55 protein-coding genes (1 of these 55 running past the window's edge) are annotated in these 57,671 nt (G+C 41.6%); 34 read left to right on the forward strand and 21 right to left on the reverse strand.

Annotation, left to right across the window (positions count from 1 at the left end; translation table 11 throughout):
• Nucleotides 1-400 precede the first annotated feature (400 nt).
• The 3 genes from L1077_RS15010 (at nt 401) to L1077_RS15020 (ending at nt 3,470) form a co-directional block, all read left to right on the forward strand.
• Nucleotides 401-1,096 carry a response regulator transcription factor gene (locus L1077_RS15010; protein ID WP_237137610.1) on the forward strand — a complete coding sequence of 232 codons (696 nt, stop codon included), beginning with the start codon at nt 401-403 and terminating at the stop codon, nt 1,094-1,096.
• A gap of 9 nt (nt 1,097-1,105) precedes the next feature.
• The gene (locus L1077_RS15015; protein WP_237137612.1) at nt 1,106-2,860 is read left to right on the forward strand and encodes a sensor histidine kinase; all 1,755 of its coding nucleotides are present in this window, start codon (nt 1,106-1,108) and stop codon (nt 2,858-2,860) included.
• A 256-nt stretch (nt 2,861-3,116) separates the two neighbouring features.
• The gene (locus L1077_RS15020) at nt 3,117-3,470 is read left to right on the forward strand and encodes a gamma-glutamylcyclotransferase family protein (protein WP_237137613.1); all 354 of its coding nucleotides are present in this window, start codon (nt 3,117-3,119) and stop codon (nt 3,468-3,470) included.
• Nucleotides 3,471-3,938: 468 nt separating this feature from the next.
• On the opposite strand, the gene L1077_RS15025 is transcribed toward L1077_RS15020, so the two are convergent.
• Together L1077_RS15025 and L1077_RS15030 are read right to left on the reverse strand one after the other, a co-directional pair.
• On the reverse strand, nt 3,939-4,346 hold the full coding sequence (locus L1077_RS15025) for a hypothetical protein (RefSeq protein WP_237137615.1): 408 nt from the start codon (nt 4,344-4,346) through the stop codon (nt 3,939-3,941).
• 139 nt (nt 4,347-4,485) lie between these two features.
• On the reverse strand, nt 4,486-5,505 hold the full coding sequence (locus tag L1077_RS15030; protein WP_237137616.1) for a helix-turn-helix domain-containing protein: 1,020 nt from the start codon (nt 5,503-5,505) through the stop codon (nt 4,486-4,488).
• 190 nt (nt 5,506-5,695) lie between these two features.
• On the opposite strand from L1077_RS15030, the gene L1077_RS15035 reads away from it, so the two are divergent.
• Nucleotides 5,696-6,340, forward strand: coding sequence for a hypothetical protein (locus tag L1077_RS15035; protein WP_237137618.1), 645 nt, complete (start codon nt 5,696-5,698; stop codon nt 6,338-6,340).
• A 123-nt stretch (nt 6,341-6,463) separates the two neighbouring features.
• Nucleotides 6,464-6,970, forward strand: a complete 507-nt coding sequence (locus L1077_RS15040) for a cytochrome b/b6 domain-containing protein (RefSeq protein ID WP_237137620.1) — start codon at nt 6,464-6,466, stop codon at nt 6,968-6,970.
• A gap of 43 nt (nt 6,971-7,013) precedes the next feature.
• On the opposite strand, the gene L1077_RS15045 is transcribed toward L1077_RS15040, so the two are convergent.
• Together L1077_RS15045 and L1077_RS15050 are read right to left on the reverse strand one after the other, a co-directional pair.
• Nucleotides 7,014-8,129 carry a pyridoxal-phosphate-dependent aminotransferase family protein gene (locus L1077_RS15045; RefSeq protein ID WP_237137622.1) on the reverse strand — a complete coding sequence of 372 codons (1,116 nt, stop codon included), beginning with the start codon at nt 8,127-8,129 and terminating at the stop codon, nt 7,014-7,016.
• A 122-nt stretch (nt 8,130-8,251) separates the two neighbouring features.
• Entirely contained in the window at nt 8,252-8,731 is a 480-nt protein-coding gene (locus tag L1077_RS15050; protein WP_237137623.1) for an HPP family protein, read from the reverse strand.
• 114 nt (nt 8,732-8,845) lie between these two features.
• On the opposite strand from L1077_RS15050, the gene L1077_RS15055 reads away from it, so the two are divergent.
• The gene (locus tag L1077_RS15055) at nt 8,846-9,385 is read left to right on the forward strand and encodes a TetR/AcrR family transcriptional regulator (protein WP_237137625.1); all 540 of its coding nucleotides are present in this window, start codon (nt 8,846-8,848) and stop codon (nt 9,383-9,385) included.
• A 14-nt stretch (nt 9,386-9,399) separates the two neighbouring features.
• Here L1077_RS15055 and L1077_RS15060 read toward each other — a convergent pair whose 3' ends face one another.
• On the reverse strand, nt 9,400-10,239 hold the full coding sequence (locus L1077_RS15060) for a LysR family transcriptional regulator (RefSeq protein WP_237137626.1): 840 nt from the start codon (nt 10,237-10,239) through the stop codon (nt 9,400-9,402).
• Between the two features lie 138 nt (nt 10,240-10,377).
• On the opposite strand from L1077_RS15060, the gene L1077_RS15065 reads away from it, so the two are divergent.
• The 7 genes from L1077_RS15065 to L1077_RS15095 all read left to right on the forward strand — a co-directional run bounded on the left by L1077_RS15065 (nt 10,378) and on the right by L1077_RS15095 (nt 14,502).
• Nucleotides 10,378-11,037, forward strand: coding sequence for an FMN-dependent NADH-azoreductase (locus L1077_RS15065; protein WP_237137628.1), 660 nt, complete (start codon nt 10,378-10,380; stop codon nt 11,035-11,037).
• Between the two features lie 99 nt (nt 11,038-11,136).
• On the forward strand, nt 11,137-11,616 hold the full coding sequence (locus tag L1077_RS15070) for an ASCH domain-containing protein (protein ID WP_237137629.1): 480 nt from the start codon (nt 11,137-11,139) through the stop codon (nt 11,614-11,616).
• On the forward strand, nt 11,613-12,266 hold the full coding sequence (gene hxpB, locus L1077_RS15075) for a hexitol phosphatase HxpB (protein ID WP_237137631.1): 654 nt from the start codon (nt 11,613-11,615) through the stop codon (nt 12,264-12,266). The genes L1077_RS15070 and hxpB overlap by 4 nt, the downstream gene beginning before the upstream one ends.
• A 123-nt stretch (nt 12,267-12,389) precedes the next feature.
• The gene (locus L1077_RS15080) at nt 12,390-12,749 is read left to right on the forward strand and encodes a response regulator (protein WP_063364066.1); all 360 of its coding nucleotides are present in this window, start codon (nt 12,390-12,392) and stop codon (nt 12,747-12,749) included.
• Between the two features lie 117 nt (nt 12,750-12,866).
• Nucleotides 12,867-13,256, forward strand: a complete 390-nt coding sequence (locus tag L1077_RS15085; RefSeq protein WP_039609725.1) for a Rid family detoxifying hydrolase — start codon at nt 12,867-12,869, stop codon at nt 13,254-13,256.
• Nucleotides 13,257-13,349: 93 nt separating this feature from the next.
• Nucleotides 13,350-13,787 carry a GNAT family N-acetyltransferase gene (locus L1077_RS15090; RefSeq protein ID WP_237137633.1) on the forward strand — a complete coding sequence of 146 codons (438 nt, stop codon included), beginning with the start codon at nt 13,350-13,352 and terminating at the stop codon, nt 13,785-13,787.
• Nucleotides 13,788-13,986: 199 nt separating this feature from the next.
• Nucleotides 13,987-14,502 carry an adenylate kinase gene (locus L1077_RS15095; protein WP_237137635.1) on the forward strand — a complete coding sequence of 172 codons (516 nt, stop codon included), beginning with the start codon at nt 13,987-13,989 and terminating at the stop codon, nt 14,500-14,502.
• A gap of 38 nt (nt 14,503-14,540) precedes the next feature.
• On the opposite strand, the gene L1077_RS15100 is transcribed toward L1077_RS15095, so the two are convergent.
• Nucleotides 14,541-15,023 (reverse strand): acyl-CoA thioesterase, encoded by a 483-nt coding sequence (locus tag L1077_RS15100; protein WP_046357112.1) that lies wholly within the window; start codon nt 15,021-15,023, stop codon nt 14,541-14,543.
• Between the two features lie 94 nt (nt 15,024-15,117).
• Nucleotides 15,118-16,767 carry an electron transfer flavoprotein-ubiquinone oxidoreductase gene (locus tag L1077_RS15105; protein WP_237137637.1) on the reverse strand — a complete coding sequence of 550 codons (1,650 nt, stop codon included), beginning with the start codon at nt 16,765-16,767 and terminating at the stop codon, nt 15,118-15,120.
• Between the two features lie 175 nt (nt 16,768-16,942).
• On the opposite strand from L1077_RS15105, the gene L1077_RS15110 reads away from it, so the two are divergent.
• On the forward strand, nt 16,943-17,695 hold the full coding sequence (locus tag L1077_RS15110; RefSeq protein ID WP_039609730.1) for an electron transfer flavoprotein subunit beta/FixA family protein: 753 nt from the start codon (nt 16,943-16,945) through the stop codon (nt 17,693-17,695).
• Nucleotides 17,692-18,618 carry an electron transfer flavoprotein subunit alpha/FixB family protein gene (locus L1077_RS15115; protein ID WP_237137639.1) on the forward strand — a complete coding sequence of 309 codons (927 nt, stop codon included), beginning with the start codon at nt 17,692-17,694 and terminating at the stop codon, nt 18,616-18,618. Before L1077_RS15110 ends, L1077_RS15115 begins: the two co-directional genes overlap by 4 nt.
• A gap of 79 nt (nt 18,619-18,697) precedes the next feature.
• Here L1077_RS15115 and L1077_RS15120 read toward each other — a convergent pair whose 3' ends face one another.
• The 3 genes from L1077_RS15120 to L1077_RS15130 all read right to left on the reverse strand — a co-directional run bounded on the left by L1077_RS15120 (nt 18,698) and on the right by L1077_RS15130 (nt 21,144).
• Entirely contained in the window at nt 18,698-19,147 is a 450-nt protein-coding gene (locus tag L1077_RS15120) for a hypothetical protein (protein ID WP_237137641.1), read from the reverse strand.
• Between the two features lie 93 nt (nt 19,148-19,240).
• Nucleotides 19,241-20,233, reverse strand: coding sequence for a helix-turn-helix transcriptional regulator (locus tag L1077_RS15125; RefSeq protein WP_237137643.1), 993 nt, complete (start codon nt 20,231-20,233; stop codon nt 19,241-19,243).
• Nucleotides 20,233-21,144, reverse strand: a complete 912-nt coding sequence (locus L1077_RS15130; RefSeq protein WP_237137645.1) for a GGDEF domain-containing protein — start codon at nt 21,142-21,144, stop codon at nt 20,233-20,235. Before L1077_RS15130 ends, L1077_RS15125 begins: the two co-directional genes overlap by 1 nt.
• A 310-nt stretch (nt 21,145-21,454) precedes the next feature.
• Between L1077_RS15130 and L1077_RS15135 the strand changes: the two genes are divergently transcribed.
• The 5 genes from L1077_RS15135 (at nt 21,455) to L1077_RS15155 (ending at nt 28,447) form a co-directional block, all read left to right on the forward strand.
• On the forward strand, nt 21,455-24,244 hold the full coding sequence (locus L1077_RS15135) for a TonB-dependent receptor (protein ID WP_237137646.1): 2,790 nt from the start codon (nt 21,455-21,457) through the stop codon (nt 24,242-24,244).
• 51 nt (nt 24,245-24,295) lie between these two features.
• On the forward strand, nt 24,296-25,570 hold the full coding sequence (locus tag L1077_RS15140) for a metallophosphoesterase (RefSeq protein ID WP_211036975.1): 1,275 nt from the start codon (nt 24,296-24,298) through the stop codon (nt 25,568-25,570).
• Between the two features lie 210 nt (nt 25,571-25,780).
• Nucleotides 25,781-26,644 carry a hypothetical protein gene (locus L1077_RS15145; protein WP_237137648.1) on the forward strand — a complete coding sequence of 288 codons (864 nt, stop codon included), beginning with the start codon at nt 25,781-25,783 and terminating at the stop codon, nt 26,642-26,644.
• A 213-nt stretch (nt 26,645-26,857) separates the two neighbouring features.
• Nucleotides 26,858-27,298: a hypothetical protein gene (locus L1077_RS15150; protein ID WP_237137650.1), complete on the forward strand. Its 441-nt coding sequence runs from the start codon at nt 26,858-26,860 to the stop codon at nt 27,296-27,298.
• A 309-nt stretch (nt 27,299-27,607) separates the two neighbouring features.
• Nucleotides 27,608-28,447, forward strand: a complete 840-nt coding sequence (locus L1077_RS15155; protein WP_237137652.1) for a glycosyltransferase family 8 protein — start codon at nt 27,608-27,610, stop codon at nt 28,445-28,447.
• Between the two features lie 68 nt (nt 28,448-28,515).
• Here the strand turns inward: L1077_RS15155 and L1077_RS15160 are convergent, their stop codons facing one another.
• From L1077_RS15160 to cyoA, 7 genes are read right to left on the reverse strand one after another with little or no spacing between them, the layout of a single operon-like run.
• Entirely contained in the window at nt 28,516-29,004 is a 489-nt protein-coding gene (locus tag L1077_RS15160) for a hypothetical protein (protein ID WP_237137654.1), read from the reverse strand.
• Nucleotides 29,001-29,606, reverse strand: coding sequence for an SCO family protein (locus L1077_RS15165; protein ID WP_063364052.1), 606 nt, complete (start codon nt 29,604-29,606; stop codon nt 29,001-29,003). The genes L1077_RS15160 and L1077_RS15165 overlap by 4 nt, the downstream gene beginning before the upstream one ends.
• Before the next feature lie 4 nt (nt 29,607-29,610).
• Complete coding sequence (cyoE, locus tag L1077_RS15170) at nt 29,611-30,495, reverse strand: heme o synthase (RefSeq protein WP_063364051.1); 885 nt, start codon at nt 30,493-30,495, stop codon at nt 29,611-29,613.
• A gap of 1 nt (nt 30,496) precedes the next feature.
• Complete coding sequence (cyoD, locus tag L1077_RS15175) at nt 30,497-30,838, reverse strand: cytochrome o ubiquinol oxidase subunit IV (RefSeq protein WP_039609741.1); 342 nt, start codon at nt 30,836-30,838, stop codon at nt 30,497-30,499.
• Nucleotides 30,838-31,458: a cytochrome o ubiquinol oxidase subunit III gene (gene cyoC, locus L1077_RS15180; RefSeq protein WP_039609742.1), complete on the reverse strand. Its 621-nt coding sequence runs from the start codon at nt 31,456-31,458 to the stop codon at nt 30,838-30,840. The genes cyoD and cyoC overlap by 1 nt, the downstream gene beginning before the upstream one ends.
• 16 nt (nt 31,459-31,474) lie before the next feature.
• Nucleotides 31,475-33,511 carry a cytochrome o ubiquinol oxidase subunit I gene (gene cyoB, locus L1077_RS15185; protein ID WP_211036968.1) on the reverse strand — a complete coding sequence of 679 codons (2,037 nt, stop codon included), beginning with the start codon at nt 33,509-33,511 and terminating at the stop codon, nt 31,475-31,477.
• A complete protein-coding gene (cyoA, locus tag L1077_RS15190) occupies nt 33,501-34,310 on the reverse strand; it encodes a ubiquinol oxidase subunit II (protein ID WP_230851852.1) in 810 nt (269 codons plus the stop codon). The genes cyoB and cyoA overlap by 11 nt, the downstream gene beginning before the upstream one ends.
• A 288-nt stretch (nt 34,311-34,598) precedes the next feature.
• Here cyoA and L1077_RS15195 point away from each other — a divergent pair, with 288 nt between their 5' ends.
• A complete protein-coding gene (locus L1077_RS15195; protein WP_063364144.1) occupies nt 34,599-35,114 on the forward strand; it encodes a hypothetical protein in 516 nt (171 codons plus the stop codon).
• Between the two features lie 84 nt (nt 35,115-35,198).
• Here L1077_RS15195 and L1077_RS15200 read toward each other — a convergent pair whose 3' ends face one another.
• Entirely contained in the window at nt 35,199-36,383 is a 1,185-nt protein-coding gene (locus L1077_RS15200; protein WP_237137656.1) for a quinone-dependent dihydroorotate dehydrogenase, read from the reverse strand.
• A gap of 153 nt (nt 36,384-36,536) precedes the next feature.
• Between L1077_RS15200 and L1077_RS15205 the strand changes: the two genes are divergently transcribed.
• A complete protein-coding gene (locus L1077_RS15205) occupies nt 36,537-37,112 on the forward strand; it encodes a hypothetical protein (RefSeq protein ID WP_237137657.1) in 576 nt (191 codons plus the stop codon).
• A gap of 50 nt (nt 37,113-37,162) precedes the next feature.
• Here the strand turns inward: L1077_RS15205 and L1077_RS15210 are convergent, their stop codons facing one another.
• Nucleotides 37,163-37,636, reverse strand: a complete 474-nt coding sequence (locus L1077_RS15210) for a deoxycytidylate deaminase (protein ID WP_039609746.1) — start codon at nt 37,634-37,636, stop codon at nt 37,163-37,165.
• Nucleotides 37,637-37,835: 199 nt separating this feature from the next.
• Here L1077_RS15210 and L1077_RS15215 point away from each other — a divergent pair, with 199 nt between their 5' ends.
• The 8 genes from L1077_RS15215 (at nt 37,836) to L1077_RS15250 (ending at nt 53,276) form a co-directional block, all read left to right on the forward strand.
• A complete protein-coding gene (locus tag L1077_RS15215) occupies nt 37,836-38,267 on the forward strand; it encodes a hypothetical protein (protein ID WP_237137660.1) in 432 nt (143 codons plus the stop codon).
• A 236-nt stretch (nt 38,268-38,503) separates the two neighbouring features.
• Nucleotides 38,504-39,841 (forward strand): N-succinylarginine dihydrolase, encoded by a 1,338-nt coding sequence (gene astB / locus L1077_RS15220; RefSeq protein WP_237137662.1) that lies wholly within the window; start codon nt 38,504-38,506, stop codon nt 39,839-39,841.
• A 436-nt stretch (nt 39,842-40,277) separates the two neighbouring features.
• Entirely contained in the window at nt 40,278-41,621 is a 1,344-nt protein-coding gene (locus L1077_RS15225; protein WP_237137664.1) for a tetratricopeptide repeat protein, read from the forward strand.
• The gene (locus L1077_RS15230; RefSeq protein ID WP_237137666.1) at nt 41,611-42,819 is read left to right on the forward strand and encodes a FecR family protein; all 1,209 of its coding nucleotides are present in this window, start codon (nt 41,611-41,613) and stop codon (nt 42,817-42,819) included. Before L1077_RS15225 ends, L1077_RS15230 begins: the two co-directional genes overlap by 11 nt.
• A 7-nt stretch (nt 42,820-42,826) precedes the next feature.
• Nucleotides 42,827-48,544, forward strand: a complete 5,718-nt coding sequence (locus L1077_RS15235) for an Ig-like domain-containing protein (RefSeq protein WP_237137668.1) — start codon at nt 42,827-42,829, stop codon at nt 48,542-48,544.
• A gap of 15 nt (nt 48,545-48,559) precedes the next feature.
• Nucleotides 48,560-49,378 carry an MBL fold metallo-hydrolase gene (locus L1077_RS15240; protein ID WP_237137670.1) on the forward strand — a complete coding sequence of 273 codons (819 nt, stop codon included), beginning with the start codon at nt 48,560-48,562 and terminating at the stop codon, nt 49,376-49,378.
• A complete protein-coding gene (locus tag L1077_RS15245; protein WP_237137672.1) occupies nt 49,375-51,600 on the forward strand; it encodes a CHASE2 domain-containing protein in 2,226 nt (741 codons plus the stop codon). The genes L1077_RS15240 and L1077_RS15245 overlap by 4 nt, the downstream gene beginning before the upstream one ends.
• 17 nt (nt 51,601-51,617) lie before the next feature.
• Entirely contained in the window at nt 51,618-53,276 is a 1,659-nt protein-coding gene (locus L1077_RS15250; protein WP_237137674.1) for an HD domain-containing phosphohydrolase, read from the forward strand.
• Here the strand turns inward: L1077_RS15250 and L1077_RS15255 are convergent, their stop codons facing one another.
• Both L1077_RS15255 and L1077_RS15260 read right to left on the reverse strand, forming a co-directional pair.
• The gene (locus tag L1077_RS15255) at nt 53,277-53,648 is read right to left on the reverse strand and encodes a VOC family protein (protein WP_237137676.1); all 372 of its coding nucleotides are present in this window, start codon (nt 53,646-53,648) and stop codon (nt 53,277-53,279) included.
• A gap of 77 nt (nt 53,649-53,725) precedes the next feature.
• Nucleotides 53,726-54,328, reverse strand: a complete 603-nt coding sequence (locus L1077_RS15260) for an ACP phosphodiesterase (RefSeq protein WP_237137677.1) — start codon at nt 54,326-54,328, stop codon at nt 53,726-53,728.
• A gap of 241 nt (nt 54,329-54,569) precedes the next feature.
• On the opposite strand from L1077_RS15260, the gene L1077_RS15265 reads away from it, so the two are divergent.
• The 4 genes in view from L1077_RS15265 to L1077_RS15280 are tightly spaced (at most 3 nt apart) and all read left to right on the forward strand, a layout consistent with a single transcriptional unit that may run on beyond the window.
• Nucleotides 54,570-55,319: an ABC transporter permease gene (locus tag L1077_RS15265; RefSeq protein WP_237137678.1), complete on the forward strand. Its 750-nt coding sequence runs from the start codon at nt 54,570-54,572 to the stop codon at nt 55,317-55,319.
• A complete protein-coding gene (locus L1077_RS15270) occupies nt 55,319-55,987 on the forward strand; it encodes an ATP-binding cassette domain-containing protein (protein ID WP_237137679.1) in 669 nt (222 codons plus the stop codon). Before L1077_RS15265 ends, L1077_RS15270 begins: the two co-directional genes overlap by 1 nt.
• Nucleotides 55,988-55,990: 3 nt before the next feature.
• Nucleotides 55,991-57,028, forward strand: a complete 1,038-nt coding sequence (locus tag L1077_RS15275; RefSeq protein ID WP_237137680.1) for an MlaD family protein — start codon at nt 55,991-55,993, stop codon at nt 57,026-57,028.
• Nucleotides 57,021-57,671: the 5' portion of a hypothetical protein gene (locus tag L1077_RS15280; RefSeq protein ID WP_237137681.1), read on the forward strand. The gene runs 162 nt beyond the window's last position; 651 of the gene's 813 nt are visible here — the first part of the coding sequence; its start codon is at nt 57,021-57,023; its stop codon lies beyond the right edge, outside the window. Before L1077_RS15275 ends, L1077_RS15280 begins: the two co-directional genes overlap by 8 nt.

Consider the following 57,671-nt stretch of genomic DNA (forward strand, 5'->3'; position numbering starts at 1 on the left):
CTTATGAACTCGCTTTCTACATCTAGACATCGGTTGGATTAGCGAGCATTGTTTTTTGATGGTCCATGGTTGTCGCTGCAAGCAAAGCGCCCATAATCAATGGTAGGTTACTTCGCTTGGTTTTGTTGACGACGCTATCCATTAAAACTCAATGTCCCACTCGTTTATTTGTGCTTTACGTGTTGTTGATGAGATGAAATATAGTGAGTGTAGTCCAGGAGAAGTAGGCGAAAAAAGTAAAATCGAGGGCATTGAGAATTTACAAAAGTTTGCATTTAAACTTTTGTGAAAATTGGTACACTGCGTGAGCACAGTTAAGGATTGCTGAACCATCTATAATAACCAATGAGAAAGAAGGTCAGCGATCACATCGATTTTTACATCAACAAAAGGAAGTGGTTTGAGCATTAAACCAAGATTGCTCATCGTCGAAGATGAGCCGAGCATTTTAAGAGGCTTGACGGATTTATTTGTCTTTCATGGTTATGACGTAGACAGTGCCGTGGACGGAAAAGAAGGCTTAGACAAGGGGCTCTGTGGCGATTACACCTGTATTTTGCTTGATGTTATGCTGCCTTCAATGAATGGCTTTGATATTTGCAATGCACTTCGGGCTCACTCTCGTACCCAGCCAATTATGATGCTTACAGCAAAAAATACAGAAGAAGACATCATTAATGCGCTGACTCTAGGCGCTGACGATTATGTATCAAAACCTTTTTCAACCTCAGAGTTAGTTTTACGAGTCAGTGCATTAGTTAGGCGTTCAGGGTGGACAGAAAAAGGGGATGTTATCTCGCTAAGTGAGCAAGTTTCCGTGTGCTTGCAGTCACTGACGGGTAGCTCTTATCAAAAAGAGGTGAAGTATACCCGCAGAGAAGCGGAGATTTTGGCTTACTTAAATCGCAAAGGTGGTTTAGTGTCACGAGATGACTTGCTAAAGGATGTCTGGGGATACAAAGAAACCAAAGATATAGATACCCGCACTGTAGATATTCATATCGCTAAAATTCGTAAAAAAATAGAAATAGACCCAAAAACACCGAAGCACTTAATTACCCACAGAGGTGAAGGCTATCAGCTCTATACACTATAAGAATAACAAATGACGTTTATAAAAAATAAGCGCTTACTTAATTATTCTGAGCGTTTAATGCGATTACAGGTCTCGGCGGTTTTACTCTTATTACTGCTACTGATCCCCCTCTCTTTACTGTTTTGTATTAGTTATCAGCAAGCGGAAAAAAACCGCTTGTCTGAGTATCAACAAGAAGCCAGCAATTTAGTCAGGGTTATTAACAGAAAGCTGTTTCGGATAACCAGTGTGAGCAATCAAATTCCGGTTGATGCATTTAACTATTATCGCTATGTACATAACCCAGTTACTAAGCAAACACAAAAAGTAGTCTCACCTTTAGCACAGCTAGATGGGTCACAAAATATAACCGGACTTGTGGGGTATTTTCAAATTGATCATAAGGGCAATTTTAATTCTCCAATTTGGCCAAATGCAATTACAGTTGACGAGTTGTCTGACACTTCCAATGAAATTCAAACTTTAGAGGCTATTACGCGTCGCGAAATGGCCGTATCTGTTTACCATACTGTATTTCAATCTAAATCAATTAAAGCCATGTTGAATACTGGGCTAGACCTCAAAAAAAGTCAGTTTGATGTGAACTTTGACTTGCCTGAATATATCATCTTTTATCGTGTCGTCTCTGTTTTGGAACGGCCCGTACTGCAAGGCTATGTAGTGAAAAGAGGCCCATATTTACACAATCAAGTGACGGATATCCTTGAGAATAGGCGGTTTGACATACCGATTATGGTAACGCTTAAGATTGTGGATGAGACGCTACCCCATGCACACTTTTTATACCTCCCTTCAGAGGGGGCACCGACTGTTTCACAGCCTCAAACACTAGAAGGTAACTATATGCAGCAGCCTATCTATGAAGCTCGACTGCATTGGCCATATAAAAACTACGCGCTATCGGTGACATCAAAGCCCATGCCACTAGCTGAATCAACCATATTTAGCTTGATTTTTAATGGCATTTTATTGATCGCCATCGTTTCTGCTTGCTATGGGTTTTATCGCTTTAGTGTAAAGCAACTTGCGCTTTCAGAAGAGAAGGTTAACTTTATTTCATCGGTAAGCCATGAACTGAAAACGCCCTTAACGTCGATAAAAATGTATTCTGAGATGCTTAAATCTGGCATGGTGGCTTCGCCAGAGCACCAAGGCGAGTATTTTGATTTTATTTGTGATGAGAGTGACAGGCTAGCAAGGCTCATTGATAACATTCTACAGTTGTCAGCTTTCGAGCGTCAGCAGCAAAATGTGGCACCAGAGTACGTTCCGCTGACAGTACTGCAAAACATTATTCATTCTAAAATTTCGTCATTGACTGATAAACATGGCTTTAAACAGGTGCATTGCATGGAATTTGCAGAGCCCGAGTCTGTTTTAGCATTCATTGAGCCTGATGCGTTTACGCAAGTGGTGATAAATATCACGGACAATGCCATTAAGTTTTTTGAATCAGCAAATATAGATGACAATGACAGAAAGAAAATTGATTTTACTTTTTGCAGGCACCCCACAAACCAAAGTATGGTTCAATTGGAGATCCGAGATTACGGTAATGGTATAAGCAAAGCGCAAGAAGACAAAATCTTTGAGCTGTTTTATCGAGGGAGCAGTGAGCTGACGCGAAATACTAAAGGGACGGGAATTGGCTTGGCACTTGTTCGCGAATTGGTGCTGTCACAGCAAGGAGAGGTTCAGGTTCAAAGAAGGCATCCGGGTTTGGCCTTATTAGTGTCATTTAGGTTAAAACACAGAGATGAGTAAATAGCTGATTGGCATGTAGGGATCAAGCTGACCAAAATAAGTCAGTGAGTAGGTAGCAAGAAATTACATAGTATTTTATGAAGGTAGAGCGCAAGACTGTGTCGATAAATACCAAAACTAAGATATTACGTATTCTCATGAAACGTCATGCTATATTTAATTATTTATTAGCATAATCAGTGGCTTGCACTTTGCTGCTTAGCGATATAAATTTCAGGGCCTAATCGTTTATTTTACTCAATTGGAGAGGCTAAAAATGGAAAAGCTGTTTTCATATGGCACATTGCAGTTAGAACATGTTCAAATTGAAACGTTTGGCCGTAAGCTAAAAGGCGAAAAAGATCAGCTTGTTGGCTATGTGCTATCTGAGGTTAAAATTACCAATGTTGAGGTGATTAAAACCAGTGGTAAAGACATACATCCGATTTTGAAATACACAGGCAACGAGTCAGATATTGTTGAGGGCACGGTATTTGAAATCACCTCAGAGGAGCTTGCTCAGGCTGATGAGTATGAGGTGGATGAATACGTTAGGATAGCAGGGCAGTTTCAATCAGGTCAGCAAGCTTGGGCTTATGTGTGCGCGGCAACAGAGTCAGCAAGAGGCTAATGCTTTTAAGTGTGTATCTCTTAAAGCATTGAGTAGTGTATGTTGCTCGGCGCTTTGTAATCTAGCGGCTTTATAATCGCCATTCACTTTTGTAAAGGTGAACATTATCAAGCCCGCTTTTGAGTTCAAAGAGCCTGTACTCTAAATGATAAAAGCCTTAGCTCGACCTCCTAAAAATCTGAAATGGTAGGGTTTATTCCAAGGGTCTAGGGGGACATTATCGATTAGTTTAGGGGTTGATTGCTCAAAGGCGTGCAGCTCCTTGATTTGGCTAATATCCTGTTTTAAAAGGCTGCTATATAAGGCAACGGCAGTGCCTAATTGTTGGACATCCAGCTTAGCTACTCTTTCTGGGTATAGTGGATAACAATACATTGCCGGTTGATATATTAAAACTGACAGCAATAAAGGGAGTAAGACTAATAACGCGACATTGGACTTGCTCAATGGTTATTCTCCAGATATGTACTATTCATCACTTTGCCTTGTCAGTAGCGATACTTTGTAGGTGTTACCTTCTTCTTTGAATAAATACATAATCAAGCCTTCCTCTGAGTCAATTGAACCTGTACTCCAAATGATAAAAGTTTTAGGTTCACTTCCTAAATATTCAAAGCCGTATGGTTTACCCCACGGATCGGGTGGAGAATCATTTAACGCCTTGGTGAGTATGTTTTTGAATTGCGTTATGTTGTCGGCGTGACTCGAATTCTGTTCCAGTGTCTTTTCGTTTAAAGCTAATATTTTGCCTAACACTGCCACATCGGATTGGATTTTTAACTGTGGTGGTGGGCCACATAGCGTTGTTGGCATAAACACAGGAGCAATACAGATTATTGTAAGTATAAGTGCTACATAAACAGCGTAACGTTTCACGACTCAATTTCCTTTTTGCTCATTCATGTAAATACAGTTCCACTAAGCTATAACTTACTTAGCATGAATGAATACTCACTTAATTAAAGGGGTAGTCTGAGAGCAGTGATTTATCCTGTTGTATAACTATGAAAGCTGTTTATGCATATTGAGCCCGCCACTTACTCGGGGTAGTGCCCAGTTGTTTTTTAAATTCCGTATAAAAAGAACTTTTATTATTAAAACCGCTATCAAGGGCGATTTGAGTGATGTTATTCCTTGTTGTACTTTTTTTGAGTAGCTCACAAGCGAAATGGATTCTGTGCTCATTGAGTAATGTATAAAAACTCTTGTTCATATGCTCATTGAGCAGCTCTGAGGTTTGATGTTGAGTCAGTCCAAGCTGGTCTGCAAGCTGTGCAAGCGTCAATTGGTTGTCTAAAAATACTTGTTCTTCTTCAAGTAACTGTTTGAGCTCATCGATGCAGCTTTGGGCAATCGATGGGCTTAGTTGAAGCTGTTTTTTCGCAGATGGGTGCTCAATCTCGTGTGTTTGCTGAACGTGTTTTATGTGGTAAACGGCTTTGAAGGAGAAAATGAGTAAGTAAATGCAAATACTGATGTTAAGAGTTAACCAAAGAGGGTAAGTAAATAATGCGCCGCTTAAAAAGGAAATAGCGACCCCGCCATTGAGTATGACGACAAATATAATCCAAGCGAGTAATCGTTTGTCGCCTTGAAGAGTATCCGCCTCTGTGTCACGGTGACTGTGCCAAATTGCAGTTAAATAGCTGAACATTAAGCCAAAGTAAATAATATACATGAGCTCTGTTTGGGCGTGAAAGCCAGCGACTTTGACAACTAAAAAAATGAAAAATGGTGCACAGTGAAGAAAAACGACGCTCAAATTAGGCTTTGATTTAAACCTATAAAATAAATAACACAGGCCACAAAATAACAAGATACAGTTATTGGCAATTTGCGAAATGAGAGGAGATTGCACATGAAGTTTAATTTGTATGTAACTGATCAGCGGGATCAGCATCAGCGTTAAATTTGCAAGGGTTAAAAAGTGCATACCTTTGTTAAACCGGCGTTCAAACTTAAGCATCATACCAGCACAAAATACCGTTATCAGGCTCGAGACGAGGTAAAGTTCTTGTTGTAACCCTAGCAACATATGTAGTTGATCCTTAATGAGACTATGCCGGTTTATCCAATTAACTGTCAATTTAACTAAATTGACATGTGTAATTACCTGATAGATATCGATATTAATTCAAAAATTTCCTCTTTTATCAAGGTGGAATAATTTTGTTTGCAGCGCTTTAAAACTAAAAAGGTGATAAATACAACGACTAGGAGTCATCATGAAATCTATTCAAGCAGGTTTAGTTTTATTAGGTTCGAGCTTTTTAAGTTTTAATGTGAGCGCGGAGCCATTAACAGCAGCACAAGTAGAGCAGGTTAAACAGAATGTACTGACTTATATGAGTACCTGGAATACCTATGAAGAAAGTGAGCGAGTGAGTAAGTTAGAAAGTGCAACTAACCCCGGCTTTCGTTACCAAGATCCGACTACGGCAGGGTTTTTGGTTAACGATGCACAAAACGTCAGCAATTGGATTGGTGGTTTTCAAGGGCAAATGCGTGACTTCGGACTCTGGCCTTTTGATGCCACTTTGGTGTCGAATGTTGAAATACATGGCAGTGTTGAAAGCACAAATATAAGATTTAATTGGCATATTTCAGCATTTGATGGTGCTGTCACCATAGCTGAAGGAGTTGATTATGGGACAGCATCAAATTTAAAACTTGATACAATTACAGGTTTTTTTGGCGCACTGTCACCGCTATGCAAAGCGCCTGAATTTGAAGCTGGCAACACCTATGTGAGAGATAACCAAGTTACATTTGAGCAAGCAATTTACAAGGCGAGCTGGTGGACTCAAGACTCACCAAAGCAAAACCCAGAAGCCTGGGTAAAACTCACAGACTGTAGCGTCAACCCGTAACGATTAGCAATCGTCCAGAGTGGCTCATAACGAGCCCTCTTTTATTCTTTCAGAAATTATTGAAACTTTATTTCTTGCCGCTAATATAAATAGGGTCTTGTCTAAGAAATAAAGGATTATTTTATGAAGAATAAGCACTATCTTATCGATCGTTCACTTCACTGGTTTGCCGCTTTTTTGATCCTATTTATTTTAATGAATATGGGCACGCAAATTCATAATATCGATTACCGTATAAAAGGTCAGGCGCTACACCGTCAAGATGCGATTGAAGCGCATGCATTAATGGCGCTGGGCGTATTTGGTTTAATTTTGGCACGGCTTGGCTGGGAAAAGGTGTTCGCAAACAGGCTTCCCCGTCAACCCATGCGCAATACATTCCATTTGGGATTAGTAAAAAGCGTACATGCATGTTTTTACTTAATATTATCTGGGTTGGTGATCACAGGATTGGGTATGGCGATAAACGCCGAAGTGGTTATTCAATTATTTGGTGTGCAACTTTCTGATGCGATTAGCAGTGACGGACGTTTTTATGCCAAGATGCTAGACATTCATTTAATGCTCATTGACACTCTGTGGTGGCTGATTGGTCTACACTTTTTGGGCGTGTTGTATGCGCGTAAGTAACTAGCTAAAGTGCAGGGACAGTGGCTGTCCCTGCAAGATATTTTTACTTGATGGTATCTTCTAAGGCTGCAAGTAATAAGGCTACGTTTTGCTCATTGGCTGTGCTGCCCATCAGACCTATGCGCCATGTTTTTCCTGCAAGTTGGCCAAGTCCGGCGCCGATTTCTAGATTGTATTTACTTAATAAAGTTGATCTGACGTGCGCATCATCAACCCCATCAGGCACCAATACAGAATTGAGCTGAGGTAGACGATGTGTTTCATCAACCAAAAACTCAATGCCGAGCTTTTCAAGGCCATGACGAAGCTTCTCATGCAACCTTTGGTGGCGTAGCCACGCGCTTTCTAGCCCTTCTTGTTTGAGCATAAGTAAGGATTCATGCAGTGCATACAATGAGTTAATCGGGGCAGTGTGATGGTAACTGCGTTTACCTTCACCAGACCAATAATCCATCACTAAGGATTGATCTAAAAACCAGCTTTGTACCTTGCTTTGACGAGATTTAAGTACTTCAACTGCTTTTTCACTGAAGCTGACAGGCGAGATCCCCGGTACGCATGACAAGCACTTTTGAGAACCTGAATAGATGGCGTCAATACCCCACTCATCAACTTTAAGCTCGCTGCCGCCAAGAGAGGTAACAGCATCCACGATGCTGAGCGCGTTATATTGCTGTGCAATTTGGCATAAGCTTTTTGCATCACTGCGGGCACCGGTTGAGGTTTCTGCGTGCACAAACGCCAAAGCTTTTGCATCAGGGTTCGCTTTGAAGGCGTCACTCACTTTGTCAACTGAGACTGGATGACCCCATTTATCTTCGACAACAATGGCTTTGGCACCTACGCGTTCTATGTTTTCTTTTAAACGACCACCGAATACACCATTAATACACACAATGACTTTATCACCGGGTTCGATGAGATTCACAATACAGGCTTCCATTCCCGCAGAACCCGGTGCAGATAGGGCAATAGTAAAGGCATTTTGTGTATTAAATGCATATTGCAGGAGCTGTTTTATCTCGTCCATTAAGCCGATGAATTGCGGGTCTAAATGACCAATAGTTGGCCTAGATAGGGCGCCTAAAACTCTCGGAGATACATTAGAGGGGCCTGGACCCATTAATATACGTGGTGTTGGATTAAAAGACTCAAACATAAAAATTCCTGTTGTTAGCGTGTTAGTCGATTTAAACGATGAAGCGTTAAAAAAGCGCTTGGATTTTATCGAAGTTTTATTGTGTGTTTATTGATAGATATTATCCAGTGTTTAAAGAAATTTTATTTAATGATGGTTTCTGTTGAGCGTGTCGTCTTTTGCCATTTGACGTACGTTAAATTCAAAAGACTGGCCAGTGCAACCAAGAATAAGCAGCCGCTCAAAACCGGAAACAATAAAAAGTCGATGTGTGTATTGCCAGCCATGATGATGACAAGCGGGGTAGCGCCTGCTGGAGGATGAACCACCTTGAACAGCTGCATTAAGGCAATTGCTAACCCAACACCAATGGCCATGGACAAAAGGCTTGAGCCAAATAAAAATAACATAAATAAGCCGATGGCAGCTGAAAGGCAATGCCCGCCGATGACATTTTTTGGCCTTGATAACGGGGAGTGAGGAACCGCAAAGAGTAATACACATGTGGCGCCATATGGGGCCATTAAGATCGGGTGATGCACCAACGAAGAGAGCATACCTAATCCACAAATTCCTAAAAAACCACCCACAAAACCTTTTATGATATCAGTTAATCTACTCATTTTATCTCCTTATATTAGCGCTGTAATTTTAAATGTGTACAAGTCTGTACACCTATTGCTAAAAAGAGTACAGATTTGTACACTTCCAGACAAGTAATTTTTTTGGCAAAAAACATGGATATACAGCAGCATATTTTGGATGTGGCAGAAGACTTATTTAACCAGCATGGGTTTAACGTGGTTGGTGTTGACCTAATAAGAGATGAAGCCAAAGTGTCCAAAACCACCTTGTATCGCCGCTTTGGCGATAAGCTTGGTTTAGTGGAGGCAGTGTTGCATAGGCGGCATGTGCGCTTTGAGCAAATGCTAGATGAGGTTGTCAGTGCTCATGACTGTCCGAAGGATAAAATCTCAGCCATTCTCGATTGGCATTTTGATTGGTTTGGTTCGCCGCAGTTTAAGGGGTGTATGTTTATGCATGCCCAATCAGAATTTAAATGCACAAAGCAAAAACCAAGTGAAATTGCCGTCGATCATAAAGCATGGCTGTTGTCCTTGTTTATTCGTGCTCTGGGTGAAAATCAAGTTAATGCACAAAAACATGCCGAGATGCTACTGACTTTTTTTGAAGGCATGATAGTACGCGCTGAGTTCGGTTGTATTTTGCATGATAAAGCGTTTTACAGATCTGCCTGTTTGAAGTTACTACCATAGAAATAAATACATGTTTAGATAAATTGCTTTCTAAGCCAGTCAATAAAGATTTGCTGTTGTTGACTGTAGCGTACTTCTTGCGAGGACAAATAATATCCTAAATTTGAGGAGACAGGTTGGTGAGCCGAACACGTTAATACACCGTTTTGCTCAAGCATGCTGACTAAGCTGTGCGAGGCAAACACACAACCAGCGCCAGCAATGGCTTCTTGAATGCAATAGAGTTCTTGGTCATAAGTGATAAGCTCATGCTGTTTATCATTCATCTGGTTTTGACTTAACCACACTGACCAGGGGGCTTCGGGAAGAGATTGATTTTTCCACTTTGGCATAAAAACAGTACTTTGATTTATGCCGTCAAGGTTTGGATTGAGATACAAGTTAAATTGCTCAATTGAGAGGATTTGGTGCGTTTCAATGTGGCTAATATCACCAAACCGGATGGTAATTGCCTGATTATCATGAACCAGATGTTCGCCGGTGATCACCGAGACATCAATATCAGGGTTTAATTTCGCAAAATCTCTTAAGGCTGGGATAAGCATTTGGGCCGCAAAGGACGAGGTGGTGTGCACCACCACGCATTTACTTTGCTCTACGAGCTGATGAAGGGCTCGTTCTATGGTACTAAATCCAGAGCTAGTGGCTTTTGCCAAATCTGTCCCAGCTTTAGTCAGCGAGACTTCTCGTGTTTTTCTAATAAATAGTTCGATGCCCAAGCGCGTTTCAAGATTTTTAATATGATGAGACACATTGGTTGCCGTGAGGTTCAGCTCGTCGGCTGCGAGTTTAAAGCTATTGTGGCGCGCTGCAGCGTCAAAGACCTTAAGTGCTTGCATTGAAACGTTGGTCATCGGTTATTCCTAAAACGAAAATCATTTTAATTATACATGAATAAAACTTATTTATAACTAGGTTCTTTTCATTTGTCATGATATGGCAAAAACAGCAAAATTGCAGTCATAGAACAGCAACAATAGGTATATAGCTCAATGTATTCAATACTTCATATAGACTCAAGTATCAGGAGGCGTGTTAATGATAACCCGAACCATGATTCAATCTCTAAACGCTTAGCCCATAGCTTTATCGATAGCTTAAAAGAAAACTCATCCATAAAATCATATCAGTACCGCGACGTGGGAATGAATCCTCCACCTTTTACTGATCAGGATTGGTTAGGCGCTGTATTTACACCACAACAGCGCCGCAGTGAACAACAGCGCCAGAAGCTGGCAATATCAGATCAATTAATTCAAGAGGTAAAAGTGGCCGATATCATCGTTATTTCTTCCCCTATGTATAACTATGGTATGCCTGCACAACTAAAAGCATGGTTTGATCAGATAGTCCGGATCCACGAAACATTTAGCTTTGACTTAAATCGAGGTGATTTTCCACTAGAGCCGATTTTGAGTGGGAAAAGCTTGGTTCTCATTACGTCATGTGGAGAGTTTGGCTTCGAAAAAGGGGGAGTAAGAGAGGCGATGAATCACTTAGCACCGCATATTAAAACCTTGTCCAAGTACTTAGGCTGTGAGCAAGTATTTGAGATTGCCTCTGAGTATCAAGAGTTTGCTGACTTACGTCATCAAAACTCATTAGAGGCGGCGTTTGTTGAAACACGCTCACTAGCAAATAAGTTTGCATAATCAATTTGTAACAGCAAAAAGCGATTTTTGCTGTTTATTCTCGTTCTGACTGTCTTTATTATTGGTGCATATCCATTAATTTGCCAAAAGGAGTATGGTTTGGCTGATAATTCTCAAGACCTTTCAGTTGCTCAAATATGTAAACGTTATTTTGATGAGCAAGGCTTACCAGAGCGGAAACTCGAAAGCTGGCACTTTTGTGATAACGAAGTGGATGCAAATGCATGCCTCGCTTTGGTGCTTATGGGAGAGAAAAAGGCCACGTCACCGTCTTTATGGTGGTATGAAGCAAATGATGAAGCATTGCCACAAGCTGGCGATTTAAATGTAGTGACAAACTACCAAGGTGAAGCTCAATGCATTATAAAAACAACCAAAGTGTCTATTACACCATTTAATCAGATCAGTGAAGCTTATGCGCAAATAGAAGGAGAGGGCGATAAGTCACTTGCTTATTGGAAGCGAGTGCACTGGGCATATTATCATCGGGAATTAGCGGGGACTGCATTTGTGCCTAAGCCTGAGATGCCTATTGTTTGTGAAGAATTTGAAGTGGTTTTTGCATTGGAGAAGCGATGATTGAAGCGGTGATTTTTGACATGGATGGCACCTTAATTGATTCCGAGCCCATGTGGCAACAAGCTGAAAAGCAGGTATTTACAAGTTTAGGTGTGGATGTGACAGATGATTTGGCAGCCAATACTGCGTCAATGACAACCATTGGAGCTGCTGAGTTTTGGTATCAGCAATCACCATGGCATGGACCCTCCATTTCACAAGCCGCTGATAACGTCGTCTCTTGTGTAGCGGAACTTATTTTACAAAAAGGCAAGGCGTTATCCGGTGTGCAAGAGGCTCTGGCATTCTTGAGTGAAAAACAGATTAAGATCGGCCTTGCGACTAATGCGCCAGAGAGGTTAATTCCTGTGGTATTAAATGTCCTCAACATTGCACATTATTTTTCCGTTTGCTGCTCCTCAGAGGACGAGCTGTCAGGTAAGCCTAGCCCAGATGTCTACTTAAGTGCTGCAGCAAGGCTCAACGTCGTCCCTGAGAAGTGCTTAGCTGTGGAGGATTCTGTCACAGGGTTGCTTGCTGCAAAGGCTGCAAATATGCGCACATTAGCGGTGCCTTCAAGCGCTCAATTTAACTGTGAACAGTTTGCACAAGCAGATTTCAAATTGGCTAGTTTAGCAGGGCTCACATCACGACATTTGATTGGATCTTGATAAAGCAGGCTGAACAAAATGCGTTCAAACACAATTAAATAGGGTGTCTGACTTTGCAATTATTGCGAGCTGTTACTAGCATCAATTTGTGGTATGCACAAAATGACAACAGTAAGGAAGGCCATGAAGATTTTGATCGTAGATGATACCTACTTTATGAGAGAGCTTATCAGTGAGAGCCTGCAAGAACGAGGATTTAAAGAGCTAACACAGGCATCTAATGGTGAAGAGGCACTCAAAGCCATGTCGGCTAAGTGTTATGATTTAATTGTAACTGACTGGAATATGCCAAAAATCAATGGCTTGGAGCTCATCAAAAGAATGAAGAAAAATCCGGCCTGTCGTCATACGAAAGTGATCATGCTCACTGGTGATACCACGCCAGAAAAAATACTTGAGATGAAAGAGTTAGGTGTAAACGGTTATATATCAAAGCCATTTACACCCGAATTACTCACGGATCTGGTGCTTAAACTGGCATAGCAAAGTGATTTAAACTGGTTTTAACCAGCCCACAAACCTTCTTCAAGCACTTGAAAAAAATCCAAAAGGCGGAGACTATAAGCGCAGTTTATCCACTAACCTGAAATGGAAATTAAAATGACTAAAGTTTTGCATACAGAATCTGCGCCTGCGGCAATTGGGCCATATGTTCAAGGGGTTGACTTAGGAAACATGGTGATGACTTCTGGTCAGATACCAGTAAACCCAGCGACAGGTGAAGTACCTGAAGCCATTGCTGATCAAGCAAGACAATCACTTGAGAATGTTAAAGCCGTGGTTGAGTCTTCGGGCTTGAGTGTTGCAGATATTGTAAAGCTTACTGTATTCGTTAAAGATCTAAATGACTTTGGTACAGTTAACGAGGTGTACGGTAACTTCTTCGATGAGCATCAAGTTGCTAACTACCCAGCGCGTTCGTGTGTTGAGGTTGCGCGCTTACCAAAAGATGTAAACATCGAAATTGAAGCGATTGCAGTACGTAAATAGTGCTGATGCAATGGTTAAGAGGGGCTTAGGCTCCTCTTTAAGCTGTAGCGCTCTCTTAATTTACGTACGAATAAAAAATCAGTAGCACAAATCATGCTTAAACTCATACCCTCCCTCGCAGAACATATTGATGCCTTCATTGAGATGGAGCGACGCAGTGATACCACGCAATTCATCATTCCTTATACGAAAGCGCAACATAAAACTGAAATGCGCAAGCAGGATATCAATTACCTATCAATATTATCGCATGATGCTCTATCCGGATTTTTCATCTTAGCGCGACAAGCCAATAGAGAAGTTGAATTCAGGAGAATTGTTGTCGATAGCAATTTTCGTGGAATTGGGCAGCAAGCGATTGTACAAATGGAACAGTACTGCATGGCGCATTTTGATACTCAAAGGATCTGGCTGGACGTGTTTGAGTCAAACCAGCGCGGGTTACATATCTATAATAAATTGGGTTATAAACAGTTTAAAACTTCGCTGCATCAAGGAAAGCCTCTAATTTTGATGGAAAAGTACCTGTAGATAAAAAACAGTTTTGACAAAAAATACAGGTACAGATATGCTGATAAAATGCACAAAATAATTAATCAGAATATTCGACACATTATTATCATCATTCCATAGGAATGGTGGGATTTGATGTGCAAAGACTTTATCAAACCCGCCCAATACGGCGGGTTTTTTTATGCGGTATTGGGAGACAAATCATTAAGGAAAATAAATGAAAAAAGTCGCCGTATTTGGCAAGCCTGGTAGTGGCAAATCGACATTTAGTAAATATTTAGCAAAACAGGTAGGCTTACCTCTGCATCAATTAGATATCATGGTGTTTAATCAAGATGGCAGCCAAGTCTCACGAACGCAGTTTGATGACAACCACGACAAAATTTTACAGCAATCTAGCTGGATTTTAGAAGGGCTGGGTCCGTTGGGCTCTTTCAAGCAACGCCTAGCTCACGCTGATACACTTATTTATATCGACTTACCCTATTGGTTGAGCTATTGGCTTGTGACAAAACGCGCAATTAAGGGATTAATTAAAACCCCAGAAGGGTGGCCACAAGGGTGTTCGATTATACAGGGCACACGTCAGTCATATCATTACTTAAAACTATCTCGACAGTTTTGGAATGATGAGTTTGAGCAAAACTTGAAAAACATCGCCAATGACAAACAACTCTATATTGTGCGCTCATTGAGCGAGCTTAAGTCGTTACAACGTCAGTTAGTCAGCTAACTTCTAAATAAATGAGCAATTGCCATTGCTCATTTTTACTATTCATCTTGGTCGAATGTGGCTTGCAATAAGGATTCTGTTTGAATCGCAATATCTTTCATTTTGATGGCATATTGTTCTAGTGCTTTTTGCTCTGGTGTTTGAGCAACAAACTTTGAAACTGGGATGGGGTAACCTGCTTGATCCATCGCGATAAAGCTAATGATGCAGTGGTTGGTTTCGACCATGTGTTGCTTTTGCGGATCGCCGCATCGAACTTGAATAAAAATTTGCATACTGGTTTTGCCGGTATGCGCAATTTTTGCAGACACCTCAACAATCTGACCAACGAGAATAGGCCTGTGAAAGCGAACGCCGGCCACGGATACGGTCACGCAGTATGCACCGCTCCAGCCAGCAGCACAGGCATAACCAGCTTGATCTATCCACTTCATAACAACACCACCGTGTACTTTCCCACCAAAGTTGACATCGGTTGGTTCAGCTAAAAATCTGAAAATCACTTCTGATTGGTTGGCCATGTCTACCTCATCATTTTTTGAGTCTGAGGTAAGTATAGAAAAAAAGGGGCATTTCGCCCCTTGCAATTTAGGATATGTAAATAATTGGTTGGTTTTACATATTCGGGTAGTTGGGACCGCCTGCGCCTTCAGGGGTTACCCAAGTAATGTTTTGACTGGGATCTTTGATATCGCAAGTCTTACAGTGAATGCAGTTTTGTGCATTGATAACAAACTGTTTCTCACCTTCTTCATTTTCATTCACTTCGTAAACACCGGCAGGGCAATAGCGCTGTGCAGGCTCAGCGTACTGCTCAAGGTTCACTGAAATAGGGATCGTGCTATCTGTTAACTGCAGGTGGCATGGTTGCACTTCTTCATGGTTGGTATTAGATAAAAACACCGAAGAGAGCTTGTCAAAGCTGAGTTTGCCATCTGGTTTTGGATAAGTGATTTCTGTTGCATCTTTTGCAAGTCTCAATGACTCATAATCCTTGCTGATGTCTTTGATGGTGAACGGTAAAGCGCCGGAGAAAAAGTTTTGGTCAATCATGTTGTAAGCACCGCCTAAGTAGCGGCCTAACTTGTGCATGGCAGGGCCAAAATTACGAGACTGATATAACTCTTCGTGTAGCCAGCTGGCTTTAAACTTATCATCGAAGCTGTGTAAATCTGCTGTCGCGTCTTCTTGTGAGAGTGCTTCGATAATGGTGTCTGCGCCAATGATCCCTGATTTCATTGCGGTGTGATTACCCTTGATCTTTGCAAAGTTCAAAGTTCCCGCATCACACCCGATCAATAAACCACCTGGGAAGTGCATTTTTGGTAAAGCATGTAAGCCACCTTTGGCAATTGCTCTCGCACCGTATGAAATACGCTCGCCGCCTTCAAGTGTTTGCTTAAAGACAGGGTGGTGTTTCATGCGTTGAAATTCATCAAAGGGGCTAAGATATGGGTTTTTGTAGTTCAGGTCGATAATAAGACCCACCACAACTTGGTTATTTTCGGCATGATACATAAACGAGCCACCATGCGTCTCGGTATCAAGAGGCCAGCCTGTACCATGCACGACAGTCCCTTCCTTGTGTTTTTCAGGGTCTATTTGCCAAATTTCTTTAAAGCCAATACCGTAGTGCTGAGGTGTGGCATCTTTATCTAGCTCAAACTCTTTGATTAGCTGCTTACCAAGGTGTCCTCTGCAACCTTCTGCAAATACTGTGTACTTAGCTCTAAGCTCCATACCTGGCATATAAGTGTCTTTTGGTTGACCATCTCTATCTAAGCCCATGTCACCTGTGACGATGCCTTTTACTTCTTTGTCTTCGATGATTAAAGAGTGGGCACTAAATCCTGGGAAGATCTCAACGCCAAGCGCTTCAGCCTGTTCCGCTAACCAACGACAGACATTACCCATTGAAACGATGTAGTTACCGTCGTTTTTAAATGTTTTTGGCACCACCATGTGCGGCAAGTTTGTCGCGTTTTGCTCATCTTTGAATAGGTAGATTTCGTCTTCAGTGACTTTGGTAGTGACTGGAGCCCCTTTTTGTGCCCAATCAGGGATGAGTTCATCCAGTGCTTTGGTTTCGAATACCGCACCGGACAAAATATGCGCACCCACTTCAGAGCCTTTTTCTACCACACAGATCATGAGTTCTTGTTCTTTTTGCTGTGCTTGTTGAGCAAGTCGAATAGCGCATGATAGACCCGCAGGGCCCGCCCCCACTATGACGACATCAAATTCCATGGTTTCACGTTCGACCATTTTTACCTCGTATACATTGACGGTAGATTAACTTAAACTCGAGTTAAGTTCTTTTTACGTTAAGCTAAGGTTATTTTAGGTTGACGTTTACGTCAACAGGAAGTAGGCTGGTTTCATCAAATTGTTTCATTGACGTACGCGTCAGCTATACAAATAACCAGATGATGGAGTAACCATGAAAGTACTTGTACCAATCAAACGCGTGATTGACTACAACGTCAAAGCGAGAGTCAAGGCAGATAACAGCGATGTTGATCTTACAAATGTAAAGATGGCCATGAACCCGTTTTGCGAAATCGCAGTAGAAGAAGCGATTAGATTAAAAGAAGCAGGTAGTGCAACTGAAGTAATTGCCGTATCTATCGGTGATAAAGCTTGCCAAGAACAACTTCGTACTGCGCTGGCACTTGGTGCTGACAAGGCAATCCACATCGAAACAGATGCAACATTAGAATCTCTTCATGTTGCTAAATTACTGGCTAAGTTAGTAGAACAAGAAAACCCTGAATTGGTCATTCTTGGTAAGCAGTCAATTGATGCTGATAACAACCAAACTGGACAAATGCTAGGTGCATTGACTAAACGTGGTCAAGGTACGTTTGCATCTAAGCTTGTTATTGAAGGCTCAAATGCTGTGGTAACTCGTGAAGTAGACGGTGGTCTACAAACTGTCTCACTAGCGTTACCTGCGATTGTAACCACAGACCTTCGCTTAAACGAGCCACGTTATGCAACACTGCCTAACATCATGAAAGCAAAGCGTAAGCCGCTAGATGTTATTGCAGCAGACTCACTGGGTGTCGATTTAACACCTCGTGTTGAGCTTGTTAGAGTCGATGAGCCTGCTAAGCGTGAAGCAGGTGTCATTGTAGAGAGCGTTGAAGAGCTAGTAACAAAACTTAAGACAGAAGCAAAGGTGATCTCATGAGCGTATTAGTTATTGCAGAACATGAAAATGGCGTATTGAAGCCAGAAACCGCAAAGGTGATCACTGCGGCTGTTAAAATTGGTGGTGATGTTGATGTATTAGTCGCTGGTAGCAATGTGGCTGCTGCGGCAGACTCTGTTGCTGGTATTGCTGGCGTGACGTCAGTGAAATTAGTAGACGATGCTAATTTTGAGCACCAATTGGCTGAGAACACTGCTGATTTAGTGGTTGAGTTGGCTGGTGGTTATAGCCATATCTTAGCGAGTGCTTCTACAACTGGTAAAAACATTTTACCTCGTGTTGCGGCGCTACTGGATAAATCACAAATTTCTGAAATTGTCGACGTAGTAGATGCAGACACCTTTAAGCGCCCAATTTATGCGGGTAACGCCATTGCGACGGTTAAATCACTTGAGTCACAAAAAGTTATCACTGTTCGTGCAAGTGCATTTGATGCTGCGGGCGAGCAGGGTCCTGTGTCTGTAGAGTCACTATCAAATGGCGCAGCGAACAGCCTTAGTAGTTTTGTTGGTGTTGAGCAAACTGAATCAGAGCGCCCAGAATTAACTGCTGCACCTGTGATTATCTCAGGTGGTCGCGGTATGCAAAACGGCGATAACTTTGCACTATTAAACGGTGTTGCTGACAAGCTAGGTGCTGCAATTGGTGCATCTCGCGCTGCAGTTGATGCTGGCTTTGTACCAAATGATATGCAAGTCGGTCAGACAGGTAAGATTGTCGCGCCAGATCTGTACATTGCGGTGGGCATTAGCGGTGCTATTCAGCACCTTGCTGGTATGAAAGACTCTAAAGTCATTGTAGCCATCAACAAAGATCCAGAAGCACCGATTTTCCAAGTTGCTGACTATGGTCTAGTCGCCGACTTATTTGACGTATTACCTGAGCTAGAACAAGCTCTGTAACCTATTCTGGTTGTTGAAGCCGTGTGCGTTATGCCGCGGCTTTTTTCATTTAATATGGCTGAATTACAACAATTAATAATCATGCGCTGGCATGAAAGCCGAACTGATATACTTCAAGTTTGTTGATCATAGTTTCATAATTTCTGACCACATCTTGTGTTGCTGTGCCCTGACTTTTAACGGCGGATAAATTTTCTTTTAATTGACCTATCACATCGAACTTTTCAGCTTTTGCTTGTGCAAGCGTCGCCCCGCCGAGCTCACCATCATGTTTAATTAAATTATATCGCCCAGTTAAAAATGCAACCTCGCCAAGGCTTAACACGCCTTGCTGATAAAGCGCCTCAGCGGCATTTGATTGCTCTTCTAATGTCATATTAGAAAAATCAAATTGCCTACTGCGTATATTATTATGAGTATCTGTTTGTGCATTATGGACTGAGCTTGTTTCAGTCATGGCTTGGCGGTTTTTTAAAGCTTGATGCCCACTTAAGACTTGGGGAGAACTGGCTGTAATGTTACTGATCATCTTTTATCCTTAAAATGAGATTGGGTGTATGAAGTATAAGCAATTAACATTCCATGAGGCATTCATTGTGAATAGACAACACTCGGGGACTGTCTAAGTATTTCGAAGCTCTGACGGTGTGACACCAAACCATCGTTTAAACGCGCGGCGAAAATTAGGTAAATCGTTAAACGCGAGTGCTTTTGCTACCTGTGCATTTGAGTAACCTTGTTGTTGAATACAAAATGCGGCCTGCTGGCTAAGCACTCTGTCTTTTAAGCTGCTGAATTGACTGTTATGTTGACTGAGTTTTCTTTTCATTGTGGCTTCGCTTATCTTAAAGTGGTTGGCGAGATCTTCTAAGCATGCTTTGGGGTGATGGATCAAAAACGTCTCTGCATAAGATAAAAAGCCCATTGATGTGCAGGGCTGCAAAGTGACTAGATTGCTTTGTAAAGCTGAAACGGCATCGTATTGCCGCGTTTGAAGTGCTGCTTTTCGGATCTCGACAGTACAGGCGTGGTGATCAAATAATAGCGTACCAACCTGCATCGCATGGTAATGTTCAATGTGCGCAGGCGTGCTGTAGGGCAGTTGAAATTGTATCTCTAAATTATTGAATCGCCATTTGATAAAGCCATTTATAAGGCTAAGCCAAACCTCGAGTAAAAATTGATAGGTGCAAGTGGATGGCTCACTGACAGCGGGATTTACAAGTAAATGAATAGCTTGCCTTTCTCTAAGCATACGTATACTGAAGTAGGGAAATAGGTCATTTTCCAATTGCTTACAGGCTATCAGCAACGCTTTCAAGTCGATACAATGAAACAAATACGATGCATATTTAGCACAGAGACTATGCAATAGGTGTTGGCCTAAAACAAAGCTAATGTCTTGGCTTAAATTGTGTTTTGTAATGTTTTCTATGATCTGTTCTAGTTGCGCATAACTCGATTTGTGGTTTTGATTTTCGAAATCCTTGTAAAATATCTTGGTACCTTTGAGCGCTTTGTCTGGATGTATTCCCCGCTGCTTTGCCAGCTCAACCAGTGGTTCTAACAATTGATGACTGTTAAATCTTAGGTTGTTTGATTCAAAATAAGGCATTAACAAGCCTGCTTATTGTGAGCAAGTTGAGTCATCAGCTGCTCAAAAATCTGCTCGCTTTGCATCGCAAATGAAACTTCAATGCACGCATAATGTAGTGTACTCGGGTTTAATGTGACGAGATTTTTATCGTACTGGTGGTGGACTTTTGCGGCGGTGCACACTCGGTTTGTGATGTCTATGGCAGTACTAAGTTTAGTCGCAGGGTATAAAACAATGAATTTATCCCCGGCGTAACGGCAGGTGAGATCGCAGCCACGAATATTTAAGGTGATCAATTGTCCTGTGTCGCGAAGTAATAGTTCGCCTTTGGTGATACCGTGTTTAAAGCAAAACTGGCTATAGGCTTTTAAGTCTAAAATTGCGACACAAAACCGAGTACCATCATCGATGAGCTGCGAAACCTCCGCGTCAATTTGCTTTTCCATGTAGCGCGCACTGTAGAGACCAGTCACATAGTCGGTAAAGGTATGTTCTCTAAAGTTTCGCTCTTTTCTTAATAACGTTAAGTTTAAAAAAGTTTGCTCTTGATACCACCAATACATGGCAATACTCATCACAATCATACCGAGCAGTGCGGGGAAAGCTTCAAGTGAGCTGAGAGTTGGATGGATGTGGTTAAAAGAAAAGAACTCATCTAGGCAATCTAAGAGCAATGAAATCAGCATCAAGGTTAGGCCAAAAGAAAGCGCCGTCGTAACGCGTCCTTGTGGGCGGCTCAATAATGTTGCAACTAGCCACACTAAAGACATGGCAGCAAGTCCTCCTTCACCAATTGCGTCAAGTATTTCGAATTGGGCGTAAGGCTTTAATTCACCAAAGTGTATTGCCATTAATATTGTGATGGTGACAGACACGATAAGCAGTGCCCATAAATGAAGGTGTTTTATCGATGTAATAAAGTGAGCCATAAATTGATGCCGAGCAAAATGTTTATTGTTGTTATGTTATTGCAGTGAAATTTCTTGAACAGGGTCAATTTAGCTCATTACTTTGACAGTTTTTTTAACTTTGATGGCAATTTAAGGCTAAAAGAGTCTCAGTTTATTGTTTTCGGCTTATTTAAGAGGGTGAAATTAGCTCAAATGCTCAGTGTTTTAATCTAAAAGCTAGCTAAATCAATACCTTCGGTTTAGTGATGAAATAAATAATTCATATTGTCCAGATATTGTTGCTGCGATTTTTAGGGTAATCAATCAACACAATCTGTAAGAGATAAATATGAAACAATCACTACCGTTACCTTTTTCAAAGTCCTATCAAGCCATCGCGCTACTATTGGGCGTGTTTGCAAGTGGCACACATGCAAATACACTGCAAGGGCAAGTAGGAGATACACAAAATAAAGCGTTTTTTGAAGGCGCGCATGTCAAACTCGTTGAGTTAAATAAACACATCAGTACAAGTCGAGATGGACGTTTTGTGTTTACTAAACTGCCCGCTGGGGAATACACGCTGGAAATCTCCTATATTGGTGCTCAACCTTCCGTTCAAATAATAACAATCAATGACGACCAACTAACGCAAGTGGCTGTGAAGCTCAAGCCTGTGCAAGAAGATTTGGATAATATCATTGTGGTTGGCCAGCGCGCAGGACAAGCAGGGGCATTTAACCGACAAAAAAATGCCGACGGTATTATGTCTGTGGTGAGTGCAGATGGCATTGGCCAGCTTCCTGATCAAAATGCAGCAGAAGCATTACAGCGTTTACCGGGGATGTATATTCAGCGCGACCAAGGTGAAGGGCGCTTTGTTGGAATTCGCGGTATTGATCCTGGGCTGAATAATGTGTCGATTAATGGTGCCAACGTACCTTCGCCTGAGGCGGGTGTACGCAGTGTCGCAATGGATGTGATCCCCAGTGAAATTATTCAAAGCTTAGAAGTGAGCAAAACCGTTACGCCAGATATGGACGCCAGTGCGATTGGTGGCAGTATCAATGTAAAAAGCCTCAGTGCGTTTGACAGGCAAGGGCACAGTTATAGCTTTACGGCGCAAGGCTCTTATAACGAACAGGTTAGTGAATCCAGCCCTAAATTGTCAGCGAGTTTTAGCGATATATTTGCGCTTTCCAATGATACGCAGTTAGGTGTGGCGACAGCCGTTTCTTGGTTCGAACGAAAGTTTGGATCGCATAATATGGAAACGGATGGGGGTTGGATGGCTTTAGAACAAGAAGAGGCCTCAACAGGAGAAGATGCTGCATTTTATGGCGCCGAAGAGATAGAGCAGCGTTACTACCTAGTAACTCGTGAACGACTTGGTGCTGCGCTCAACTTAGACCTTCATCATAATACATTCAATAAGTACTATTTGCGGACTTTATATAGTGAATTCTCGGACGATGAATATCGTCTTCGCAACGAATATAAGTATGACAAAGGCAAGTACATTGAAGCAGAGTCAAGTTCAAGTGCGGCATATTTCACTGACGCGGAAATGGACAGGGATACCAAGGACAGATATGAAGAGCAAAGTATTCTGTCGTTGGTGGCGGGAGGGGAGCACATACTGCAAAGCTGGTTTGTGGAATACAACCTTGGCTATTCAAAATCGGATGAAATTGAGCCTAACCGATTAGATGTCGATTTTGCAGGAGAAGGTTTTGCACTGGGTTACGGCAGTCTAGGTGACGCACCAACACTCGCTCACTCGGACAATGCCCATGACCTAAGTAATTTCGCATTAGATGAGATTGTCAGTGAACACAATCTCAGCGAAGATGACGCGCTCAGTTTTAAACTCGATGTGAGTAAAGATTTAGTATTAAAAGGGCACAATGCACAGTTAAAAGCCGGTGTTAAATACAGCGACCGTGAAAAACGCAACCTTGTGAATACCAGCGTTTATGATGGCGGTTTTGATGACGTTACGGCAATGCGCTTTGCAACAGACAATCCAGGTTACGATCTTGGCCAGTTTGGACCTGGTCTGTCGCGCAGTGGCATAAGACGTTTTTTTGCAGAGAATCAAGCGCACTTCACGCTTAATCAATTAGAAACAGACATTGAGAGCAAAGGTAAATCTTATTCATCTGAAGAGCGTGTAGCGGCTGCATATGTGATGGCGAGTATCGACATTAATGATTTAAATGTTATTGCTGGGCTGCGCTACGAAGATACTGACTATGAGACATTAGGGAGTCGCGTTGAGCTGCTTAAAAATGAGATTGAAGACAGCGAACAAGTTGTAATTACGCCATGGAATGTCAGCAAAAGCTACGACCACTTATTACCAAACCTGACTTTCAGGTATGCCTATTCGGATGAAGTAATCACGCGTTTTGCCTACACACATACGATTGCAAGACCAAGCTTTGGTGATGCCGCTGCTTTTCAGTTATTAGAGAGCGAAACATCCAGTGATGACGATGGTATTCAAGTTGAGCGTAAAGGCGAGGTTGGCAACCCCGATTTAAATCCTTATGAATCGAGCAACCTTGATTTCTCAATTGAGTATTACCCCGGCAAGATTGGCATGATGTCTGCGGGGCTGTTCCACAAAAATATAGATAACTATATTGCTAAGCAGCAAGTCCAAGACAATGGCAAGTGGGATGGCTTTGAAGAGGTGATCCAGTCGGTCAATGGTGGAGAAGCCCAACTCAGTGGCATTGAGCTGGCGTACACGAAAAACTTTGATAATGGCCTGATGATTTCAGCGAATGGCACTTTTATTGATGCGGATGAGGGTTTGCCAAATCAGTCTGACATAGTGGCGAACTTGATGATTGGTTATGAAAATGACGAGATCAGTGCCCGCCTCAGTGCTAGCTACAAAAGTAAGTCGTACATTATGACTGAAAATGATGCGCGAGTGTATCAAGACGCCCATAACCAAATAGACCTCAGTGTGAAGTATTTCATAGATGAGCAAACCCAGATTTACTTTAATGCAGTCAACCTGACGGATGAGCCGTACTACGTGTATCACGGCGAGCAGCGTTATAACTATCAGTATGAAAGTTATGGCCGCGCCTATCAATTGGGTATCACCTTAAGTTCTTTCTAATTTTCTAAAAACAACAATGGCGCTGCTTGGGTAACCTTGCAGCGAAAATGTATGAAGTTATCTACCTCTTGCTTCGCAGTATCTGCGTTATTACTCAGTGGCTCATTTAATGTGGCAGCTAAAGATTCTATTTCGTTTTTGGCTTTTGGTGACGGGGGATATCACCCTGATTATCCAAAAACTAAGCATATTAAAAAGCCTAAAAACAAACTGCAATTTATAGAAGCCGAACGCGCTGACTGGTTAGAGGATCACAGGCCAATAGAGGAATTTAATCACGCGCCAATTTACGTTTATCCTGGCACAGAAATCGCAACAGAAGATACCGGTGCTGCGGCTGTTGGTAAAGCAATGGCGACACTATGTGAGCGCAAAGCTTGCGAGTTTGGCATTCAGCTTGGCGATAATATCTACCCAGATGGTGCGGATGCGAATGATGGCAAAGATGACCAAAAGCGCATGAATGATTTGATATTAGGTCCCTTAAAGCCGTTATTTAAGAATAATAAAGAGCTGGTAGTGTACTCTGCACTTGGCAATCATGATTGGAAGACATCTCGAAAGGGCGTAAAACTGCAAACGCAATGGATGGCTAATCAACCTAACTTTCATATGGATAAACGCGGATACTACAGTTACAAAATGGGTGAGGCAGGCAATGACGTAGAGTTTTTTGTGCTCGATACAAATATGCTGTTATCAGGGCAGCATTATTATGAAATTCCACTGGCAAAAGATGGCAGTGAGCAAGGTCTTGCGACGGCACTGGCACACGGACATGCTGAGGTGGAAGACATAGAAATACATGAGTCGCCGGTTAATGGCGAAGACCATAAGCAACTTGCCTGGCTTGCTAAGGGGCTGAAAACATCAACCGCAAAATGGAAAATTGTGTATGGTCATCACATATTGTGGTCTATTGGTGGAACCAAATATGATGAGGGGCATGTACTTAGAAGATTGATTTTGCCTGAGTTATGTCAGTATGCAGATGCCTACATTGCAGGACATGAGCATGATCTTGAGTTACTGACAGATGACTGCTCTCGTGTTATGCCGGGTAACAACAAGCCAAAACTTCCACTCATTATCAGTGGAGCAGCCTCAAAAATGCGTGGGACGCACACGCCATTTTCTCAGCAACAAGAAAAGCGTTATCCAGAATATGACTTAATTTGGGCTAAAAGCTTTATCTGGGGCTTTGCCCATATTGAACTCGATAATCGCCGCGACAGCTTAAATGTGAGCTTTTACACAACGCCACATGACAAGTCTGGACAAGTGATCCCTGAAGCGAGCTTTTCTTTTAAACATCGTAGTGAGTAGGTTTTTTCACAAAACGCTGTTGCATGCATCTGTGTGCAGCAGTTTTCTTGATTGTTTTCATTAATCAATCATTTTAAGTACTGGAAAATGGTAAGAATAATTCCCAATACTTGTTAGAAAAGTATCTAAATTACGCATATGGGTACAATTACAGCTGTTATATTTGTGTAACTATCCATTCGAGGCAACAATAAACATAGGAATAAGGAAATGAAACTTACAAGTTTAACATTGGCTGTGATTGCAACTTTGGGCGTGGCGCTATCAGGCAACGCGCAAGCTGAAGCGGAAATAAATTCACCTGTGCGAGTCGCGATCGATCACTTAGGCGTGCCTTGGGTGCACAAAGATGACTCAGCTGGGTTGTGGCGTGAAAGACCATTGCCACATGGTCAAAAAGCCATTGCAACGGCAGGTGGGTATTTTCACTATCATTTTGGTACCGGACCTGATGATAAAGGATATGCATATTATGAAGGAGCGACTTTTGCCGTTGGGGAACATGGCAATGCATATCGATACCAAAATTATGACTGGCAATCGGTTGTGGGCTGCTGGGGCGCAAAGGATGTAAGCTCATTTACAGTTGACCATGCATACTGCGTGAATGGCGATGGCACTTTGAAGAAGTTCAATGATGTCAGCGATAGCTTCGAAGGTTACTATGCCATTAGCAATGAAAAAATTAAAAAAATTGATGTTGCGCTAGGTGGTGTTATTTGGGCCATCACTGAAAGTGATAAGTTGTTTAAGTATGATGGCGTAAAGTGGGCACAACAGAAAGTTGCCTGTGGTGATTTGTGTACGCTTGTTGATATCGCTGTTGGTGGCGGTCAAGTGTTTGTTGTAGCGAGTGTTTATGGCAGCAACGATGGACCGCAGAGCGTATACACGCTGAATAATGGCAATCTGGTTAAATTTGGCTCATTTTATAATATCGATGTCGATAGAGAAGGTGTCATATGGGCTATCTCAAACTATACACGCACACTATTTTTGAAACGCCCAGGCATGAGCGAATTTGTTGAAGATGTTCAAATGAGCTATAAAGTGTCGACTAATATTGGTAGCTAACTGCCAATGTAAATGAAGAGGGGGTATAGGCCGCCTCTTCTGACTTAAAATAAATAACTTTTATTATTCATATTTTAAACTTTGTGCTTATTAACCATTCATACTATCTTCAGCCGCTTAGCAATATCTTACCGCTCTAGATTTACATCACTTTTCACTAATCAATATATGTGGAATGTCATAGATATATAAAATAAAACTAGGAAGTAATTCATGCTTAATAATTGGTATAAATCGACCTTATTCATTTCATCTTTTTGCTTTTTTTTCGGTAGTGCGCAGGCTGCAAACGAGACACCTGAGCCTAATTTAAAATATGAATTTGTGCTTCAAGTTGGCACAGAGGCCTTATATGAAGTCAAAATGACACTCAAAGATGAGCAGCCTGCGGATATTACCTACTACGACGAAAAGAACAGACCAACTTATAGAGTTGTTTTAAATGTTGATTATGATAAATCTATCAAACGTGGAAAAGAGAGCACCATACAGCATTCCATTCTAAAGTATAAAAACAACGATTGGGTAGAGTTGTTTTCTCCAGAAATGACCTATTTAGTTGGGCTACCAGGTAAACTAGAAATATATAATGAAGATATGGTTAGAATGTCACTAAATGGTGAACTTACCACCGTCGATAGCACACACCTTTGATGATGCATGGCTAAGCTTATATATAACCAAAGCTTAGCCACAAACAGATCTTGTGATAAGCATATGTTTACGCTTGAACACAACTTTCACCTCTTTAACTTCACTAAGTAACATCATTGGCTTGCTGATCTTGTTATCTTACCTTCTCACGATATGAAAAGTGCACTCGTTAATGTCTAATCGAAGACTTTAATGCGTAGTTGCTTTCATCATTTTTTGCACATTATGTTGGGGTGCACTAGACTAAATAAGGTTAAAAAAATGTAAATTAAATCCTGTTGTGTCAAAAGTGTTTTGGTGATAAGAGTAATGAAGAAAGCTGTTTTTACTTTGGCCATTGGTGACAACCCAATGTACAAAGCTGCACTGCATAGTTTTAAGCTTTACGCACAAAAGGTGGGTGCGGATTTAATTGTGTCGGATCAGTTGCACTATAGAGTAGATATTGTGAACCCCAAATATAATGCATCTTGTGCGTGGACCGAAAAGCTAAGAATTGGAGCGCTATTGAAAGAATATGATAGGGTACTGTATGTGGACTCAGATGTATTAATCACACCACATGCGAGAGATATATTTGAACTGTATCCTGACCTAAGCACTACTTATTGGTTTAATGAAGGGATAAAACAAGAGCGTAAAAATGACATCGACCTGATCCAGTCTGAACTAGGTCAAGTTGAGTGGCCGTTCATAGGTGAGCGACCAGTCTACTATAACGCAGGTATAATACTGACATCTAGACAGGCAGGGTTATTTAGCTTAGCCCAGTTGGAGGATCTTCAATTAATCTGTAATAAGATAACGCATTATGACCAAAGTTATTTTAATTATACTTTGCATAAACATCAGCTGAACCATGAGTCTTTTAACAAATCTTTCAACAGAATGGACATGTTCGGAAATGAGGGTTATCTAGAAGCTGACTTTATCCACTATGCTGGCAAAGGGTATGCAAAAACCAGTCGACGTCGAGATGTACAGTTTTTAAAGGATTTCTCAGCCATTTTCGACGGTATTGTTTCTGCTGATGAAATTAAAAGGCTCAAAGAAGACGCATGGCAGGCTTACCTGAAGGTAATTTATAAGAAGTATCCCTTACCTAATATTTTCATAAAACTCTTTACTGAACGCTTTGTGCCGCGTTAGACGCTGCTAATAGCAGGGAAGGGGTGTAAGAAAGTGCAGTAAGGCTTACTGCACTGAAACTTTACAGACTAAGAAGTCTTTTTCTGACGGCTAACTAGACAATAAGAACCGTCTTTTGTGCTGGTCATATAGCCAACAAAGTTTTCATCTCTTTTATGAGCAAAAACATGAGTCTCGTCGTTCAATTTACCTTTGAATAGCCACTTTTTGAATACTTCCTCACGCACCACAATGCATGGGTTTTTAACAGCAAAGCTTTCTTTATACGCTACTTCACAATGTCCAGCACTGTGAGACATAGAAAAAGTGATATGGCTTTGTCTGTCTTTATATTCAAGCACACCCGTTACCAACAAAGTTTCAAGTTCATTTTTGTTGGTTTGGTTTGATACCAATAAACGATGTTTCTTTGAACCAATAATATCACCTGCCATCGCTTTTAATTCGCTATGGCAATGCTTGACATTATATTTTTCAATAATCGTTTCAATCGAGTTTTTTGCAACCACCTGAGTACTTGCCATTAAAAGGCCAGCTATGAATAAAAGTGACTTCATAGCATAAGCTCTCTAATTTGAGCTGCAAGTTCATTAGGCGTTGTTGTATGGCTCATAGCGGTAATTAAATCGCCTTCTTTATTTATGATGTAGAATCTTGATGCATGGGCTACTGAGTATTCCATAAACGACTCTTCAAGGTTTTCGTCATCATAATAAACACCATATAATCCACCAACTTCTTTGGTTTGCGCAGCGCTGCCAGTCAAACCAGTAATACGCTCGTGAAAGTAGTCAGTATATTCCTTTAAATCTTCTACTGTATCACGCGCAGGGTCTACTGTAACAAGTAAGCCCTGCACCTGATCAAGCCCTTGCTTCTCTAAACGCATAAATGCGTTTGTCATTACAGCGAGAGAGTTAGGGCACACCTCTGCACAAGACAGGTAGCCGAAGTACATGACGACGACTTGGCCTTTATAATCAGAGAGCGAAACAGGTCCGGCATAGCTTTGCAGCGTAAAATCTCCACCCAATTCATCGAACGACTTTCTTGTTTCGTTAAAGTCTTTAGTGGTTGTTGATAGATAAAACCAAATGAGTCCAATAATACCAAGAAAAGATAAAATCCAATGTAAGTGAGCGGCTTTAAACTGCTTCATAACTCTACCTTGCTGTCACATATGCATTTTGGTCAATATGAGCAAAATCAACTGACATCAGAACACTCATAGAAGTAATGGCAACCAGCGATAAAATAAATACGCGTTTTGCCCAAGTATGATTGTCCATACGATGGAAGTCGAAGATTGTGCTCAATAGCCAGATCAAACCAATGATAAACGTGAATGAGGCGAAAATAGCGCCAACATAGTTTAACGTGAATAGAGAAAGTGCAAGTACAGTAAAGGCAACAATAAAGCCAATCATGTGTTTTCTAGCAACTTCAACACCACTGACGATTGGTAAAACCGGAATATTTGCGTCTTTGTAGTCTTTGAATCGGTAAATAGCAATGGCATAAGAATGCGGAATTTGCCAAATACAGAAGATTGCCAAGATCACAACGGCGCCAATATCAAATTGACCGTTAACAGCACAGTACCCCATAACAGGAGGACATGCGCCAGAAATACTGCCCACAAAAGTACCGTATATAGATTTTCTTTTATAATAAAGCGTGTAGAGGCCAACGTATACTACGAAGCCTAGCACACCGAAATAAAAGCTCATCATTGATGCATACAGTGCTAAAGAGGCGAAACCTATGCAACCCAAAAGGGTTGCATAAGCCAAAGCTTTGTTCACCGAAATCGACTCTAAGAGTGGCTTTCGGTACTTTGTGCGTGACATCAACTGGTCGATGTCACGGTCAATCACATTATTAAAAACGCAACCAGAGGCGATGATACAAACTGTACCCACTATCATTGCTGTAAATGTAACGAAATCAATATTACCTTTGGCTGCGAGCACGTAGCCCGCAACCGCAGTGATTAAGTTACCAAAGATAATGCCTGGTTTTGTAATTAACAGGTAACTTCTTAACATTTTAATGTCCCATGAGCATGTTGTGATTCAGGTGCTCCATAATCCAAATGGAGCCAATCACAACTATGGCCACTGTCAACACAATAAACGCGGCTGAAGTAGTGTTCCATATTTGCTCAGAAGATGAGTTCATGTGTAAGAAAAATACAAGTTGTACAAATAGCTGTGCAATAGCTGTAACTAGGATGATCCCAAGCGTGATAGCTGGAGATGCCATATCGTACATTACAACTAAAAACGGAATAGCAGTTAGTACTAGAGATAGAAGTAAACCTATCGTGTACTCTTTAACGCTACCGTGAGATGCACCGCCAGTGCCATGTTCATTATTAGTGTGGCCCATTACATCACTCCTACTAAGTACACAACGCTAAATACACAGATCCAGATGATGTCTAGGAAGTGCCAGAATAAGCTTAGGCAAGAAAGTCTTACCAAGTTATCTTCACTAAATCCGTCACGCTTGAAGTGAACGAATAGAACAAGCATCCAGATGATACCACCGAATACGTGCAAACCGTGTGTTGCTACTAGTGCATAGAATGCAGACCAATAACCACTTGTTTGCGGCGTAGCACCAAGTGTACTGAAGTGCCAGAACTCATACATTTCTAAGCCAAGGAAACCAAGGCCTAGAAGTAATGTGATGACCAACCAAGTGATCATGCCTTTCATCTTGCGCTGGTTGGCTTGAAGCATTGCCATACCAAACGTAAAACTACTGAATAGTAGGAACGCAGTACCAACTGCAACTAGATTAAGGTCAAATAACTCTTTTGGTGTAGGGCCGCCTGCGAAGCCGCCACTTAGTACTGCATATGTTGCAAACAAAGTTGCGAACAAAATACAGTCACTCATGATATATATCCAGAATCCGAATATAGTATCACCACCGGTATCATGATGCTCATGATCATCGTGATGATCGTGAGCGTCGTTTGCGATTACGTGATCGTTTGACATGATTTAAAACTTTCCTCTACTTGCCTTTATTAGCTGCGTGTTCTGCAACAGCTGCCAAGTGCTTTGACTCGATTTCTTCAACTTGATCTACTGGTACGTAGTAGTCTTTGTTGCGATCAAATGAGTACGCAATCCAAGAAGCTACGATACCGATGAAGCTAGCAATAACCATCCACCAGATGTGCCATACGAAACCGAAACCTAAAGATAGTGAGAATGCACTGATCACAAAGCCAGCCCATGTATTTGAAGGCATGTGGATTTTTGAGTACTTCTCAGGCTTTTGGTAAGCAATGCCATGCTCTTTCTTGTAATGATGCTCATCACGGTCATGGATTTTAGGCAGCTTAGCAAAGTTGTAGAATGGAGGAGGTGACGAAGTAGCCCACTCAAGAGTACGACCATCCCACGGATCACCAGTTACGTCCATATTTTGCTTACGGTCTCTGAAGCTCACGTAGCCCATGTAGAACTGAACAGCGATACCAGCAGCAACGATGAATGCACCAACCATTGCAACGATCAGTAGTGGCGTCCACTCTGGGTTGTCATAGTAGTTAAGACGACGAGTCATACCGTTGAAACCAAGGATGTATAGCGGCATGAATGCAACGAAGAAACCGATTGTCCATAGTGCACAAGAAAGCTTGTTAAGTTTCTCGTTCAGCATCCAACCAGTTGCTTTTGGCCACCAGTAAGTAAGACCTGCGAAGTAACCAAATACTGCACCACCAATGATTACATTGTGGAAGTGTGCAATTAGGAACAAGCTGTTGTGTAGTACGAAGTCAGCAGCAGGTACTGCTAGCATTACACCTGTCATACCACCAATTGTGAATGTGAATAGGAAACTACACGTCCACCACATAGAAGCTGTGAATTCAACACGGCCCTTGTACATAGTGAATAGCCAGTTGAAGATCTTAACCCCGGTAGGGACCGCTATGATCATGGTGGCGATACCGAAGAAAGCATTTACACTTGAACCTGCACCCATGGTGAAGAAGTGGTGTAGCCATACAACCATTGCTAGAACCATAATAACGGCTGTTGCCCATACAAGTGATGTATAACCGAATAGACGCTTACGTGAGAATGTAGCCGCAATTTCAGAGAAAACACCAAATGCAGGTAAGATCAGAATGTAAACTTCTGGGTGACCCCATGCCCAAATGAGGTTTACATACATCATTTGGTTACCACCAAGGTCATTAGTGAAGAAGTTTGTACCTAGGTATCTATCTAGCGTTAGAAGCGTGATAGTTACAGTAAGGATAGGGAACGATAGAATGATTAGTACGTTTGCACATAGAGAAGTCCACGTGAATACAGGCATTTGCATAAGCTTCATGCCAGGCGCACGCATTCTGATGATAGTAACGAAGAAGTTAACACCCGTTAGTAGAGTACCAATACCTGAGATCTGTAGTGCCCAGAGCCAATAATCGACCCCGACCCAGGGACTGTATTCAATACCTGATAACGGCGGATATGCTAACCAACCAGTCGCAGCAAACTCACCAACGAATAGTGAAATGTTAACTAGTAATGCACCAACCACGAACAACCAGAAGCTCAAAGAGTTCAGGAATGGGAATGCAACGTCACGCGCACCGATTTGTAGAGGTACAACAATGTTCATCAAGCCAACAACTAAAGGCATGGCTACGAAGAAAATCATGATTACACCGTGAGCAGTAAAGATCTGGTCATAGTGTTCTGGAGGTAGATAACCCGCCCCAACGCTGTCAGCGGTTGCTAACGCTTGGTGAGTACGCATCATAATTGCGTCCGCGAAACCACGGACCAGCATCACAATCGCTGCGATGATGTACATAATACCTATTTTTTTGTGATCCACTGAAGTGAACCATTCTTCCCAAAGGTATTTCCACTTACCCATTTTGGTAATAAGTGCGAATAGGAAGATACCGCCAAGTATTGCACAGATCATTACTGGCAAAATAACAGGGTCATGAACAGGAATAGAATCCCAGGTCAGTTTACCCGTGAGCGGATCCGGATCTGTGATTATGGTAGCTTTACTTGCCATTTTGAACCCCAGTGTATTTCTCTATGGTTTTCTTAAAGTGCAGAGGGTCGACATCCGAGTAGTAAACTACAGGGTGGTCTTTTGATTTCTCGCTAAGCGCTTTGTAAGTAGGTTCGTCTAGCACATACTCTGATGCTTTTACTTTGTTAACCCAAGCATCGAAGCCAGCTTGATCTACAGAGTGTGTTTTGAACTTCATGCCTGAGAAACCAAAACCACTGTAGTTGGCAGACATACCGCGGAAGGTACCTTCTTTAGATGCCATCAGGTTAAGTCTATTTTCCATACCAGCCATCGCATAAATCTGGCTACCCAAACGCGGAATGAAGAATGAGTTCATCACTGTGTCTGAAGTGATTAGAAACTCTACCGGCGTATTTACTGGGATTGAGATTTCGTTGACGGTTGCAATTTGCTGCTCTGGATAGATGAATAGCCATTTCCAGTCCATTGCCACTACTTGAATAGTCAATGTGTCTTTGTCTTTACCTAGCGGCTTACGCGGGTCTAGAGTGTGAGACGTGACATATGTGAAATATGCAAGTGCTGCGATGATCATACAAGGCACAATCCAAACAACAAGTTCGATTTTTGTTGAGTGTTCCCACGACGGCTTGTACTCAGCTTTTTTATTGCTAGTACGATACTTGTACGGGAAGTAAATAGACATAAATAATACAGGGATTATTACAATAAGTAATAAAGCCACAGAAATTATAATCAGGTCTTTCGCCTGCTCACCAATTGGACCCGCAGGGTCAAAAAGCGCTAGCTCACAACCTGTTAGAAGAAACGCCATCGTAAAAACCATTACGAATGACAAGGACTTTTTCAGCATATTCAACCTACTTGATATCGCGGGTAATTACCCCATTACCTGCCTGAATAAATTAACGAGATTAATGCAATTGAGAACTGTTTCCATTCACACCCCTCTCGGAGGGGAATGTTATAGGGAATGCAGCTAAAATTCAAGATTGACTTGACCTACATCAATACGTTCTAAATTCAAATTTAGATGTTTTTTGAGCGATTTATGTCTAGACTTCGTATTGACACCGTCAAAAAAAATTCTGGAGCGTGCGATATGAAAAGACTATTTTATTCCACAGATAGCTTGGATGATGCAGAAATGATTTCGGACGAAGTACATCAACTAGGTATTGATGATCACCATTTTTACGTACTATCTCGGGATGAAAGCGGCATTAAGACGCATCATTTACACGGCTCAACTCAGATAGAGAAAACACAAATATTGTCAGCAAGAAAGAGAGCTTTTTTACTCGCAGGCGCAACTGCATTAGCATTACTGACATTCATGTATTTTTTTACTGATTTAACAAATAAATTTTTAATACAAGCTCTAGCAGCAAGTATTATTGGTGGTTTTGTTGTCATGTTCATCGTAAAACTAGCAGGAAAGTCATTTGATGAGTATTTCCAACTACTTGTCAACGAGCACCTCGATGCTGGTGATGTGATTATTATCATCGATGTTGAACGCTCTCAAACACACAAAGTTGAAACCCAGCTAGAGGGGCATCCTAAGGCGCAGTTTTTGGCCGATAGTTCAAATTTGGCGTCGCCAATACCAGACTGATCAAACAAATTTAAAATAGTGGTGATAAACTTTGGAGAATGAAAAAAGTTATCACCACTCGTAGCATCAACTTTTGATTGCAACTTATGCTGCAGAGCTCACTTCCTTGTTTGCTTTCTCGTCCTTGACTGCCTTTAATTTGGGCAGCGGGTTCCTCGAACCAACAGCTTCTTCAATAGAATTAAAGCCATCGGCCTTCAACAATTTGACAAGTCCACGATTGATCTCGCTAATATTTTGCGGTCCGTCAAATATGAGTGTTGAAATCATGTGCAAGATGCTTGCGCCAGAAGTAATTTTTTCATAGGCGTCTTTGGCTGTGAATACACCACCTACACCAATAATTGTGAGTTTACCGCGAGTTCTTCTATAAACGTGTCTGATCACGTTGGTAGAAATACGCTGAAGCGGTAGTCCACTCATGGCACCTTTGTGGAAGGGGAGTTCTTCTTTGACATATTCTTGATTGAACTTGGGCTTAGCGAGGTTGGTTAACACAACGCCATCCATTTTATGCTCAACGCAAGCATCAACAATGATGTTAATCTCTTCCAAAGTCATGTCTGCAGCGAGTTTGACATAGATAGGGCGGCCATCAACTCTGTGCTTGTTTACAGCGACAAGCAAAGCGTCTAGATTGCCTTTATCAACAAATGGTTCACCATCTTGCGTATTTGGACAGCTTATGTTGATAGTATAGTAATCGCCTATGTCTTTGAATAGCTCCATTGTTTTGGTGTAGTCGTCGATAGAGTCTTGCAGATCAAACTCCGGCGTTATATTCGATTTAGCAGCGTTTATCCCTACTTTTAGTTTACCAAAATTCACACCTTTTAATCGTGATGAAATTTTCTCAGCACCTTGGTTATTCAGACCATACCAAACGAGAATTGATTTTGATTTGACCATTCTAAATAAACGCTTACCAGGATTTCCTGGGCACACTTCACCAGTAAATGACCCAAGTTCAGCCAAGCCAAATCCAATCGATGGGTAAATCTTGGTTAATTCGCCATCTTTGTCAAAGCCTGCGGATAAACCTAACGGGTTTCTATATTTAATACCGTCAACCTCAATCTTCAGGCTGCGATGGCCGTAGTTGAAGAAAAAAGAAGTGAGCCAGCGGGTTAGAAAGTTTGAGCCCAGTATCACTCCGACACGTTTAAACATGTAATGAGCATCTTCTGGGTCCATCAGGAATATCAGCGGACGAACCGCTCTGTATAGTAGCTTTAAGACAAAGTTACGAATGCCGATGATAAGGCGCATTTTCAACCTCCAAATTTGTCATCGATTGTTGTTGTTGGGTGCTCTTTTACGAGCACATAAGGTAACTCATGTTTTTAGCTTATGATCATTAAATAATAATAGCAATAAGAATTGTTATCATTTACAGTTGCTGTATTCAAATTGGAGGTGCTGATGAAAAAGTGGATGCTGAAGCTATTGGGTACAGATGTAACGAAGCCGATTGTACGAAGTGTAGTCGAGCCTATTTGGCAAAGTACAGGCGAGGTTTTTTATTTATTAAATACTTTGCAATTACGCTATAAATCTCGATACGGGATGGTCAGTGTTGATGCGTTTGATATCAATTCATTTATTAAAAATGCATCCGATCCATTGGACGATCTTGTAAACGAGTTTGGCGAAGAATTTTCTTTTTCTGTTTGCGCAGTTGGATGGGAGAGGCTTGGTAATCAAACTCGGGTCAAGGCCATTGATAACGCCGCAGTGTTTAGATTTGACAAATCATTAGACTCACCTACGCAAGTGCTCTTTCAGCATCAGTTTTGTGCATCTGATGAGGTCAATAAAAACGAAGTTAATCTTGCTTTAACTCGGGGAGTATTTAAATATTATAATGTCCAAATTGACGAGTTTATTAATCAATTAAAAGAAGCAAATAAAAGAATTAATCATAACAGAGCAAAGTGTCATGGTATAACGGGAGAAAACTTTAATAAAGATGTCTTTGACAGGGTGTCTATGGCTTAAATAAGCATTGAGTTGGAGTGGATTAATTAAAAAACCACTCCACCTATGCGCTACTGGTCGTCGTAAGTTGCGATTTCTTGCTCTATGACTACGAGTTCAACACCTGCCATCTCAAACATATCTCTGGTTTCTTGTGCGGCATGATAACGTTTTTTTGCAACGACTTTGGAAATGCCACAGCTGATGATGAGCATTGCGCAAACTCGGCATGGCTCCATCGTGCAGTACAAGGTGGCACCGTCTAATGGAACGCCATAGCGAGCAGCTTGGCAGATCGCATTTTGCTCAGCGTGAATGGTTCGCACGCAGTGTTGTCTTGTGGTGCCATCGCTATCGGTAACTTGCTTCATCAGGTGACCGACATCATCACAGTGTGGCAAACCAGAGGGCGAACCCACATAACCTGTTGATATTATTCTTTTATCTTTAACTATAATACAGCCTGATTTACCTCTGTCACAGGTGGCTCTTTGTCCAACACTGTCAACTAAATCAATGAAGTATTCATCCCAATCTGGTCTCATTGCTTGTGCCTTCAATACTACTTACATGTCAATAGTATACTCAGTATCTAGCGTAATTCGAAGCTTATCTTATCAATGGGTTATATCTTTAAAACGGATCAAATGTGTCTGACTAATATAAAATTAATATGATTAATGTATCTATTTGTTTTGTTTTTTAGTATAAATTGTTTTTTCTTTTTTATACTTTGAGTGTTGTGTGAAAAATAAATATTTATTGTTTTCTGCTTATTCCAGCTTTTTGGCGGCTTTTTTACATCTTGGGTGTATTATATTCGGTGCACCTTGGTATCGATTTTTCGGGGCTGGGGAGCGAATGGCTGCGATGGCTGAGGCGGGAAAACTTGAACCCACGTTGACCACTTTAGTGATTGTCTTTGCTTTAAGCACATGGGGAGTATTTGCGTTATCAGGTGCTGGCGTGATACGTCGATTACCTTTCTTAAAAACAGTTATCTTTTTGGTTGCGTTGGTGTTTATTGGCCGTGGGATTGCATTTCCGTTGATTATGCCTTTATTTCCTGAAAACTCACTCACATTTTGGATAGTGAGCTCTTTGATATGTTTGACTATCGGCCTGAGCTACGCGCTAGGTGGATGGCAACTGCATAAGCAGCAAGTCGACTTATAAAATGCGCTTTGTCAATATAAATAAATCGATATTCATGGATTTTATATTACGTATGTTCTGACTGCATCCACAATTACCTCCTATATTTCAATTTGGCACTAAACTTGATGCTCTAGCGAATAAGCAGATTTGACTAGCTGAAATTCTACTTATTCGCTTATCAGTAGGTGAATCTGAGCTCATCAACAAGATGTATCTAACTAAAATTGTGCAAAATGCACCAATAGGGGGCAATAATGAACTTCTATGAAGTTAATTTCGATGGACTTGTCGGGCCATCACATAATTACGCAGGCCTGTCATATGGAAATGTCGCTTCAAAAGCAAATGCGAAAAAATTCTCTAATCCTAAACAGGCAGCGCTACAAGGATTAGACAAGATGTACGCTTTAGCACAGCTGGGCTTATATCAAGGCGTGTTAGCACCAAATGCGCGTCCAGATTTAAAAACGTTGCGCGCACTGGGCTTTGGTGGTAGCGATTGCGATGTTATTGCTAAAGCGGCCAAGCTAGAACCTCAACTACTCAAAGCATGTTATTCAGCATCGTCAATGTGGACAGCAAATGCAGCTACGGTGTCGCCAAGTTGTGATACGCAAGACAGCAAGGTGCATTTCACGCCTGCTAATTTAAACAATAAATTACATCGTGCAATAGAAGCTGAGACAACGTCTCGTATTTTAAAGCAAGTCTTTAGTGATAATGATTATTTTGCGCATCATGAACCGTTACCACAGCATCCCCTTTTTGGTGATGAAGGAGCAGCAAATCATACTCGTTTGGCTGACTCGTATAATCACTCTGGTTTAGCTTTGTTTGTCTACGGACAGGACAATCAAAGTGACATCAGGCCGTCTAAATTTCCTGCTAGACAGACACGTCAAGCAAGTGAAGCGGTTGCACGCAGCCATATGCTTAAAACTGAAAACTGCCTTTTTATACAGCAAAACCCTGATGTGATAGACGCCGGCGTTTTTCATAATGATGTGATAGCTATTGGTAATGAGAATGTATTTTTATTCCACGAACAGGCATTTTATGATCAGCAAACCTCAGTCAAGAAAATCCGTGAGGCCTATAAAGGTAGTCGACCTTTGCACTTAATTGAGGTCTCAAATACGGATGTGAGTGTTGAACAAGCGGTACAGAGTTACATTTTTAACAGTCAACTAGTTAGCTTGCCTAATGGCGGAATGGCATTGATAGCGCCGAGTGAATGTCAAAAAATTAATGAAGTTGAAACCTATTTAAGCGCACTTAAGCAGGCCAGTAATCCTGTCAACGATGTTATCTATATGGATGTGAAGCAAAGCATGCAAAATGGGGGCGGGCCTGCTTGTTTACGTTTGCGTGTAGTCTTATCGGAGCTTGAACTTAAAGCCACAAATCAATCTTGTTTGTTGGATGAACAGCTTTATAGCACATTATCAATTTGGATAAATAAACATTATCGTGACCAGTTAAGTGAATATGATTTGGCCGATCCGCAGCTATTGGAAGAAAATTATGCGGCTTTAGATGAGCTGACACAGATCCTAAAACTCGGGTCTGTATATGATTTTCAAAGAGAGTAAGTACTCAAGTTAGGCTATTCGCAAGGGTAGCCTGAGCAAACATCGCTATAGCTTGTTTTACTCATTAATTTTTACCCCTTTTAAACTCAAAAGGTTATAGGTTCCTATAAAACATGAATACCTAGTATCGGACTTTAATTGCGATATTGTTTTATTGACCATTTTATCTTTTTCTTCGAAATTAATGCGTGTCTGAATGGTGCACTTGACTCTGTGCACTACGTTAATCTTTGCTAAAAGTCGTGCTTGTCTATATTCCTCGAAAATGTACCCGAAATCTAAAGTGAATTTTTAACGTCCTTGATTATACTTTGCTTATCTCTATCTAGGCATGTTTTATGTGTTCTAGTCGTTAGCGGGTCGACGGTTAGATAAAGAGGTCTTGCTTGGAGTAGGTAGTGATGAACATACGATAACCAATGATAGGTGATTAGCTATGTCACTAGTACTTCGATGCGCACAGTACGTTTTTATAACCCTTGCTAGCCTGAGTAGTTCAATATGTCTGGCACTGGATAATTCATCTCAGTCTGATGAAAGCTTGAAAAAAATTCTTAGCGATATTAACGCTAACTTAGTTCAAAAAGACTATCAATCAGCATATCAAAAAGCGGAAGCTGCAATTGACGAGTGGGCTGGAGAGCCTAGTTTTGACTTTTTGTATGCTCAAGCGGCCTTGGAACAAGGCAAGTATGATGAAGCTATATTTGCACTAGAGCGAGTGCTGGTTAGCTGGCCAGATCACATTCCTAGCCATTACTTGCTGGGTTTAACCTATGCGAAACAGAAAAACTATGCTCAGGCCAGCAGCGTTTTTTCAGATTTGTTAAATGCGCAATTAAGTTCGACAATGCGTGAAAGGGTGAGTCAAGCATTAGAAGCAATAGACCGAAATACACAAAAGCTGGAGCAGTCATTTAATCATGCAGTCTCGCTTGCCTTGGGCCATGACTCAAATGTGAATAGCGGGGCGCTGGATGACAGAATTGTTATTGGCGGGTTGCCTCTCATACTAGGCCAGAGCAGCTTGAAAACATCAGACAACTTTATGCGGTTTAAATATCGTTTTAGAGGTAGCTGGCAGCAAACACAATATCAAGGCTGGAAACTAGACGTTAATTTCTCAGATCAGCGCCATAAAGATGCCGAACAGTATGATCGATACCAAGGCAACATTCGCTTTGGCTATGAGCATAAAAAAGAAAGTTTAACATATTCAACAGGTGGTCAGTTTGGTGTTTTAACGCTCGACGATAATACCTACCAACAAGATATCGGTTTGTACGGCTCAGTGCAGTACAGCATAACCCCTCAGTTTTTCACTACTTTAAGTGGTTTTGTTTTTTCGCAAAATAATGTTCAAGACCGCAACCTTGATAGTCGAATTTATACTGTTCAAGGTTCCGCTGGGTATTTGTCGGCGTTATGGTTGTTGAGGGCAGATATCGGATATACCTGGCAACCCGCAAGGTATGAAGAAGGTGAGCATTACGGCCGAGATTATAATTTTATTTCCGGATCGGTAAGCCATAAAACCGGAGAAAAAGGGTTGTTGAGCTTTAAAGCACAATACAGAGATATTGAGCATCGTGCAGATCATCCACTTTTTTTGTCGACAAGAAATGAAGAGCTAGTGATTCTGAATTTGAATTGGCGATACAGATGGAGTCAAGCGTTGAGTATTGATATGTCAGCTTCGTATTACGACAAGCATAGCTCAATTACCTTATATAGCTACGATAGAACAGAATGGTTCACGGGAGTCCGTTATGAATTCTAACTTTAAGTTGACTGTAAACTTTACATCAATATCAAGTGCGATGGCTCTCGCGGTAGTATTGCCATTTTTTGTCCATGCAGAACAAGCAGGGAAAACCATTATGTCTCGTGGTGATGTGGTTGCGACAGACAGCAGCAATGCGTCGCAACGAGATCTCAAAAGACGTAGCCCAATTTATAATGTCGATGTTGTAAATACTGGTGAATTAAGCCAGGCCCAGCTCAGAATGCAAGACGGCGCACTCATCGCGCTCAAAGCTCAAACTCAATTGAAGATTGAAGAGTACTCGCTGGGCAGTGCTGAAGGTGGCTCAGTAGTGATGGAGCTTATCTCTGGCGGACTTCGAACGATAACAGGTGAAATTAAGGGTGATAAAAGTAATTATAAACTAAAAACACCTGTTGGCAGTATTGGGATCCGTGGCACGCACTATGAAGTCGAATGGAAAAATAATGCGTTATTTCTGGCGGTGTGGGACGGTACGATTGAGTTAGATATGAGTGGTTCAGCAGGTGCTGAAGGGCCTGTATTACTGGGTAAAGGCGGAGATTTTTCTTTTGCGAAGGTGAGTGAGAATGGCGCCGTTACATCACTACTTAAGCCCCCTTCTGAACTCTCTTCATTGTCTTCGTCAGTAAGTGAATCTGCGCAGTCAAACGACTCTGAAGAACAAGGTACTACGGTTGCGAGTGCTGAATTAGACCCGGCTGAACAGCCAACCCCCATATTAGAGGGGAGCTTTTCTCAAGTAGCCAATGATGTATCACAAAATGAGTTCATCAATGAACAAGAGCTAGATAGCTTGGGAACCGCAGATATTGGTGAATTGATTTCCGAGCGAACTGGAAGCACAGATTATACGGTACTTGAAAGCATAGATGCCAGCTCAAGTCTAGGCGCTGTAAGTGCTATAAATATGCAAATGACAGTTGATTTTGATCGAGGAACAGTTGAGCAAGGGGCTTTATCCTTTCAGGATTCTGGTGGTGAATGGTTTGCGGCATTTAATGGCTTGATAACCACTGAAGGTATGGATCTTGGTGTTAATTTTGCGTCTCATGGAAATAACTTGGCTAATGGGACGATTCAAAGTCGATTTATTGATGGACTTGATAAGTTGGGTGGTACCTTTAATTTAAGAGAAGTAGATAACCCGAGTGTGACTGCTCGTGGTGATTTTTTATTAGGCCAGCCTTAGGAGAAATATGATGAACCTAAGTGCATTAATACGAATTTTAGTTGCGATTATAATCGCAACGCTTATGGCGGGCTGTGGTGGTGGAGATGATAGTAAACCACTTCAGCAAAATAATAACGCTTCTGAGGCGGCTGAACAGCCAACACCTTCAAATTCTCTCACTTTTTCAAGTTCGCCTGTCGTGGTGGACTTTTCTTATCAACCCAAATTTAGATATGCTCGATTAGGCGAAACTCAGGTAGTTGACGAGCGGATGATAAATGGAACAGGTGATCTGATCCACCCTCAAGGTGTGTCAATTGAGCGTGGTAATATCACAGTTGCTGTGGATAATATTGAAGACCCTGATGGTATTGGTCGAGTGCTTTTGGGGTTTGATAATGCAGAGCAAGCTATTGAGTTGTGTAGCGCAAATTGTGGCTCGCCTTTTAATTTTACTCAAACCGGTGTCAATCCATTTGATTTTGGCCAGCAAAGTGGCACTGTTAATCTTCAAGTGTGGGTAGAAGATCTTAATGGCAACCTCAGTGTAGTAGCGATTAAGCAAGTGAACTGGCAGCCGCAAAGTATCGTCGTTGAGCCTGCACAAAGGCTAGATGACGGTACCGTAGAGATTAATTGGCAGCCACTTGATAGCGCACTGAGATATAACATTTATTTATCAGAAGAGCCGATAAGTAGCCGCGCTGCGATAAATTCGCTTCCGGCTAGCAATCGACTTATTGCTTTAACAGGGACCTCTCAGTCATTTTCTGATTTAGAGCCCACAAAGCACTATTATGTCATGGTGACAGGTATAGATGGTAGCGGTGAAAGTGCTTTTAGTGAATCAATCCTGTTGCCTGCTACTGAGAACACGCCACCAATTGCAAGAGATGACAGTTTCTCTGGGCTTCAATTTGAATCAATTTCCGGCAATGTTTTGAGCAATGATGATGATTTAGGCTTTGGCCCTATTGAAGTGCTAAATGAGCTTATTGCAGTGCCATCAAATGGTACTGTCGATATTTCTGCAAACGGGAGCTTTACTTACACGCCGAGTGATAGCTTCTTTGGGAATGACAGCTTTATTTATCAAATTCAAAATTCACAAGGTGCAACGGCTCAGGCTATTGTTACGCTCGAAATAGAAGCGGTAAGAGTTTCTATCCTTACGCTTAATAATAGTTATGTGGCTGAAAAAAACACTGAGTTGGCTGTCTCTGGGCGCGGCGTACTTGTGAATGACGTGCATTTATTGGATCAAGCACTGCAAATTGACACCCAGCCAGAGCGTAATGTAGAAAATGGTGCTTTGACACTCAACTCTGATGGTAGCTTTACTTATGTACCAAATAGTGAGTTCATAGGAGAAGATTCATTCATATACCGTGTACGCAGCAACGACGGTGAGGTGCAGTTAGCAGAAGTCTTTATTTCTGTTCAAGATAGCGTTACTAGCACAACGCCCGTCGCAGTGAATGATATGTTTGAGACCAGCGAAGACTTTATTTTGTCGGTTAGTTCACCAGGTGTGTTAGAGAATGACACGGATCAAGCGCTGGAGAGTGTTTCTATTGGAATTGAGACCACCACAATGAGTGGCACTTTGGAATTGACTGAACAAGGCGGCTTTAGATACATCCCTAGTGCAGACTTTGCAGGTCAAGATTTCTTTATATACACCATAACAAATGAAGCAGGTTTGAGTGCAAGTGCTTTCGGTGTAATTAACGTTTTGAGCGTGAATGATCCTCCCATGGCCGTTGATGACTCTATCGAAGTTGCACAGGGTCAACCATCAGCAATAAATGTAATAGGCAATGATAGTGATAAAGATGGTGAGCTGGTTTTATCTACATTAGAAATTGTGATGCAGCCAATGCATGGAATTCTCTCTTTCGATTTAAGCACAGGGCAATTTATATATCAGAGTGATGCTAATTACCGAGGTTCTGATTATTTTGTTTATACAATAGAGGATAATGAAGGCGCTAAATCAAATGAGGCATTTGTACAGATTTTTGTTACTGGAGAAAACACAGCACCAGTGGCGGTGAATGATATTGCCAGCACTTCTCAAGGAATACCTGTAGATATTGATGTATTGGCTAATGACTCTGATGCTGATGGCTCTTTAGTGTTTAGTTCTATTGAAATCACAACAAACCCAGAAAATGGGCAAGTCAGCCTTAATTCAAGCGACGGTATTTTAGTCTACACGCCGAGTTCAGGGTTCTCGGGTACAGATTCATTCCAATATCGTGTACAAGACAACGAAAACCAGTTTTCTAACATTGCATCTGTTACTGTGACAGTACAAGCTGTTAACCTGGCTCCTGTCGCAAACGCAGACAGTGCACAGGTGGAAATCGGTGCATCGGTTGTTGTGGCGGTGCTGGAAAATGATACTGATGTAGATGGTACGATTAATGGTAGTACTGTTGAGATAGTTGCAAATCCAAGTAAAGGCACTGTTAATGTTGAGTCTACCGGAGAGATTTTGTATGTGCATACTGGGACTGCGGTTGGCACGGATAGCTTCTCATACCGAGTCAGAGATGATGATGGTGCACTCTCTAATATCGCACTTGTTTCTATTAATATTGTTGAGCCAAGTACTGCGCCAATAGCTAATGCCGATATTACATCTCTTGATAAAAATACATCAGTAATGATAGACGTGCTTAGCAATGATGACGCCAAAGGACAGACACTAAATTTATCAAGTATTGAGATAATTAGCGCTGTGGCACATGGCTCAACTTTTATTGATACATCTACAGGCTATATAAGTTACATTCCAGTGAGCAACTTTGTTGGCACTGATAGCTTTACGTACCAAGTCATGAATAACTTAGGTGAGACATCAAATGTGGCAACTGTAACCATCACTGTCTTACCAAAAAATTACCCACCGACGGTATCTGCCAACTCAGCAAATATTGATACCAATGTGTCTAATGGTGATCTGGTATTGCAGGTAAGCGCATCAGATCCGGATGGTGATACTATCAGCTATACACTGAGTGGCACAAATGCAAGTTTATTCTCAATATCAAGTAATGGCCAAGTGACAATTGCTAATGCGGATCAAATCAGTACCAATGGTGAAGCGGCTTATGCGCTTACTGTTGAAGTATGTGACGACATCTCTCCTGCTTTGTGTTCATCGGCACAAATAACGATAAATGTGAGTGTTGCGCAAACAACGTATGTTGCAAATAAACTCACTACGTTTGGCTCAGATGGTGAAAAGGTTGTTAGACTTCGAGCGTCAATGGAGTCACACGAAGCTGGCCAATCTTTATTGCTCAGTGATGGTACATTACTGGTTGTTGGTGGAGTAGGCTATTGGAATGAAACCTTAGTCAGAAATATCCACCGGGCATCGATAACCAAAGTGCTGTCTGATGGGTACCCTGATACAAGTTTTGCAAGTCAGGGCGTATTTACCAGTTACTTTGGGATTGAAGTCGCTGATCAGCCACAAAATGTTGTTGCGAAGGCCGTTGCTGTAGACAGCAGTAATCGAATTTACGTTGCAGGCTATGCTGATTTTGGTGCAACAGAAGCCCAAGAATTATTATTATTCAGGCTGACAGCTTCGGGTGTTCACGATACATCTTACGGTGCAGGCTCTGGCTATACTAAATTGCCCCTTACAACCGGTGGACGAGTGACACCGATATCTATTTCTGTAGATGATGCTCAGGTTGTTACTGTACTAAGTAATGTTGCTGTTGGTGAAAATACCAGCATCAAGCTCACTCGAGTTGATGCCACAGGGAACATAACAGCGTCACTGGATATCGCACCTAGTTCTTCTCAATACGCCGATGGCATTGTCGATCTGGGCAATACCTTGTTGGTCTATGGTGAAGTTATGTCAGAGGCGGGAAATAAAGACCTGTTATTTGTAAGAGTTATAGAAGAAACCTTAGCGATTGATTCAAGCTTCCAGTCAGCCGGATTCTTACAAATTGATATTTATAGTGCTGCTTTTGACAATCAAGTACACGATGTTATTCAGTTGAGTGACGGGAAATTGTTACTGACAGGGGATTCTTACCTAGCTGGAGGCAGTGATAAATCTGTATTTGTGATGCGATTGAACAGTGATGGCTCAATGGATACCTCATTTAATGCTACTGGTTATATTTTATATGAACTAAATCAGTTACCTGCATCCGGTATTGATGGCCAAGACTTTTCGATGTGGAATGCTTTTGGTTTTGGTTTATATGCGGATGGAACACACTATTATGTAGGGATTGGCCGAGGGCAATATAGTAGCTCTTCTAACGCTGTACAGCTATTCAGAACAGACTTAAACGGCGTCATAGATATGAGTTGGTTACCCGAATCTGGCGGGCCCACAGCCTATAGACAATTTCTGTTGGCCCCTGTGGATTGGCATCGTACTAGTCAAGGACTCTTTGTCTATGGTTATCAGTATCGCTCTGTAGGAAATAACTTTTTCTATTCTCAATGGATGGGAGAGTTTACGCTCAGTGCGGCCTTAAACAGCAGCTTTGGTTCAGCCGGTGAAGTAAATCTAGACACAGGAGACGCAAATGAATCCTTTACTGAAGGGTTAAGCGTTCAGTCTTCATCGAGTCAATTGCTTCTTACTGGTAATTCTGCGACTTGGCAAAACAGCGAAGTACCTTATGTATATAAATTGGATGATACAGGTAATGGAGTCTCGAGCTTTGGAAACCTCGGGAAATTACAGTTGGCGATGAGTTCTTCTGTTACAGTGACTACAGCGGTTGAAGCCGCAGCAGGCAATATCTTACTTGCAGGCAATCAGGCGGCTGATCAAGCAGTTATTGTTAACGTCAAAAATAATGGCCAACAAGATTTTGATTTTATACCGGGTACTAGTGCAACCGCTATTGGTATTTCTGCCTCTACTTATGGAGGGACGGGCAGTACAATTAACGTGACTAAGTTATACACACTGCCGACCACTGACTTTATCGCGTTTGCGAAGATCAACGACGGGTGCATTGACCAAAGCCATGCATTTTTCTATTCAAGTGTGGGTTTGATGCTAGGGCACTTCCAATACCCTGTGCCGAGTGAAGTTTCCTGTGGTACCACAGCCAGAGGCATTGACTTTATTCACCCGGTCTCAGCGACTGAGTTAATAGGTATTGGCACCGATGAGCAAGTCTTTAGCGAGCCGCGCGTCATTTTAGCTAAATCAAATCTAACAGGTGACCTTGATTCATCGTTTGGTACTGCAGGTGTAGCTGCTTTAGACATTGGTTTGGTATCAGGTGAGTCTATGGACTTAAAAGGGTCATTTGTTGATTCGCAAGGCAAATTTGTCATATTCGGCACTGGCGGAAGTAAGAACTTTGTTATTAGGGTGAATATTGACGGCTCTATTGACAGTACATTTGGTTCCGGTGGTGTATTGATGTTTGAGCAGCTTGGCACAACCGCCGTTCTTGTTAAGCAAGGCTGGGTTCAAAGCACTGGTGAGCTGGTGTTATTCTTACAAGAATCAAGCGGTCAAGGTATTTACATTGCTCGGGTTAAATTGGCTGATGATGCAGGTACTTTAGATACAGCGTTTAACTCTGTCGGTTATCAAAACTTCTCGGTGTCCATGACAGGGCAGCTTTCCTCTGCTATTAGTTTGAATAATGGCGATAGTTTTGTACTGGTTTTACAACAGGATGAGCCAAAGATCATTGTGTTGCAAGCAGGTATTATTGAAATAGCTGACTAGCGAGGTTGATATAGAATGCAGTTAAAATTCTACGGTGTGCGGGGCTCTATCCCCACACCGGGACCAAATACAGTCAAATATGGTGGCAATACGGTGTGTGTATCATTGCAAAGCCAAAAAAATACACACATTATCTTAGACTCTGGAACAGGTATAAGACTACTTGGTGACGAGCTAATGAAAGATAAGCGGGATATTTATATTCTGCTTAGTCATAACCATTGGGATCATATCCAAGGCTTTCCGTTTTTTGTGCCTGCGTATATGCCAAATAAAAATATCACAATCATTCCAGGTGTAACTGATGCTCAGGCGCCTGATGCGATTTTGCGGCAAATGGATGGCAGCTATTTCCCAGTACAATATGATGATTTACCGTCAACGGTGAAAGTTGTGCAGCAGCAAAATGATACTTGGCACTATCATGATATTGATATTGAGCGTATGGCGATGAATCATCCTGGTGGCGGTAGTGCATATCGCTTAACGGTTGATGGGCTAAAAATAGTTTATGCAATTGATAACGAGCTGTACCCTCCGAATGATCCTGTAACGAGTTTTGATAAGTGGGTTGAATTCGTCGATGGCGTTGACTATTTGATTCATGATGGGCAGTTTATCCCTAGTGATTACCCTTTAAAGATGGGATGGGGGCATTCGCAGATTAAAGATGCTTTAGATTTAGCGGTACAAGGCAAAGTTAAAAACTTAGTTCTGATAAGTCATGACCCTGCAAGAACAGATGAAGACCTAGACCAAATAGCACACGATATTGGTAAGGAGGGCTACGATTTCAGAACTATTATTGCCCATGAGGGGCTTATAATTAAATGAGGCTAGCTAAGCATTTTAAGCTATATCGGCTTCAATGGGCTGCTGGTTTTATTATTACGTTTTTATTTATATTGCTTCATCTACTTGCTTTGTCTCCTGCAGCGCCTTATGGACAAGTTTTAAAGCGCTTTGAAGGACTGGCATATGATGTACGTTTAAAAGAAACCCTTTCTTGGCAGCAAAGGTCATTTTTACCCATCGTGATCGTTGATATTGACGAACAAAGCTTGATTGAGGTTGGTCGCTTCCCTTGGAGTCGCCACGTAATGGCAAAGCTACAAGACCAACTTGTTGCTGCTGGTGTATCTGTTGTTGCATATGATGTTTTGTTTTCCGAGCCAGAGCTTAATCCGGCAAACCAAGTTGCCAATCACTTAAGTGAGTTAGATCAAGATACTACAAGTAAATTACGGTCGATAGCGCCTGAAATTGACGCAGACATCGCTTTTTCAAAAACACTCGACGCCACAGATACCGTGTTGGGTATGTTGTTTGAACATCAACAAGATATTTTAGTAGGGAAGCTACCTGCTCCCATTTTTGCCAGTGAAATACCCCCCATAAACCTTCCAATCCCTGATTTCGCCGGACATGTGGCGAATGTAAAAGTGTTGCAGCAAAATAGCCCTGGAACTGGGTTCATCAATAGTGCGCCGGATGGTGACGGCTTTGTACGTTATTCTATGTTGATGATTAAACACAACGAAAACGCATACCCAGCATTGGCTTTAGAGGCAGCAAGATTGTATACCTTGGCAGATACTGTCGAGATTGTTGCTAAGCCATTTGGTGACGGGCACAGTGTGCAAGGGATAAAGTTAGGCACAACGTTAATCCCAACTGATGACTATGGTCGGGTTGCGATTCCATTTCGTGGACCTGCTTTCAGCTTTCCTTATGTTTCTGCTATTGATGTGATTAATGGTGAGGTAGATAAAACACTATTCGACCAAGCCATCGTATTTGTCGGTACATCAGCCGTTGGTCATGCCGATCTTCGTACCACGCCAGTGGGCGTTCAGTATCCGGGTGTTGAAGTACATGCAAACGTATTAGAAGGGTTAGTTTTTCCTGAGCTGCTGCCTTCAAGGCCTGACTGGATAGATGGAGCAGTGGTTGTATTACTTATCGCTTTGGGTTTAGTCACATCGATTGTGTTACCGCTGTTAGGCGTACTTGGCATGACAATATTTGCTGGGGTTATCACTTCTTGTTTTATCTTCTTTAGTTTTTATGCCTGGGTTGTTTGGCGATTAGACTTCCCTCAAGTTGCAACGCTTGGTCTGATTGTTTCGCAAACTACTGTTCTAGGTAGCCTCGGCTTTGTGAGAGAACATAAAGAGCGCGTACAGATAAAGTCAATATTCGACCAATATGTTCCACCTGCACATATCGCTTCCATGCTTGAGCAACCAGATCAAGCTTCTATGGAAGGCGAAAAGCGCGAAATGACAGTCTTGTTCGCTGATATACGTGAATTTACCAGTATTTCCGAGTCATTGGACGCCGGAAGGTTAAAAGCTTATCTGAATCAGTACTTTTCTCCGATCACCAAGATCATATTTGAATATCAAGGCACGATAGACAAATACGTCGGTGACATGGTGATGGCATTTTGGAATGCACCATTGCTGGTTGAACAGCACCCTGAACTTGCTGTTAAATGCGCCATACAAATGCAGCAGCAAGTAGAGGATTTGCAAGCAAAAATGATCGAACAAGATTTTCCACCTTTTGCGATTGGTATCGGATTAAATACCGGTGATATGAATGTCGGCGACATGGGATCTGAGTACCGACGAGCTTATACTGTGCTTGGTGATGCCGTTAATTTGGGCTCTCGTCTTGAAGGATTAACCAAGTTTTATGGGGTAGGTATACTGGTGAGTGAAATGACCTATGAGCAGTGCCCAAATATTATTTTTAGACCGATAGATAAAGTAAAAGTAAAAGGGAAAAGCCTTGCAGTAACCATTTTTGAGCCAATCGCGTTAAAAAATGCGGTGACGCAGGCACAGTTTGATGAATTAAAACAGCACGAAGTAGCTTGGCAGTTGTATTTATCGCAATCTTGGCAGGAAGCTTTGTCAGCTTTTACTAAACTAATAGAGTTACAACCGCAAAGAAAGATTTATCAGCTTCTTTGTGAGAGAGTGCGTGAGATGCAGTCGAATCCACCGAGTGAAAACTGGGATGGAAGTTATACGCACAAGTCAAAATAGTATGGGTGTATAGGGCCATGGATCTGTCAATTCGTAGCACAGTAGCTGAAGAAGACATCATAGAGAGTCAGGTTGCATTAAAGCATCTGCTTAAATTAGCGATTGAGCTGTCGTCAGAGCATGATACCGACAGGTTATTAGAGCATATTTTGGAGTCTGCAATTGCGCTGAGTAATGCAGAAGGCGGAACAATTTATTCTGTCTCAGAAGATGCGCAACTTAAATTTGCCACACTGATTAATGAGCCGCTTGGCTTACATATGGGAGGGACATCCGGTAAAGAGATACCATTTCCCGCAATTCCAATATATTTAGAAGATGGCTCCCCAAATGAAAGCGCATTGGTTGCACTTGCTGCAGCTAAAAAAGATGTTATCCGCATTGACGATGTTTATGACTGTACAGATTATGATTTATCCGCAGCCAGAGCAATGGATAAAAAAACAGGCTATCACACCCAGTCTGTATTGACGGTCCCCATGGCTAATCACGAGCGAGATTTAAATGGCGTATTGCAACTGATAAACCCTCGCAGTAAAGATAAAGTGGTTCGGTTTTCTTCAGACTTAGTAGAATTGATCTGTTCCATGAGTTCATTAGCGGCCGTTGCCTTAACTAACAGGCAGTTAATTGATGATATGGAAACACTCTTTCAGGCATTTACACGCTTAATTGCAAAAGCGATAGATGAAAAATCGCCTTACACAGGAGGGCATTGTCGGCGCGTACCCGAGTTGACCATGATGATTGCAGATGCGGTGCATGATGCTCAATCAGGACCCATGGCTGAATTTATAATGACTGCTGCAGATAGACATGAATTATCGCTTGCTGGGTGGCTTCATGACTGCGGGAAAATCGCAATTCCAGAATATGTCATGGATAAAGCCACTAAGTTACACTCTGTGTATGATCGTATCGAATTGGTAATCGCTAAGATAGAAATTGCTAAAAGGGATATTGAGCTTGATTACACAAAGCAAATCATTAAAGCGGAGATGCTGGATCAGCAACAAAAAGCAAATAGCTTGAAAGAAGAATTACAACGTGCTTTGCAAGCATTAGGTGATGAGAGTGAGTTTTTATCTCGAGCCAATATTGGCGGTGAATTTATGAAAGATGCCGATCAGCAACGTGTACAAAGCTTGGCGGATAACTATCAGGTTTCAGTCGCAGGCTGTGAGCAGCCCCTACTATCAAAAGAAGAAGTATATAACTTGAGTATAGCTAGAGGTACCTTAACAGCTGAAGAGCGCGTTGTTATTAATAAACATATGGATATTACGCTTGAGATGCTTGAGGCGTTACCTTTTCCAAAACATTTAAAGCGTGTGCCTGAGTTTGCGGGGGGGCACCATGAAAAAATGGATGGGACAGGTTACCCAAAAGGCCTTACCAGAGAACAGATGTCAGTACCTGCACGGATCATGGCTATTGCCGATATTTTTGAGGCATTAACTGCGGCAGATAGACCCTACAAAGACGCGAAGCCACTCAGTGAGTGTTTGTTTATTATGGGTAAAATGAAGCTCGGAGACCATATTGATCCGGACTTATTTGATGTATTCGTCAGCTCCGGTGTGTACTTAGAATACGCTAGGCAATATTTGAAGCCAGAGCAAATAGATGAGGTAGATATAGATAAAATTCCTGGATATAACAAATCTGAAGGTTAATTAAGTAATTCGCCAAGGTGGATTTAAGCGGTTTTCTCCAGCCCAATAGAGTTTAATTTTATTGTTAGACGGGTCTAACAGTATGGCTTCTTTCCAAAGGTACCTCTCCATTGTAGGTAATTGTTCAAACTCAACGCCTTTATCTACTAACTCTGCAACCCACTGCTCTAATTCAGGGTGTTCAAAATATATCACAGCGCCGTTGTTAAACTTTTCATCTTCAAGAGAAAGTGAAAAAGAACTTGTGCCTTTTGGGCACTCAAATCTTGCATAATGTGGCGTATCTACAATTAATGTGAAGCCAAGCAGCTGATAAAAGCTCACTGCCTTTGGCATATTTATAACGGGCAGAGTCACTTGGTTTAAATTCATGCTTATTGTTTTCTCTGTTGGTGAGTTTAAAACCATAATTTCAAACAATGCTGGCGTTGTAAACAGCAAAGCAGCTGTTAATTATTTGAACTATCTTGCTTTTCAGGACCGTAGCAATGGATATGTTCAATAAGTTCAGGGAAAAAATTTAGAAAAGACTGCTCAAGTAGTTCAAAGTGGTCATAAATCTCGACGCCTATGCCATGAAATCCATTTTTAAACCGTATCCTGTTGGCAATATTATCAAGCGCTTGAGTAGTGCCAGTAAATGAGCTGTACTGGGTAAACCAGTCGTGCCTAATGACATTTTTTATGACCTTTTGCATAGGCGGGTGCATGATAGGCAGCTTTTGACTAAGAAGCAGATAACTATTCCTTTTGAACTCGTCAAAATAACAATCGCTAAATTGCTCCCAGTGTTTAATCAATAAATGGTCGTACAACACATCAATTGCAATACCTGAAAAGCGCCTACGTTTGGATGTAAATAATGTTTTTGATTGTTTAACTTGCGGGTGAGAGTCGGTGAATTTGTCTACCAAAATATGATTTGTTAGCGCTCTTTTCGTCTGTGCTGATAGGGTTTTTGTGTCCACGCCTTTTTGAAAATCACCAAGCAAGTTACCATGGTAGGACTCTGCATTGTTTTGCGCGAGGAATAAGTGGGCTAGATAATTCACAGATCACCGTTTTATCATATATGGAAAAAGTGGTTTACTCACTACTATTACTATGCGGGCAATGGATAAATTATCAATAAGCGCGAACTGAAAACCTTTCCTTTGACAGTTATTTCCCTATAAAGAAAATTATTGAAATCGCGGCCAAGAACTAAGTTGTTCTGCTAATCTTAATTTATGAGCCCTTAAAAAGACGACCATTGATGCCTGATCTACTGAACTTTGATAGCGAGGTACAGTTATGATTGCATATGGATTTTTGCCTTTTTCAGCCTACGTTATCTCAGATTTTATCTTTTTTCACCGTAATCGCTCTATTAGTGTTGACGTGCTTGTTAGACAGGTTCGCTTTACGGGAGTAGAAGCCCTTGGGTTAGTGGTGTTAATCGCCATGTTAATTGGCGCACTCATTATCGTGCAAGGTTACCCACTGTTAGCCGCGATAGGCCAAGGCAATTGGATTTACGATATATTAATTTCAACCATAGTGCGCGACTTGGGACCATTTATAGTGTGTTTTATTGTGTTAGCTCGTTCAGGGACCGCAATCACTACTGAACTTGGTAATATGGTCGTCAGCAAAGAAATTGATGCATTAGTGGCAATGGGCGTCTCGCCTATTTCTTATCTTGTCGCGCCACGGGTATTAGGCATGATTGTATCCCTTGTTCTGCTCATGAGCTATTTTGTCGCATGTGGTATTTTTGGCGGTTATATAGTCAGTAACGCATTCCAATCAATCCCCGTAAGTACATTTTTCGCAAAGCTGATCAGCGAATTACATTGGTTGGATATAGTCATCATGCTGTTGAAAGTTGCGCTATCAGGCTTGTTTATTAGCTTAATTGCCAGTTATCACGGTTTGACTGTGAATCGCGCGATTACTGAAGTGCCGCAACGTAATATCAAGGCGGTTGGCAGAGGGCTTATTTCAATTTGCTTAATTCATGTTTCTCTGACTTTGCTGTACGTGATAATTTCAGGCCAATAATGATGCAGATTGAGTTTAAAAATATCTCCCACAGTGTGAAAAGCAGAGCCATATTTAGTGATATAAATGCCCGTGTAAACAGTGGTGAGTGTCTAGTTGTATCTGGACGATCTGGTTGTGGCAAGACCTTATTTTTTAGCATTGCCAGTGACATCATCAGACCTGATGGAGGTGAAGTACTGATTGATGGTTGTAATGTGCATCAAATGAATGCGCAAAAATATGCTGATTTTCGAAGAGACTTAGGCGTGGTATTTCAATTATCAGGGTTAATTTCAAATTTAACCCTAGAAGAGAACTTTTTGTTACCACTAAATCGCCACTGCAAAGAGTTAGATAAAGCTGAGAAGCATAGCCGAATTAACGCGCTAGCTGAGGAGTTTGCTTTGAAGGAATATCTACCACAGCGTACCGAGATGCTTTCATCTGGTCAGGCATCTTTGGCGGGTCTTGCACGCGCACTGTTATTGAAGCCTAGAGCAGTGATATGGGATGCACCTATGACGGAAATTGACGAGCAATGGAGTCATTATGTGTTGAAACTCTTATTAAAACTTAAAGATCAAGGCACGACATTGGTTTTATGTTCAAATCGAAAAGAGGTGATCAGTAACTTGGCGGACGAGCAGTTAGAGCTTAATGAGCTGTTCTGCTTGTCGGAGTGTTAGAGCATGCAACATAGCGTAAATAAAACAAATAATATCGTACTGGTTTTTGGCATTGCTGGTATTTTGATGTTGCTGATCTTGACCTCGATGATTTTGGTAAACAATCATACTTTTGCCGATAAAACGTATTATAAAACGGTGCTTCAAGACGCAAGTGGGTTGAGTGCGTTGCCGGCCATTTACTTTAAAGGGTTAAAAGTAGGGCGAATAGATGGATTTAGATTGAATCACGACACCAATTTGATTGAGGTTGATTTATGGATATTTCAGGAATACCAAAACAAGGTTGTCGAGTATGCTGTATTAGCAGGTGAGCAGCACCCTATTTTTGATGATGTAACGACCTTTGAGCTGATTTTACCTGATATAAAACGCGTTGATAGTTATATGCAATTGGCACCAAATAGTTTTATTCCACATATTAACAGTGAGCTTGGTAAAAGTTATGTGGAGCAGGGGGCAATTGCTCAAAAAGGCGATGATATTGAAAGTATACTCGCCAGTATTAATCAGCTGCTACAGAATTTTCAAAAAGAAGACAATCCCGAGGCTGGAGCGATATTTAGAGTTTTAGATCGTGTAGCAAAAATTAGCGACAATTTGATGGTGGTAAGTGAGGAGGTCAGAAGCAGTGATTTATTGCCAGATGCTGAGCGTACACTGGCTCAAAGCCAGCAGGTACTTGAACAAATACCAAAAGTATTAGCCCAAATTAATACCACACTATTAACGACCGAGCGCCTAATGGGACAAGCTGGCACTACTTTAAATAACTACGCGCACCCAGCTGAGATTGTCGGAGATATAACTGACGGTCAATTACCGATTGTACTGAACAACCTCAATGAAAGCCTTACAGTGATGCAAACCATGCTTAAAGAAGTGCACAGTGAACGTGAACAATTCGCCATCGCGATACACAGCATGCAGCAAGTGTTAGATAAAATGGATAAGACCTTACAGGCGCTTAATAATCACCCCATTCTGAAAGATGGTATTGAAAAACAACCACAAACCACAGGGATAGAGATGCATGATTAGAAGCTTGGCATTGGTAATGGTGTTTGTATTGATAAACACTAGCTGCTCAAGCGCGCCTGAAAAGCAATATCGCGTGACAAAATATTTGGATTTAGCAAATACTTGGATGGCGCGAGGAGATAGAAAAAGGCAAGAAGAAAAACTTGATCTTGCTTTGAGTAATTACGACACAGGTCTTAGATATGCTCATTTACGAAATGATTTGACGTTAATGGGGATTTTGCAGCTCAAAAAGGCGACGATTTATATTAATCAAAGTCGATTTGAATTTGCTTTAAAGCTCATTGAACAAGCGAAAGCACTGCATAAATATGAAGGTGCTGAATTAGAACTGCCTATAAGAGCGTTAGAAGCAAAGCTGGCACATGCTCAAGGTCGTTTTAAAGAGGCGTCAGCCTCTGCCTTGGCGTTAAGCGAGGCATATAAAGGTGATAATGAGCGCAGTATTTACTATCGATGGTTAGGTGTGATGTACTCAAGCGACAGTATAATGTTATGGGAAGAAATGGACAGAGATTTGCGCTTGCTAGATAACCTGAAAGCGCGTGGCGAGCTTGAAAATATAGAAATATTATCATTTGTCATATATAACAATGCTTTATGGAAAGTGCGTGATAAGCATGCACAGGCACAAATAGCAATT

Origin of the sequence: Pseudoalteromonas luteoviolacea (assembly GCF_021654285.1) — a bacterium.
In the GTDB taxonomy this organism is placed as follows: domain Bacteria; phylum Pseudomonadota; class Gammaproteobacteria; order Enterobacterales; family Alteromonadaceae; genus Pseudoalteromonas; species Pseudoalteromonas luteoviolacea_J.

Coding starts and splice junctions, on each gene's coding strand:
- cyoB (WP_211036968.1), bottom strand. CDS start 33,511: ATGGCAAGTAAAGCTACCATAATCACAGATCCGGATCCGCTCACGGGT.
- L1077_RS15015 (WP_237137612.1), top strand. CDS start 1,106: ATGACGTTTATAAAAAATAAGCGCTTACTTAATTATTCTGAGCGTTTA.
- L1077_RS15045 (WP_237137622.1), bottom strand. CDS start 8,129: ATGTTTGAGTCTTTTAATCCAACACCACGTATATTAATGGGTCCAGGC.
- L1077_RS15110 (WP_039609730.1), top strand. CDS start 16,943: ATGAAAGTACTTGTACCAATCAAACGCGTGATTGACTACAACGTCAAA.
- L1077_RS15150 (WP_237137650.1), top strand. CDS start 26,858: ATGCTTAATAATTGGTATAAATCGACCTTATTCATTTCATCTTTTTGC.
- hxpB (WP_237137631.1), top strand. CDS start 11,613: ATGATTGAAGCGGTGATTTTTGACATGGATGGCACCTTAATTGATTCC.
- L1077_RS15130 (WP_237137645.1), bottom strand. CDS start 21,144: ATGGCTCACTTTATTACATCGATAAAACACCTTCATTTATGGGCACTG.
- L1077_RS15065 (WP_237137628.1), top strand. CDS start 10,378: ATGTATTCAATACTTCATATAGACTCAAGTATCAGGAGGCGTGTTAAT.
- L1077_RS15030 (WP_237137616.1), bottom strand. CDS start 5,505: ATGTTGCTAGGGTTACAACAAGAACTTTACCTCGTCTCGAGCCTGATA.
- L1077_RS15230 (WP_237137666.1), top strand. CDS start 41,611: ATGAATTCTAACTTTAAGTTGACTGTAAACTTTACATCAATATCAAGT.
- L1077_RS15135 (WP_237137646.1), top strand. CDS start 21,455: ATGAAACAATCACTACCGTTACCTTTTTCAAAGTCCTATCAAGCCATC.
- cyoC (WP_039609742.1), bottom strand. CDS start 31,458: ATGTCAAACGATCACGTAATCGCAAACGACGCTCACGATCATCACGAT.
- L1077_RS15040 (WP_237137620.1), top strand. CDS start 6,464: ATGAAGAATAAGCACTATCTTATCGATCGTTCACTTCACTGGTTTGCC.
- L1077_RS15195 (WP_063364144.1), top strand. CDS start 34,599: ATGAAAAGACTATTTTATTCCACAGATAGCTTGGATGATGCAGAAATG.
- L1077_RS15210 (WP_039609746.1), bottom strand. CDS start 37,636: ATGAGACCAGATTGGGATGAATACTTCATTGATTTAGTTGACAGTGTT.
- L1077_RS15225 (WP_237137664.1), top strand. CDS start 40,278: ATGTCACTAGTACTTCGATGCGCACAGTACGTTTTTATAACCCTTGCT.
- L1077_RS15265 (WP_237137678.1), top strand. CDS start 54,570: ATGATTGCATATGGATTTTTGCCTTTTTCAGCCTACGTTATCTCAGAT.
- L1077_RS15200 (WP_237137656.1), bottom strand. CDS start 36,383: ATGCGCCTTATCATCGGCATTCGTAACTTTGTCTTAAAGCTACTATAC.
- L1077_RS15020 (WP_237137613.1), top strand. CDS start 3,117: ATGGAAAAGCTGTTTTCATATGGCACATTGCAGTTAGAACATGTTCAA.
- astB (WP_237137662.1), top strand. CDS start 38,504: ATGAACTTCTATGAAGTTAATTTCGATGGACTTGTCGGGCCATCACAT.
- L1077_RS15240 (WP_237137670.1), top strand. CDS start 48,560: ATGCAGTTAAAATTCTACGGTGTGCGGGGCTCTATCCCCACACCGGGA.
- L1077_RS15105 (WP_237137637.1), bottom strand. CDS start 16,767: ATGGTCGAACGTGAAACCATGGAATTTGATGTCGTCATAGTGGGGGCG.
- L1077_RS15100 (WP_046357112.1), bottom strand. CDS start 15,023: ATGGCCAACCAATCAGAAGTGATTTTCAGATTTTTAGCTGAACCAACC.
- L1077_RS15145 (WP_237137648.1), top strand. CDS start 25,781: ATGAAACTTACAAGTTTAACATTGGCTGTGATTGCAACTTTGGGCGTG.
- L1077_RS15245 (WP_237137672.1), top strand. CDS start 49,375: ATGAGGCTAGCTAAGCATTTTAAGCTATATCGGCTTCAATGGGCTGCT.
- L1077_RS15060 (WP_237137626.1), bottom strand. CDS start 10,239: ATGACCAACGTTTCAATGCAAGCACTTAAGGTCTTTGACGCTGCAGCG.
- L1077_RS15275 (WP_237137680.1), top strand. CDS start 55,991: ATGCAACATAGCGTAAATAAAACAAATAATATCGTACTGGTTTTTGGC.
- cyoE (WP_063364051.1), bottom strand. CDS start 30,495: ATGTTAAGAAGTTACCTGTTAATTACAAAACCAGGCATTATCTTTGGT.
- L1077_RS15155 (WP_237137652.1), top strand. CDS start 27,608: ATGAAGAAAGCTGTTTTTACTTTGGCCATTGGTGACAACCCAATGTAC.
- L1077_RS15250 (WP_237137674.1), top strand. CDS start 51,618: ATGGATCTGTCAATTCGTAGCACAGTAGCTGAAGAAGACATCATAGAG.
- L1077_RS15085 (WP_039609725.1), top strand. CDS start 12,867: ATGACTAAAGTTTTGCATACAGAATCTGCGCCTGCGGCAATTGGGCCA.
- L1077_RS15115 (WP_237137639.1), top strand. CDS start 17,692: ATGAGCGTATTAGTTATTGCAGAACATGAAAATGGCGTATTGAAGCCA.
- L1077_RS15055 (WP_237137625.1), top strand. CDS start 8,846: ATGGATATACAGCAGCATATTTTGGATGTGGCAGAAGACTTATTTAAC.
- L1077_RS15160 (WP_237137654.1), bottom strand. CDS start 29,004: ATGAAGTCACTTTTATTCATAGCTGGCCTTTTAATGGCAAGTACTCAG.
- L1077_RS15205 (WP_237137657.1), top strand. CDS start 36,537: ATGAAAAAGTGGATGCTGAAGCTATTGGGTACAGATGTAACGAAGCCG.
- cyoD (WP_039609741.1), bottom strand. CDS start 30,838: ATGGGCCACACTAATAATGAACATGGCACTGGCGGTGCATCTCACGGT.
- L1077_RS15050 (WP_237137623.1), bottom strand. CDS start 8,731: ATGAGTAGATTAACTGATATCATAAAAGGTTTTGTGGGTGGTTTTTTA.
- L1077_RS15235 (WP_237137668.1), top strand. CDS start 42,827: ATGATGAACCTAAGTGCATTAATACGAATTTTAGTTGCGATTATAATC.
- L1077_RS15270 (WP_237137679.1), top strand. CDS start 55,319: ATGATGCAGATTGAGTTTAAAAATATCTCCCACAGTGTGAAAAGCAGA.
- L1077_RS15090 (WP_237137633.1), top strand. CDS start 13,350: ATGCTTAAACTCATACCCTCCCTCGCAGAACATATTGATGCCTTCATT.
- L1077_RS15125 (WP_237137643.1), bottom strand. CDS start 20,233: ATGCCTTATTTTGAATCAAACAACCTAAGATTTAACAGTCATCAATTG.
- L1077_RS15165 (WP_063364052.1), bottom strand. CDS start 29,606: ATGAAGCAGTTTAAAGCCGCTCACTTACATTGGATTTTATCTTTTCTT.
- L1077_RS15120 (WP_237137641.1), bottom strand. CDS start 19,147: ATGATCAGTAACATTACAGCCAGTTCTCCCCAAGTCTTAAGTGGGCAT.
- cyoA (WP_230851852.1), bottom strand. CDS start 34,310: ATGGCGTTTCTTCTAACAGGTTGTGAGCTAGCGCTTTTTGACCCTGCG.
- L1077_RS15035 (WP_237137618.1), top strand. CDS start 5,696: ATGAAATCTATTCAAGCAGGTTTAGTTTTATTAGGTTCGAGCTTTTTA.
- L1077_RS15140 (WP_211036975.1), top strand. CDS start 24,296: ATGAAGTTATCTACCTCTTGCTTCGCAGTATCTGCGTTATTACTCAGT.
- L1077_RS15255 (WP_237137676.1), bottom strand. CDS start 53,648: ATGAATTTAAACCAAGTGACTCTGCCCGTTATAAATATGCCAAAGGCA.
- L1077_RS15095 (WP_237137635.1), top strand. CDS start 13,987: ATGAAAAAAGTCGCCGTATTTGGCAAGCCTGGTAGTGGCAAATCGACA.
- L1077_RS15080 (WP_063364066.1), top strand. CDS start 12,390: ATGAAGATTTTGATCGTAGATGATACCTACTTTATGAGAGAGCTTATC.